General features: G+C 51.3%; 37 protein-coding genes, 1 tRNA gene and 2 pseudogenes. 24 read left to right on the top strand and 16 right to left on the bottom strand.

The window, feature by feature from the left end:
* Window positions 1-1,462: S9 family peptidase (locus tag H6F80_RS02305; RefSeq protein ID WP_190789995.1), on the top strand; the 1,462-nt coding region annotated here is incomplete at its 5' end.
* Window positions 1,463-1,488: 26 nt separating this feature from the next.
* Window positions 1,489-2,136 carry a phosphoribosylanthranilate isomerase gene (locus tag H6F80_RS02300; RefSeq protein WP_190789994.1) on the top strand — a complete coding sequence of 216 codons (648 nt, stop codon included), beginning with the start codon at window positions 1,489-1,491 and terminating at the stop codon, window positions 2,134-2,136.
* Window positions 2,137-2,168: 32 nt separating this feature from the next.
* Here H6F80_RS02300 and H6F80_RS02295 read toward each other — a convergent pair whose 3' ends face one another.
* On the bottom strand, window positions 2,169-3,053 hold the full coding sequence (locus H6F80_RS02295) for a 2OG-Fe(II) oxygenase (protein ID WP_190789993.1): 885 nt from the start codon (window positions 3,051-3,053) through the stop codon (window positions 2,169-2,171).
* 11 nt (window positions 3,054-3,064) lie between these two features.
* Window positions 3,065-4,621 (bottom strand): bifunctional phosphoribosylaminoimidazolecarboxamide formyltransferase/IMP cyclohydrolase, encoded by a 1,557-nt coding sequence (gene purH, locus H6F80_RS02290; RefSeq protein ID WP_190789992.1) that lies wholly within the window; start codon window positions 4,619-4,621, stop codon window positions 3,065-3,067.
* Between the two features lie 298 nt (window positions 4,622-4,919).
* On the opposite strand from purH, the gene H6F80_RS02285 reads away from it, so the two are divergent.
* The 3 genes from H6F80_RS02285 (at window position 4,920) to coaBC (ending at window position 7,294) form a co-directional block, all read left to right on the top strand.
* Window positions 4,920-5,573 carry an alpha/beta hydrolase gene (locus H6F80_RS02285; protein ID WP_190789991.1) on the top strand — a complete coding sequence of 218 codons (654 nt, stop codon included), beginning with the start codon at window positions 4,920-4,922 and terminating at the stop codon, window positions 5,571-5,573.
* Between the two features lie 111 nt (window positions 5,574-5,684).
* A complete protein-coding gene (gene isiD, locus H6F80_RS02280; RefSeq protein ID WP_190789990.1) occupies window positions 5,685-5,897 on the top strand; it encodes a protein IsiD in 213 nt (70 codons plus the stop codon).
* A 164-nt stretch (window positions 5,898-6,061) separates the two neighbouring features.
* On the top strand, window positions 6,062-7,294 hold the full coding sequence (gene coaBC / locus H6F80_RS02275) for a bifunctional phosphopantothenoylcysteine decarboxylase/phosphopantothenate--cysteine ligase CoaBC (protein WP_190789989.1): 1,233 nt from the start codon (window positions 6,062-6,064) through the stop codon (window positions 7,292-7,294).
* 114 nt (window positions 7,295-7,408) lie between these two features.
* Here coaBC and H6F80_RS02270 read toward each other — a convergent pair whose 3' ends face one another.
* Window positions 7,409-8,389: a LysR family transcriptional regulator gene (locus H6F80_RS02270; RefSeq protein ID WP_190789988.1), complete on the bottom strand. Its 981-nt coding sequence runs from the start codon at window positions 8,387-8,389 to the stop codon at window positions 7,409-7,411.
* A gap of 535 nt (window positions 8,390-8,924) precedes the next feature.
* On the opposite strand from H6F80_RS02270, the gene cupS reads away from it, so the two are divergent.
* A complete protein-coding gene (gene cupS / locus H6F80_RS02265) occupies window positions 8,925-9,326 on the top strand; it encodes a CO2 hydration-associated protein CupS (protein ID WP_190789987.1) in 402 nt (133 codons plus the stop codon).
* A 316-nt stretch (window positions 9,327-9,642) separates the two neighbouring features.
* On the opposite strand, the gene nuoH is transcribed toward cupS, so the two are convergent.
* From nuoH to H6F80_RS02250, 3 genes are all read right to left on the bottom strand, one after another.
* The gene (nuoH, locus tag H6F80_RS02260; protein ID WP_190789986.1) at window positions 9,643-10,755 is read right to left on the bottom strand and encodes an NADH-quinone oxidoreductase subunit NuoH; all 1,113 of its coding nucleotides are present in this window, start codon (window positions 10,753-10,755) and stop codon (window positions 9,643-9,645) included.
* 102 nt (window positions 10,756-10,857) lie between these two features.
* A complete protein-coding gene (locus H6F80_RS02255) occupies window positions 10,858-11,877 on the bottom strand; it encodes an AraC family transcriptional regulator (protein ID WP_242067123.1) in 1,020 nt (339 codons plus the stop codon).
* Entirely contained in the window at window positions 11,804-12,439 is a 636-nt protein-coding gene (locus tag H6F80_RS02250; protein WP_190789985.1) for a histidine phosphatase family protein, read from the bottom strand. The genes H6F80_RS02255 and H6F80_RS02250 overlap by 74 nt, the downstream gene beginning before the upstream one ends.
* Before the next feature lie 276 nt (window positions 12,440-12,715).
* Here H6F80_RS02250 and H6F80_RS02245 point away from each other — a divergent pair, with 276 nt between their 5' ends.
* Window positions 12,716-13,927, top strand: coding sequence for a lysophospholipid acyltransferase family protein (locus tag H6F80_RS02245; protein WP_190789984.1), 1,212 nt, complete (start codon window positions 12,716-12,718; stop codon window positions 13,925-13,927).
* Here the strand turns inward: H6F80_RS02245 and H6F80_RS02240 are convergent.
* From H6F80_RS02240 to H6F80_RS02230, 3 genes are all read right to left on the bottom strand, one after another.
* Window positions 13,902-14,324, bottom strand: coding sequence for a DUF2141 domain-containing protein (locus tag H6F80_RS02240; protein WP_190789983.1), 423 nt, complete (start codon window positions 14,322-14,324; stop codon window positions 13,902-13,904). The genes H6F80_RS02245 and H6F80_RS02240 overlap by 26 nt on opposite strands.
* 585 nt (window positions 14,325-14,909) lie before the next feature.
* The gene (locus H6F80_RS02235; protein WP_190789982.1) at window positions 14,910-16,295 is read right to left on the bottom strand and encodes an NAD(P)/FAD-dependent oxidoreductase; all 1,386 of its coding nucleotides are present in this window, start codon (window positions 16,293-16,295) and stop codon (window positions 14,910-14,912) included.
* Between the two features lie 201 nt (window positions 16,296-16,496).
* Window positions 16,497-17,693, bottom strand: a complete 1,197-nt coding sequence (locus tag H6F80_RS02230) for an aminotransferase class V-fold PLP-dependent enzyme (protein ID WP_190789981.1) — start codon at window positions 17,691-17,693, stop codon at window positions 16,497-16,499.
* A gap of 360 nt (window positions 17,694-18,053) precedes the next feature.
* Here H6F80_RS02230 and H6F80_RS02225 point away from each other — a divergent pair, with 360 nt between their 5' ends.
* Window positions 18,054-19,742: a TM0106 family RecB-like putative nuclease gene (locus H6F80_RS02225; RefSeq protein ID WP_242067122.1), complete on the top strand. Its 1,689-nt coding sequence runs from the start codon at window positions 18,054-18,056 to the stop codon at window positions 19,740-19,742.
* Between the two features lie 133 nt (window positions 19,743-19,875).
* The gene (locus H6F80_RS02220; RefSeq protein WP_190789980.1) at window positions 19,876-20,376 is read left to right on the top strand and encodes a hypothetical protein; all 501 of its coding nucleotides are present in this window, start codon (window positions 19,876-19,878) and stop codon (window positions 20,374-20,376) included.
* A 135-nt stretch (window positions 20,377-20,511) separates the two neighbouring features.
* On the opposite strand, the gene H6F80_RS02215 is transcribed toward H6F80_RS02220, so the two are convergent.
* Entirely contained in the window at window positions 20,512-21,360 is an 849-nt protein-coding gene (locus H6F80_RS02215) for a M48 family metallopeptidase (protein WP_190789979.1), read from the bottom strand.
* Window positions 21,361-21,730: 370 nt separating this feature from the next.
* Between H6F80_RS02215 and H6F80_RS02210 the strand changes: the two genes are divergently transcribed.
* Window positions 21,731-22,267 (top strand): DUF4330 domain-containing protein, encoded by a 537-nt coding sequence (locus H6F80_RS02210; protein ID WP_190789978.1) that lies wholly within the window; start codon window positions 21,731-21,733, stop codon window positions 22,265-22,267.
* A 280-nt stretch (window positions 22,268-22,547) separates the two neighbouring features.
* Here the strand turns inward: H6F80_RS02210 and H6F80_RS02205 are convergent, their stop codons facing one another.
* Window positions 22,548-23,600, bottom strand: coding sequence for a glycosyltransferase family 61 protein (locus H6F80_RS02205; RefSeq protein ID WP_190789977.1), 1,053 nt, complete (start codon window positions 23,598-23,600; stop codon window positions 22,548-22,550).
* Window positions 23,601-24,089: 489 nt separating this feature from the next.
* On the opposite strand from H6F80_RS02205, the gene H6F80_RS02200 reads away from it, so the two are divergent.
* Window positions 24,090-24,635 (top strand): O-acetyl-ADP-ribose deacetylase, encoded by a 546-nt coding sequence (locus H6F80_RS02200; RefSeq protein WP_190789976.1) that lies wholly within the window; start codon window positions 24,090-24,092, stop codon window positions 24,633-24,635.
* Window positions 24,636-24,884: 249 nt separating this feature from the next.
* Here H6F80_RS02200 and H6F80_RS02195 read toward each other — a convergent pair.
* The 4 genes from H6F80_RS02195 to H6F80_RS02180 all read right to left on the bottom strand — a co-directional run bounded on the left by H6F80_RS02195 (window position 24,885) and on the right by H6F80_RS02180 (window position 29,609).
* Window positions 24,885-24,969, bottom strand: a tRNA-Ser gene (locus H6F80_RS02195).
* A gap of 40 nt (window positions 24,970-25,009) precedes the next feature.
* A complete protein-coding gene (locus tag H6F80_RS02190; RefSeq protein ID WP_190789975.1) occupies window positions 25,010-25,972 on the bottom strand; it encodes a TIGR04168 family protein in 963 nt (320 codons plus the stop codon).
* Window positions 25,973-26,190: 218 nt separating this feature from the next.
* On the bottom strand, window positions 26,191-27,714 hold the full coding sequence (locus tag H6F80_RS02185; RefSeq protein ID WP_199296315.1) for a DUF2157 domain-containing protein: 1,524 nt from the start codon (window positions 27,712-27,714) through the stop codon (window positions 26,191-26,193).
* Window positions 27,715-27,869: 155 nt separating this feature from the next.
* Window positions 27,870-29,609 carry a caspase family protein gene (locus tag H6F80_RS02180; RefSeq protein WP_190789974.1) on the bottom strand — a complete coding sequence of 580 codons (1,740 nt, stop codon included), beginning with the start codon at window positions 29,607-29,609 and terminating at the stop codon, window positions 27,870-27,872.
* A gap of 360 nt (window positions 29,610-29,969) precedes the next feature.
* Between H6F80_RS02180 and H6F80_RS30200 the strand changes: the two genes are divergently transcribed.
* Together H6F80_RS30200 and H6F80_RS02170 are read left to right on the top strand one after the other, a co-directional pair.
* Window positions 29,970-30,797 (top strand): PT domain-containing protein, encoded by an 828-nt coding sequence (locus tag H6F80_RS30200; protein WP_190789973.1) that lies wholly within the window; start codon window positions 29,970-29,972, stop codon window positions 30,795-30,797.
* A 5-nt stretch (window positions 30,798-30,802) separates the two neighbouring features.
* Entirely contained in the window at window positions 30,803-30,982 is a 180-nt protein-coding gene (locus H6F80_RS02170) for a hypothetical protein (protein WP_190789972.1), read from the top strand.
* Here the strand turns inward: H6F80_RS02170 and H6F80_RS31035 are convergent.
* Complete coding sequence (locus H6F80_RS31035; RefSeq protein WP_518523502.1) at window positions 30,979-31,086, bottom strand: helix-turn-helix domain-containing protein; 108 nt, start codon at window positions 31,084-31,086, stop codon at window positions 30,979-30,981. The genes H6F80_RS02170 and H6F80_RS31035 overlap by 4 nt on opposite strands.
* Before the next feature lie 91 nt (window positions 31,087-31,177).
* On the opposite strand from H6F80_RS31035, the pseudogene H6F80_RS02165 reads away from it, so the two are divergent.
* The 11 genes and pseudogenes from H6F80_RS02165 to H6F80_RS02120 form a co-directional block, all read left to right on the top strand.
* Window positions 31,178-31,685 (top strand): annotated as a pseudogene (locus H6F80_RS02165) (transposase); the annotation flags it as partial.
* A 172-nt stretch (window positions 31,686-31,857) separates the two neighbouring features.
* Window positions 31,858-32,145, top strand: coding sequence for a hypothetical protein (locus H6F80_RS02160; protein WP_206755023.1), 288 nt, complete (start codon window positions 31,858-31,860; stop codon window positions 32,143-32,145).
* 56 nt (window positions 32,146-32,201) lie between these two features.
* Window positions 32,202-32,444 (top strand): hypothetical protein, encoded by a 243-nt coding sequence (locus H6F80_RS02155; protein WP_190789970.1) that lies wholly within the window; start codon window positions 32,202-32,204, stop codon window positions 32,442-32,444.
* A pseudogene (locus H6F80_RS02150) lies at window positions 32,414-32,644 on the top strand (IS256 family transposase); the annotation flags it as partial. The gene H6F80_RS02155 and the pseudogene H6F80_RS02150, both read left to right, overlap by 31 nt.
* A 511-nt stretch (window positions 32,645-33,155) precedes the next feature.
* Window positions 33,156-36,758, top strand: coding sequence for a WD40 domain-containing protein (locus H6F80_RS02145; RefSeq protein ID WP_190789969.1), 3,603 nt, complete (start codon window positions 33,156-33,158; stop codon window positions 36,756-36,758).
* A 77-nt stretch (window positions 36,759-36,835) separates the two neighbouring features.
* A complete protein-coding gene (locus H6F80_RS02140) occupies window positions 36,836-37,978 on the top strand; it encodes a cellulose synthase family protein (protein ID WP_242067121.1) in 1,143 nt (380 codons plus the stop codon).
* Between the two features lie 27 nt (window positions 37,979-38,005).
* Window positions 38,006-38,314, top strand: a complete 309-nt coding sequence (locus H6F80_RS29570) for a hypothetical protein (RefSeq protein ID WP_242067120.1) — start codon at window positions 38,006-38,008, stop codon at window positions 38,312-38,314.
* Window positions 38,315-38,382: 68 nt separating this feature from the next.
* Window positions 38,383-39,015 carry a CHAT domain-containing protein gene (locus tag H6F80_RS02135; protein ID WP_190789968.1) on the top strand — a complete coding sequence of 211 codons (633 nt, stop codon included), beginning with the start codon at window positions 38,383-38,385 and terminating at the stop codon, window positions 39,013-39,015.
* A 335-nt stretch (window positions 39,016-39,350) separates the two neighbouring features.
* Window positions 39,351-41,063, top strand: a complete 1,713-nt coding sequence (locus H6F80_RS02130) for an AAA-like domain-containing protein (protein ID WP_347277813.1) — start codon at window positions 39,351-39,353, stop codon at window positions 41,061-41,063.
* On the top strand, window positions 41,063-45,073 hold the full coding sequence (locus tag H6F80_RS02125) for a WD40 domain-containing protein (RefSeq protein ID WP_190789966.1): 4,011 nt from the start codon (window positions 41,063-41,065) through the stop codon (window positions 45,071-45,073). The genes H6F80_RS02130 and H6F80_RS02125 overlap by 1 nt, the downstream gene beginning before the upstream one ends.
* A 3-nt stretch (window positions 45,074-45,076) precedes the next feature.
* The coding region (locus H6F80_RS02120; RefSeq protein ID WP_190789965.1) for an AAA-like domain-containing protein at window positions 45,077-45,486 on the top strand (410 nt) is incomplete at its 3' end.

Raw genomic sequence — 45,486 nt, 5'->3', positions numbered from 1 at the left:
GTCTTCCAATCCGCAGACTGTTCTCGTTTCAGGGTCAGATTTTTATGCGGCTCCGCGTCTCAGTCCAAAAGGCGATCGGCTGGCATGGCTCAGCTGGAATCACCCGAATATGCCGTGGGATGGGACGCAGCTTTGGGTGGCAGAGGTTCGCCAGGATGGGTCATTGGGCGAGGCGCAGCTTATCGCGGGGGGAGAAACGGAATCAATTTTTCAGCCAGAATGGTCGCCGGACGGGACGCTGTATTTTGTCAGCGATCGATCGAACTGGTGGAATCTGTATTGTTGGCGGGGGGGAGAAGTTCAGCCCATTTGTCCGAAGGCGGCGGAGTTTGGGCAGCCCCTGTGGGTGTTTCGCATGACGAACTATGGTTTTGCCTCCGCCGATCGCCTCGTTTGTACCTATGTAGAATCGGGCATTCAGCATTTGGCACAGATCGATACCGCCTCGTTTGAACTCACAGAAATTCCAATTCCCTATTCCAGTCTGGGTGGTTTGCAGGTAGGGGATGGGTTTGTGGCGTTTGTGGGCGGCAGTGCAGCGGCTCCCAGCGCGATCGTCCGATTAAATTTAGCGACAGGGGAAACGGTAGAACTGCGGCGATCGAGTTCTTTGGAGATTGATCCGGGCTATATTTCTGTGCCTCAAGCGATCGAGTTTCCCACGGCAGAAGGAAAGACAGCGTTTGCTTTCTTTTATCCGCCGCAAAACAAAGACTTCCAGACTCCCAATGGAGAACGACCGCCGCTGCTGGTCAAGATCCACGGTGGTCCCACGGCAGCAACTTCTGCTAGTTTTAGCCCCGGCATTCAATATTGGACGAGTCGCGGCATTGCCATTCTAGATGTGAACTACGGCGGCAGTACCGGATACGGACGCGAGTATCGGGAACGGCTGAAGGGCAGATGGGGCATTGTCGATGTGGAAGACTGCATCAACGGCGCGAAGTATCTGGTGGATCAGGGCTTGGTGGATGGCGATCGGCTCTGTATCGATGGCGGCAGTGCGGGCGGTTATACAACGCTGGCAGCTCTCACATTTCACAGCACCTTCCGGGCGGGAGCAAGTCACTACGGCGTGAGCGATCTGGAAGCGTTGGCAAAAGATACGCATAAATTTGAGTCGCGCTATCTGGACGGTTTGATCGGCAAATACCCAGAAGAAGTTGCCCTCTACCACGAACGATCGCCCATTTACGCCGTCGATCGCCTCTCCTGTCCTGTAATCTTTTTCCAGGGCAATGAAGACAAAATCGTGCCGCCCAACCAAGCAGAAATGATGGTGGACGCACTGAAGGCAAAAGGGCTACCCGTGGCGTATGTCCTGTTTGAGGGCGAGCAGCACGGCTTCCGTAAAGCCGAAAATATCCGACGTGCCCTCGACGGCGAACTGTATTTTTATTCGCGGGTGTTTGGCTTTGACCTGGCGGAGACGATCGAACCTGTGGCGATCGAGAATTTATAATCAAGACTCTAGAAATTCTAGAAATTATGCGCGTCAAAATTTGCGGAATTACTGACCCGGAACAAGGAAGATCAATCGCTCAAATGGGAGCAACGGCGATCGGGTTTATCTGTGTGCAGCAGTCTCCGCGCTACGTCACGCCGGAACAGATTCGCGCTGTGGTCGATGATTTGCCTGAAGGCTGCACAGTCGATCGCGTTGGGGTCTTTGCCAATGCGTCGATCGAAGAAATTCTGCAAGTGGTGGCGATCGGGCGGCTTAACGTGGTACAGCTTCACAGCAGCGAATCGCCCGAATTTTGTCATCGGTTGCGCGATGCCTGCAAAAACAAATTTGGGATAATCGAGCTAATCAAGGCACTACGAATTCGCACAGAAGCAGACCTGGAACAGGCAGAAGCTTATCAAACCTGTGTCGAAACGCTCCTGCTCGATGCCTACCATCCAGGAATGCTGGGCGGCACAGGTCAAACGATCGATTGGTCAACCCTGCAAACCTTCCGTCCGATGTGCAATTGGCTCCTTGCGGGCGGACTCACCCCCGATAACGTGCGCGATGCACTGCGGCTCACCCGTCCAGACGGAATCGATTTATCGAGCGGTCTTGAGCATTCTCCCGGTCAGAAGGATTTGCAAAAAGTAGCGCGATTGTTTGCGGAACTGCGATCGATTTAGGATGCGGGTCTATGGATGTGGTTCAGCAAATTCTACCGACGAATCCAGCCGTTTACCGTGAATCGACTATCCGCAAACGATCGCGAAGGACAGCGCACAGGCAACACTTCGTGCATATAGCGGCTGAGGAACAGAACGATGCTGTTATTCCTGGGATCGATCGTCTGGAAGGTGTCAGCCTGGACAAAGAAATTATCTTCGATGCGGCTATCGTAAATTAATAGCTCTCCGCCGGAAAAAGCCTTGGGTTGACGATAGAAATAGTAGACATAGGTGAGTTCGCGGGTAGCAGTGTCAGGACTGCCATTGTCGTTGTGGATGCGGTAATAATTGCCGTCATTGTGTCCGGTAATTTGCGCTTCGATATCCTGAGCGGTGAATGGTGGAAGACCGAGTGCTTTGATGACATCGGGAACGATCGAGCGAATGCGATCGGTGATGAAACTGTGAACTTCAGGGAAATCGTACAGCACAACCGACTGGCGATAACTTTCATCTCCGGTTGAAGTCGTGGTGCTTACAAATTCTGCTTCGCGCTCCAGAACGTAATTGAGCAGCATCTGATGTTCTTCTGGCGAAAGGAAGTCATCAACCTGAACGGACTCGGACGGTAAAACGCCATCTGAAAAGCGCGGAATGCCAGCCGGAACAGGGGTCACGCTCTGGGTTTGCATCACGATCGGCGGCTCGGTCACCATGCCCACCAGTCGATCGCACGGAAACGCCAACACTGCCTGTCCCTGATTGAGCGGGACCTGAAACAGCCGCCGCACCCGCTTGCCTTCCCAATCTGCCAGCACTTCAAACAATTGCTCCAGCAAAGGATTCTCAGACTGAATGGCGACCTGGTACTGCTGCCCTCCTGACAGAAGCAGCGTGACTTTGACGATTTCCGGCAAATCCTGAAATTCTGGCATAGCGCGTAACCTTAGTGCAAGAAGTGTCTCATTCCCGTCAACACCATAACAATGCCCAATTCATTTGCTGCTGCGATCGAATCTGCATCGCGCATACTGCCCCCTGGTTGAACGATCGCCTCAATGCCTGCTGCCGCTGCCGTTCGCACCGAGTCATCAAACGGGAAGAAGCCATCGCTAGCCAGCACTGCGCCTTTGGTTTTGTCTGCTGCCTGCTCCAGCGCAATTTTCACCGACCCAACGCGATTCATTTGTCCTGCGCCGACTCCAAGCGTAGTGCGATCGTGGGTGATCACAATGGCGTTTGATTTAACGTGCTTACAAACCTTCCAGGCAAACAATAGCTCGGCAAGCTGCGACTCGGTGGGCTGGCGATCGGTAACAATTTTCCAGTCGGCAGGATTGGCAATTTGATCGTCTGCCGTTTGTACCAGAAATCCACCTGCAATCTGACGCACCAGTTCCTTTTCACCCCGGCTCAAATCCGGCAGCACCAACACCCGCAGATTTGACTTGGTTGCCAAAATCTCTGCCGCTTCTGCATCACAGCCTGGAGCCACAATACATTCGAGGAAAGTCTTCTTAAGTTCGTTTGCGGTGGCTCCGTCGATCGATCGATTTAGAGCCACAATGCCGCCAAATGCAGAAGTCGAATCGGCGTTAAATGCTTTTGTGTAAGCCTCTACCAGCGAACCGCCTAACGCCACGCCACAGGGATTGGTGTGTTTGATAATTACTGCCGCCGCTTCCGAATCGGGAAACTCTGCCACAATCCGCCGCGCTGCTTCCAGATCGACCAGATTGTTATAGCTCAGCTCCTTGCCCTGTAACTTCTCCGCCGCTGCCCAGCCGCTCGCACTTCCCCCAGTCTGATACCACGCCGCAGGCTGATGCGGATTCTCGCCGTAGCGCAATTCCTGCACTTTCTGTCCGTTGAGGCTGAATAGGTTAGGCAAACTGGCAGACGGAGCTTCTTCTTGCTGGCTCTGCTGACTCAAGTAATCTGCGATCGCCCGATCGTATGCTGAGGTATGCTCAAACGCCTGCAGCGCACAGCTCTGCCGAAACGCGATCGACGGAGTGCCGTTCTGCCGCAGTTCCTCTAGATAATCGCCGTACTGATTGGGATTGCAGAGAATCGTCACATGGGCAAAGTTTTTCGCTGAGGCTCGCACCATCGCCGGACCGCCAATGTCAATTTGCTCGATCGCCTCCGATAAGGTTACGCCCGGTTTCGCGATCGTCTGCTGAAACGGATACAGGTTGACGACGATGAGATCGATCGGATTAATCCCATTTGCTGCCAGATCGGTGACATCCTGAGGCACATCGCGCCGCGCCAAAATGCCTCCGTGAATGCGGGGATGCAGCGTTTTTACCCGTCCGCCCAAAATCTCTGGCGACCCTGTGTAGTCTGAAACTTTCGTCACGGGAATTCCCGCATCCTTCAGCGTTTGCGCCGTGCCACCACTGCTGATAATGCTGAATTCAAATTCTTCGACAAGCGATCGAGCCAGATCCACCAACCCTGATTTGTCCGAAACGCTCAGCAATGCAAACCGTGCCATGACTTCTACTCTTTATCGATCGCCTTATTCAGAATAGTACGGAGGTGGAGGGAAGGGTAGATGAATTGAGGGGTGGCGGAGTGGATGAGTGGGGGTTGGAGTTGAAGGGTTTATGGGTTAGGGCAGTGATTTGGGTTAGGGGGCTGGTTGTATTTCGTTACGGCTTCTTGCTGAGACTTGCGTTTGCGAAGCGCGCCGATGCCACCTAATCCCTCATCTCCCCTTTTCCCCATCCCCCATCCACGCTTTTTTTGATAAACTTTCACCGCATAAGATAAACCTTTACCGCATAAACAGGATGACGCTGCAAGCAATTTTGGTTCCGGCAAAACGAGAACCTGCAAAAGGATTACTCGTCGGGCTGCACGGATGGGGCGCAAGTGGTCAGGATGTAGCAGCCGTTGCCGCTTATTTGAATTTGCCAAACTATCAGTTTGCCTTTCCCGATGCGCCGTTTCCCTTTCCGTATGGCGGTGCGGGGCGCGTCTGGTATAACTTTCCGGCGAACTACTCCTTTGCTAGCAGCTCTGATTTTGCAAAGAATGCGGAGCTACAAGCCAGCCGTCAGCAGTTGACTGATTGGCTCCGATCGCTCGAATCTCAAACCGGGGTTCCCCTTTCCCGGACGGTGCTAGCAGGTTTTTCTCAAGGTGGCGCAATGACGCTAGATATTGGGCTGCAATTGCCTTTAGCAGCGATCATGATTTTGAGCGGCTATCTCCATGCGCCGATCGACCTTCCCCAACCGATTAATGCCGCTAAACTGCCGCAGGTGGTGATAATGCACGGACGATCGGATCAGGTGGTTCCTTTACGGGCAGCGCATCAGGCACGCGATCGGCTGACAGAGCTGGGACTTCCGGTTGTGTATGAAGAACTCACGATGGGACACGAAATTTCCATGTCTGTCTTAAGCCGGATGCAAAGTTTTATAGAAGATAAGCTTGAATAGCCCCGATGGAGGAGGGGTCTGCGAGTAGGATAGGGGTAAGTCGCGTCTGTGGCTTTGCGGATACGCACGTCAACTTCAACCCGCACAGATGCGGAAATTCGGAGGGGTCAGATGAAAGCATTACACTTTTCGCGTCAGGAAATCGAGAAGATTACGGATACGGAATTGGCTGCGCTGGCAACCCGGCTGGAGCAGGACGAATACACCAGTCCCTTTGAAGGGCTGCAAGACTGGCATTTGCTGAGAGCGATCGCCTTCCAGCGTCCCGAAATGATCGAACCCTACTTGTATTTGCTGGATCTGGAAGCATACGACGAAGCTTAGAAAAAGGCATCATCCCCGAGCCGCCCCCTGGTTTTGCAATGATGGGGAAAACCTGGCTTTCCTCTGGGTTTTCAGAGTCCCCATTTCTGGAGGATTGAGGGGGCGATGATAGGAGATTTAATATCCTTTGAACACCCCTGCAAGGGTTTGTGGCGAGATTAACAATGCTTCAAGGTCGCCGAATTCTCATTGGCGTGGGTGGCGGTATTGCTGCCTATAAAGTGTGCGAGGTCGTTTCGACACTGGCAAAAGCGGGTGCAGAAGTGCGCGTAATTCTGACCGATCGCGCCCAGCAGTTTATCTCACCCCTCACCCTTGCAACCCTGTCCCGTCATCCGGCTTACACCGATGCAGATTTCTGGCAGCCGACCCATCCCCGTCCCCTGCATATTGAGCTAGGCGAATGGGCAGACGTGTTTTTGCTGGCTCCGCTCACGGCAAATACGCTCGGCAAACTGATTTATGGCTTGGCAGATAATTTGCTAACCAATACGGTGCTGGCTTCGACCTGTCCGGTGCTGCTAGCTCCGGCGATGAATACCGATATGTGGGAGCAGCAAGCCGTGCAGCGCAACTGGCAGCAGCTTCAAACTGATTTGCGCTATCACGCGATCGACCCCACTGCCGGAATCCTGGCGTGCGATCGGGTGGGGAAAGGGCGCATGGCAGAACCCGCCGAAATTTTGTCCTATTTAGAATCGCTGCTCGTCACAGGCGGCAAACGCGACCTGAGCGGCAAGCAAATTTTGATTAGCGCAGGCGGAACCCGCGAATACCTCGATCCGGTGCGCTTTATTGGCAATCCCTCGACGGGAAAGATGGGCGTTGCCCTAGCACTGGCAGCCCTGCACCGAGGCGCAGCAGTAATGCTGGTTCATGCCCCGATCGAGCTAAATTTGCTTGCATCGCTTAAGACAGCCCGACTTGTGCCGATTGTAAGTGCTGCCGAGATGCAGCGAGAAATGCAGCAGCTCATGCTCCAAGCCGACTGGATTGTCATGTCTGCTGCCGTTGCCGATGTGCGTCCTGCCGAATTTCACCCGGAAAAATTACCGAAACGATCGCTTCCCGATACCCTGCCGCTCGCTGCGGTTCCTGATATCGTGGCAGAGTTGAGCCAGCGTAAGCAGCCGCGCCAAAAGCTCATCGGCTTTGCGGCACAAACCGGAGATATCCTGCCGCCTGCCCTGGAAAAACTTCAGCGCAAAAACCTGGACGTGATTGCAGCTAATCCAGTCGATCGTACGGACAGCGGCTTTGGCAGCGATCGAAATCAGGCGGTTTTTCTCGATCGAGCAGGACGAAAGCAAATTTTGGAGCCTTGCAGCAAGCTACAGATGGCTCACGCTTTGTATGATTTTGTGCAGTATGACTTTGTGGAGGGAGAATCAGGCTAGAGTTTGCCCGATCGCCAGGGTGGGCACCATGCCCACCCCATGAAATGACTGGAGAATTGCCCTGTTTTTGCGCCGATCGCCACGCTTAAAACCAGATAACCTCACAAGATAAGATTACACGGGCAAAACTTCTGCTTCTGGTTGCGCTTCGCCGGTTTCTTCACTGCCGTCTTGCCAGGGCAGAGCCATGTAAGCATGGGAAAGCTTTTGGGCAGCATCCTGCAAGTATTCCAGGAACGTGTTGGCGACAACCGAGAGCTGCTTGCCTGCCAAATAAACCACATACCACTGTCGCTGAATCGGGAAGTCTTCTACGTCCAGAATCGCCAGTTCGTTTGCAGTTGCATCCATCGCCAGCGTATGGCGAGACAGCACCGACAATCCCAGCCCTCCAGCGATCGCCTGCTTAATCGCTTCATTGCTACCCAGCTCTAGCCGCACTTTCACCGAGAGCTTGTGTTCATCGAGCAGCTTCTGGAGTGCGCCTCGTGTACCCGACCCTGGCTCCCGCATAATAAACGGCTCTTCGACCAAACGCTTCAGCGAAATGTGCTTTTCCTTCGCAAGCGGGTGATCATGGGGCGCAACGACGACGAGCGGATTGTCCAGGAATGGATAAGTTTTAATATCGAGATGCTCAGGAACCTGACTCATCACGTAGATATCATCCTGGTTGTTGGCAAGCCGCTCAATGACGCGCTCGTGGTTAGTAACGGTCAGCGACACATCAATGCCGGGATACTCCTTGCAGAACGGACCCAAAAGGCGCGGCATAAAATACTTGGTGGTCGTAATGACTGCAAGCCTTAAGCGTCCTTGTTTCATGCCCTTGAGGTTGGCAACGGTCATTTCAAGCTGCTCAAGTCGCTGAAAAATTTCCTGGCAGGTTCCAAACAGTTCTCGCCCAGCCTCGGTCAGGTACAGCCGTTTACCAACCTGCTCAAACAACGGTAGACCAATGGCTTTGGTAAGCTGTTTGACCTGCATCGAAACCGTGGGCTGTGTCAGGAACAACTCTTCTGCGGCGCGAGTAAAACTACCGTGGCGGGCGGTCGCCTCGAAGACTTTGAGTTGGTGTAGGGTCGCGTGTATCAACTGCGAATTCTCCTAACGAACGGGGACAAAAAAATCGAGCGGCGAGGCTTTAAATTCGGAAAAGGAGCGGTGTCGGTCAACGCTAGCCTGAAGTCAAGCCAGAAGAACAACCTTGCTCCTTATAGAACCAAGTCTATCATAGATATTTGAACTAATGATTTTTATCTATAGATTTCAAGGTTAAGATATTACGCAATGGAAACTACATGAGTTCCCTTCCAATAAGCGTTGCACGTTGAAAGGAAGACGGGTTGGGTTCAGGTAACCCCTTAATTCCCATTCCAGCAGTCTAGATTGAGAGTTGTCTCGTAATGGTCAGAGCTGCACGTCTTGCAGTCTGAGCACAGAGCGAGAGGCTGTTGAAGATTAAAGATTGCTCCAGCCCTTCCTCCTTAAAAATACGCTGCAACGCTCTTTCTTGAGATTTTTCCTTCAAAATTATTTTGAAAGGCTACTCGAAATTTTGTATTGTTCTTTATTGTGATGCTGATGCGTCAATCACAGCCTTCTTGTTCGCAGTTAGGTCATTTCTTATATGCCAGACATTGTTGATATTGCCGTTGGTGCTGGTTCGTTCAACACGCTTGTCACCGCAGTTCAAGCGGCTAACCTGGTGGATGTGCTAAAAAGCCCCGGTCCTTTTACGGTGTTTGCGCCTAATGACGACGCATTCGCCAAGCTCCCGCCCGGAACAATTACGACGCTTGTCCAAAACATTCCACAGCTCACAAGGATTCTCACGTTTCATGTGGTTCCGGGTCGGCTCAAGAAAGAAGACCTGGCGAAACTGGGCACGGTTACTTCCATCGAAGGGTCGCCTATCCCGATCGACTGCTCAGATGGGTTTGAGGTGAAAAACGCCACAGTGCTTGCTGCTGATATCGAAGCAGACAACGGGATTATTCATGTGCTCGATCGCGTTATTCTCATGGGCTAATCTCAAGCCTAATCTCAGGGTTAATCCCAGGGTTAATTTCAGGGGCTAAAGCGAGAACAATTCGCAAATTGGCATTGCTGAATGGAAATTGGATTATCGGATAGGAAGTTCTGCGCTAGGGCTGGATTGCAAACTCCCCTTACAGAATTCATCCATTGATCAGCAATGCCCACAAGTTTTACTGCTGTATAAGCTTCTATCTAAGCTTCCAGTGAATGAGCTTTAGGGCGATCGGCTGGAAGCTTTTGCGCGTTTTCAATCTGAGCGTGGTTACATCTAATCAGGAAGTCGATCGCTCCAGGCGAACCGTTAGATCTTAGCCGCCAAACGCCGCAGGAAACGCCAGTTTCAATCCCGCAGTTGCAATGAGATTGACTAAAGAAATCGGCAGCATGAATTTCCAGCCGAGGTCTAGAATCTGGTCGATTCGCACGCGAGGAACCGTCCACCGAATCAGGACTGCGAGAAACACCATCAGATATGCCTTAAACAGCGTGGTGACAATGCCCAGGCCTGCCAGCAGAATTTGCACGGGGGCGGATAAGGAGATGTTGAACCACTGGACGATCGCCTCCGTCGAAACCGGGAACTCCCAGCCACCCAGATACAGCACCGCAAACAGCAGACCCGATAGCACAAGCTGCGTGTAGGACGTGCCGTAAAACAGCATGAAACGAATACCCGTATATTCCGTCTGGTGTCCTGCAACAAGCTCTTCTTCGGCTTCCGGCAGGTCAAAGGGCAATCGCTCACATTCTGCCAGTGCCGCGATCCAGAAAATCAGTAAGCCGATCGGCTGTCGCCACGCATTCCAGCCCAGAATGCCATAGCCTGACTGTTGCTGCACAATGTCGATCGTGCTGAGCGAATTCGACATCAGCACCACTGCCAGCACCGACAGCGCAAGGGGCACTTCATAGCTAATCGACTGAGCTGCCGCTCGCAGTCCCCCAATCAGCGAGTATTTGTTATTTGAGGCGTAGCCTGCCATCAATAGCCCGATCGGCGCAATGCTCGATAGCGCGATCCAAAGGAAAATACCGATGCCCAGGTTTGTAATCACGATCGTTTGTCCAAACGGCACAATCAGATAAGACAAAAACACAGGCACAAACACTAGCAGCGGCGCGAGGGTAAATAGCCAGCGATCGACCCGATTTGCCAAAATGTTCTCTTTAGTGAGGAGTTTTAAGACATCGGCGATCGGAACCAGAATGCCAAATGGACCCATAAACTCTGGACCAATTCGCTGCTGAGCTGCCGCCGAGACTTTGCGCTCCATCCAGGTTGTGACCAGCGCGAACAATGTTGCAAACGTAATAATCAAAATCATTGGAATTGGCATCCAGATCGCCTTCGCTGTGCCTGTGGGAATCCCGAAGCCGTTGAGCAAATCAATAAAGTTAGTTTGAAAATCGAGCGATTGCATTTTTCATACCTCCAACGAATAGGCTGCTTTCAGTATCAGCAGGAGCAGAAAAGGAATCTTGGAGATTTTTCCGATTTTTGGAGATTTTTGCGATCGATTGGGTTAGCGCAGCATTTTGGGGGTGATGCCAAATTGTCGTTTGAAGTGGCGATTCAAGTGGCTTTGATCGACAAAGCCGACCAGCAAGGCAGTTTCGGCGATCGATCGTCCCTGCTTTAAGAGCTGTTTTGCCCGTTCGACGCGACAGCGAATCACAAACTGATGCGGACTCATGCCGGTCGCCTGCTTGAATCGCTGAGCAAAATAGTGGGGACTCATCTGGGCAACGCTCGCCAGTTCACTCAAGCTCAAATCCTGATCCAGATGGGCGTGAATGTAGTCGATCACCTCCTGAATCTGGTGGTGTGGCAGTCGTTCAACTTCAGTTTGCAGCTTGAGCGGACGAACCGTGTAATGCTGGAGCAGATGCACCATCAGCGTGTTTTCCAGAGTTTCGGCATAAAGACGGTTACCGATCGCATCTTGCTCAATCGCCTGCTTGAGCGATCGTCCCAGTTGGTGCGTTAAGGGATCGGAGGTGGCAAAGCGCGGGGTTAGCTCAACCCGATCGGGATCAAGAAACTCGTACCCTGCCTGTGCTAAACGAACTGGCTCAACGCCCAGCAAAATTACGCCACCTGCTCGATTCCACCGGGTCGCACAGCTCACGCCTGCAGGGGTAATCACCATATCGCCTTCCTGCACATCTTCCTGCCGAAACTGCCCGTCGAGCCGTCGCTCTGCCCGAATCGAAGTGGGCATATCGGTAAAAATGGCGATGCCGTGCTGCTTAGTGCAAACTTCTGGCGTTTCACCGGGCGGCAGGTAATCGTAGGCAAAGTAAATGCCGCTCCAATTCCTCGCCAGATTTGTGAGCTGCGGTCGCCTGGCAAAGACGCGCTCGTAGCCCTGTTCTGGCTCCTGGGCAAAATCGATCGATAATTTTGCTGCCATCACCGATTCCCCTAATTCGCTGAAGGTTGAAGGACTGCGGTGATTTAATTTTGCATCAAGTTCCCGGTCGATCGCGCAACGTTTTGTCCATATAGGAGCGATCGCCCAAAATTTCCAGCATCGGACCATGAATGTTAAACTTCACCACACTCATCGAAGCCGCCAGCAGACCAATGCGATCGCGATAGCGTCCCAAATCAATGCCTAATAGACTGCATAGCAAAATCCGAATCGTGGCTTTGTGGGAAACCACCAGCACATTGCCCGTATGCTTTGCTTCGATCTCGGCAATCACGAGCGAGGCGCGACTGGCAATTTGCACCGAAGTTTCGCCGCCTGTGGGCGGATTCCAAGCGGGTTCGGTCAACCAGTTGATGTAATCATCGTGAAACTCGGATTGCACTTCCTGCTGAGTTTTGCCTTCCCATTTGCCATAGCGAATTTCCTTCAGTCCGTCTCGAAGCTGCATTTCCATGCCGATCGCATCACAAAGCGGTTTCGCAGTGGCGATTGTGCGCCGCATCGGGCTAACGTAGATTGCCTCCCAGTCCACGTCTTGATAAGCTTTGCCAAAGTCAGCTGCCATGAGATGTCCTTCCGCTGTCAAATCCGGGTCAATTTCGCCGCAGTAGCCCCCGGTTTGGCTGTAAGTCGTTTCCCCGTGGCGCAAAAAATGAAGCTTCAGGCTCATAGGTTGTTTAGAAAACGGTTAAAAACAGAATCTAGTCACACAATGCCGCAGAACTGCCAACTCAGCCTCTTCCGATCGAGTAATTCAGTTTAATTCAATGATCGATTTAACGATCGATTCAACGAGTAATGGTGTTGCTGAATCATGAGATGAACAAGCAAGCAAGATGCACTCATCCAGAGAATATTTCTACCAGTCTTGCAGATCACCTTTAGACTGAAAAAAGCCTTTCCCGTGGGGTGGAAGGAATTGGTATGTTTGTCTCTGTGTCTGCTCATGAAACCTCGATCGCAGCCGTTTTATCCTGCCCAAATTAATCTCCCGCTCTTGCGAGGGCTTCAGCAAATTGCGCCCTGGATAGTTCGATTGTGCTATCGGCTGGAACTGGTGATTAGCTCTGATCCGAGGGTGCAGCTTGAGACGCTGAAGGGGCGATCGTGTTTGCTGGTGTGTAATCATCCGACGTTTGATGATCCGAAGGCGGTTTTTTTGCTGTCGTCGCTGCTTCAGGAACCGTTTTATTACCTGACCGCGCATGAACCGTTTCGCGGCTGGCAGGGTTGGCTGTATCAGCGATTGGGAGCTTATTCGATTCGTCGCGGCTTAGCCGATCGCGACAGCATTGCTTACACGCTCAACCTGCTGCAACAGCCAAAGACCAAGCTGGTGATTTTCCCCGAAGGCGGCTGTTCGTTTCAGAATGATACCGTGATGCCGTTTCGATCGGGCGCGGTGCAAATGGCACTTCAGGCAATCAGCCGCAAAATGAAGCAGGGCGAGGCAGCTCCAGATTTGTGCATTGTGCCGATCAGCCTCAAGTATCGCTACACGGGCAAAATGGCTCCGGTGATTCACCAAACCCTGAGGCGATTAGAACAGGCGTTACGTATTTCGTCGGAGGGCGATGTGTATGAACGGCTGCGGCGGGTGGGGGCGGTGGTGATCGATCGCTGTGAACAGGAAGCCAATCTCATGCCTGTGCCGGGAGCCGACTGGAATCAGCGCATTGCCCGGCTCAAAGCCGAAGTGCTCGATCGCTGCGAACAACAACTGGAGATCACCTCAGCCACTACAGAACCAGATCGGGAGCGGGTTTATCGAATTCTGAACACGCTGGAAGCCCATCACAATACTTTGATGGCAGACGGAGCAGACGCGCTGGATGTAATGTTTCGCGCTGGGCGACGAGTGTTGAATTTTGATGCGATCTACGACGGTTATGTTGCTGCGAAGCCAACGCCAGAAAGATTTTTAGACACGCTGATCCGCCTAGAGCGCGAAGTTTTCGGCATCGACCAGCCTGCCCCTAAGGGACATCGACAGGCATTTCTGCGAATTGGTGAACCTGTGAATCTCAAAGATTATTATGCTGCCTACCGTGCCGATCGCACCAGTACGGTCAACCAGCTTACACGCCAGCTTCAGCAAACCGTGCAGCAAAATCTCGATATCCTGACTGAGGCTACTTCAAGAGGTATTTCATGGTAATCGAGACGATCGACTGATTTGCACCAAACTCAAATGCCGCTTTTTCAAATGAAGGGGCACCGAGCCAGATTGGAGGATTACTCGAAAAGCCGATGCCTTCTTGGGGAATACCGATCGCGTTGAAGTTCAGTTGACCGTCCATATTCTCGTCATGATGCACAGTCACGGCATATTTCCCGTAGGGCAAATCCGGCAGCTCAATTTCGAGCAGGGCTTCGTCCACTTCAAAACTGCCCGATCGCACGGCACGGCTGATGTCTTTAGGATATCCATCTGCACTGGCAAAAACGGCAAGATGAACCACACCTTTTTGGCTACGGAGCCCGTCAATTCTCAAAACCAGGGTTTGAGCAGCAAGCGTTATCGAGGAAGAACTAGAGCGGGGTAAGGGAGTCACAGGCAATCCTTGGGATAATAAACGACCTTAGGGAATAAAACTTTAATACAACGACTCGGGAAAGATACGGACATTCCGTAATTTCTCTTACCATTGCATAGCCATTAGCCGATCGCAATCCCTCAATTCATAGACCTCCGGCAGCCCACGGAGCATCAAAAGATAGAAAGGTAAGGGAAGTGTTTTACCCCCCGGAGGGAGCCTGAGAAATTGTTGGAGAAGCATCAGAAGTTTTACATCGCCCCCGCGATTTCCCAATCGGGTTCCCAATTTCGGGGAACTTTAGAATCCTTAGAAGCACTAAGTTCCCCTAGCATTGGAAGAGTCGGAGGGCGGTTCGGATTCACAATCCGCTGTTAGGTCACACAACACCAATTTGACACAACACCACAGAAATTAAAGTGAGTGGTGAAACGGGCTAGCGGTGCCCCAATTTCTGCATCCACCGTGTGTCTCATGGAATTTCTCCTGAACCTTAGGTTGAGTGACGCCTTTTCGCCATGTCTCTACCCTAAGCCAGTGCTTTTGTTGACTCAGCCTAAAAAAGTCAGCCGCTCAAGTCTGAAAAAGTCGTATCCAAGCTGGCTACACATTCACAGGTGTATTCTGATGCTCCCTTGGATGCTCTGGTACATGGAACTCGCCTTTGGCATCAATGCCTACCTCAAATAGGTCAGCTTCTCCGGTGATCAGTCTAGCTCCACGCTTGCGCGTAAAGTAGCTCCAGCCCCACTGGATCATGACCACCAGCTTGTTATCAAACTCAATGAGATAGTAAATGTGAGCGAACATCCAGAATAGCCATGCCAGAATGCCTGTGAATTTGACAAAGCCTAGATTGACCACCGCTTCGTTTTGCCCGATCACCGCCATGCTACCGAAGTCAGAATAGCTAAACGGCGGCAAAGTCAACTGATGAAGTCGCTGCCAAATCAGTTTCGCCACATACTGCCCCTGCTGCATGGCAACGGGAGCCACACCCGGTAGCACTTTTCCTTCCTGGTGAGCAAAGTGCGCCAGATCGCCAATCACAAAAATATTGGGATAGTTCGAAACGCTCAAATCGGGTTCGACCATCACTCGTCCCGCTCGATCGAGCGTTGCGCCCGTGCGTTTTTCCAGCACTTCGCCCATTCCCGATGCCTTGACTCCGGCTGCCCACAGCACCGTTTTTGCCGGGATTTGCTCGATGCGATCGCCCTCTTTTGCCGTCACAGTGTCGCCGTCGATCTGAGTAACCAGGGTTTTGGTCCGAACGGTCACGCCCAGCTTTTGCAGCGACGCCATCGCTTTCTCGGATAGTTCCTGTGGGTAGGGCGGCAGCACGCGATCGACTCCTTCCAGCAGAATAATTTGTGCCTCGCTGGTGTCAATCTTGCGAAAATCGTCCTTTAGCGTTTTATGGGCTAGTTCTGAGATTGCGCCTGCCAGTTCCACCCCGGTCGGACCGCCACCCACCACGACGAAATTGAGCCACGCCCGCCGTCTTTCAGGATCGGTTTCTTTTTCGGCTGCTTCAAACGCCATGAAAATCTTGCGGCGAATTTCCAGCGCGTCTTCGACGGTTTTCAGTCCGGGGGCGATCGACTTCCACTGGTCATTCCCAAAATAGAAGTGGCTCACGCCCGTGGCGATAATCAGCGTGTCGTAGGGCTGCTCCATGCCCGGCATGATGACGACCTGGCGTTCCGGGTCGATGTCAGTGACTTCTTCCAACAGCACATGGGTATTTCTGTGGCGACTCAAAATGCTGCGAAGCGGCGAGGAAATATCAGCAGGAGAGAGGCTTCCCGTTGCAACCTGATATAGCAAAGGCTGGAATAAGTGAAAATTACGCTTATCGATTAGCGTTACATCGACGGGGGCACGTCGAAAGGCTTTCGCGGCATACAGGCCACCAAATCCGCCACCGACAATCACCACTTGATGCCGCCCAGAAGGAGGGGCAGGTTGCTGTACAGAAGTTTGCATAACGCTCTGACTCTACTTGCTATCTCTACTTTCAGTTCAACCCAGTCAAATCAACCCAGTCAAATCAGCTCGGTCAAAAAATTCCTACTTTTCGTAGCTTAACGTACGTTCATGAAGTTACCGTAACAAGTGCTACGGCTTGGATAAATTATTGGATTTTTTCAATGGTTTCTATCGGGAGATAGAGAGGAGCTTGACCAATTACTGAAATTTTTCGATCGTTTCGATGAGGCGATCGATTTCAGATTCCAGCGTCAAATAATGCACGCAGGCGCGCACGCAGTCCGGGTCGAGAATCGTCCGCAGCAAAAAGCCCCGCTTTTCAAGGAACTGCACCAGTCGCCCGTGAACGTTGTCCTCCTGCCCCATCACCTGAAACGACACCAGCCCCGACTCCGGCGGACTTGTACGAAGGCATCGAATCCAGGGAATGTTGTTCAGCTTTTGCCAGAGAATGCGGCTGAGATGCAAAATACGCTGATAGCGAGCTTCGGTAGTGCCCCAAGTGCGATGGGTGGCGATCGCCTGTCTCAACCCGGCAAATAACGTATAGTCTGAGGTGGCAATTTCAAACCGTCGTCCGTCGGGCTGCCATCCGGTCGGATTGCCTTTGGCATCTTTTGTAATGCCGCGCCAGCCAATAAACGTCGGGCTAAAGGTTTCCAGAACAGGCGATCGAACGTATAGTCCCCCGATTCCGGCTGCACCACACCACCACTTGTGCCCGGTAAAAGCATAAAAATCCACGTCCAGGGCATCCAGATTTAGAGGCAGCATTCCCACCGACTGCGCCGCATCTACCAGCAAATAAATTGGCTCTCCCTTAGTCGGGTAGCTGTGGCATACTGATGCGATTTCCTTTAGCGGCAAGACCTGCCCGGTGTTCCACAGAATATGGCTAATCGCGACCATTCGAGTTGTCGGCTTGAGATGCGCTGCAAGGGTCGCCACCGGATCCCCTTCGTTCAGCGTTGACCGCAGGGGGCAGGTGGTAATTTCTACGCCAAACCGTCGCCTAATCTCCTGCGCTGCTGCAATCACCCCTGGATGCTCACAGTCCGACAGCAGCAGATGATCTCCCGCTTGCCAATCCACACCCCACAGCGCAATATTGCAGCCCACGGTCACATCTTCAGTCAGCGCAACGGTCGCGATCGAAACACCCAGCTCAACGGCGATCGTCTCTCGCATTTTTTGCCCTTCCTGCATCAGCCAGCGATTCGCTTCGTCAGAAAACGGTCCAATTTCCTGAAGGAACTGATGCCCATGCATAATCGCATCGATTGCGCTCTGGGTCATGGGTCCCTGTCCACCATAGTTAAAATAGGCTTTTTGCCGCAGTGCCGGGAATTGCTGACGGTGCTTTTCCAGTTCCAGGAGGATGGGGGTGAGGGTCATAGAAGAAGGGCGAAAGCATCGGACGCGGGGGATTGCTCGAATTCTAGCAACTTTGGCTGGGAGGGTGGGGTAAAGGGTGGATGAGGGGATGGGGGTAACGTTGCTTGTGTTGCTTATGCAGGATGCGTTAGCGCAGCGTAACGTATTATCTTTTGAGCTTTGCGGCTCAGGGAAAGCGGGTGAAGAAGCAGGAATTAGGAAGGAGTTAGTGGTCTGAAAAACTCGCGAACTTTAGCACAATTTTGCAAGATAAGTTAAAGTCATAGGAGAGCAATTGCGTAAATCTTCGTATGGATTTTAGGGTACGAAACGCTGCGATCGGAATTCCTAGTTGCCATCCTCGCTTCAGGATGGAGGACTTTGACGGCTAACCCTCACCAGCCGGAGTTTGTGGGGGCTGAGTCGTTGCCAGCCTCACTCAGTCTTGTGTCCAGCCAGCAGCCTATCATCAGCACAAAGCGCAACTCTGAAGAAACTGCTTCTCGCCCGATTTTGATTCCCGCCGTTGTACCTGATGTTTCGGCTTCGGGTATCATTTTGCCCGAATTGCTCGAATCAGAAACTCTTGCTGAACTGCAAACGATTTATTTAACCGACGATCTGCTGTTTACCTTCCAGCGATGTCGCCGTCGCTCGTTTCTGGATGTCTATGGCGATCGATCGCTGCAAGATCCGCCCAGCAATTATTTGCTAAAGCTAAAGCAAGATAGCCAGACCCACCAGCAGGAAATTTTGCTCGAACAGCCTGCCATTCAGCCGGATTATTTTGCCAACAACTGGGCAGCCGGAGCTACCGCAACCCTGGAACTGATGCAGCAGGGAGTCGATCGCATCGCACAGGGCGTTTTGCTGGTGGTGATCGAAAATGGCATTACGTTGGTCAGCAGTCCAAATTTGCTGGTGAAGCAGCCCGGACAGTCGATTTTTGGTGATTGGATTTATGCACCCGTTGATATTCGGTTAGGTAAGCGTCCTAAGCTTGATTATCAGGTTGTTGCTGCGTTTCATGCCTATTTGCTGGCAGCTGTCCAGGGAGCCTGGTCAGAAACAAGCTGGCTGATTTTACGCCGACGTGGAGCGTATGCGGTTAACCTGACGGAACTGCTGCCCCGTATGGAAGAAACGCTGCAAGGCTGCATCGAAACGCTGCTGCACCCCGAAGAACCTGAAATTTTTATCTCCAGCAATCGTTGCGATCTGTGTCACTGGTATAGCCACTGCTATGGCATCGCTCAGAGCCAGATTCACCTGTCGCTGTTGCCCGGAGTCACCCCCAGCCGCTACATCTATCTCAAAGAGCATCAGATTACAACGCTCGAAGCTCTGGCCGCCATCCAGCCTAAAAAGCTTGAATCTTTGCCCGGATTTGGCCCGCAGGTTGCCCATCGGCTGATTCGTCAGGCACAGGCAGCTTTAACGAATGAGGCCTTGCCAGACTGCCTACCCCAGGAACCCGTCCCCTACCCGCTGCTGTCTGAGGCAGAATTACCCACTGCCCCGATCGAACTTTACTTTGACATCGAAGCCGCCCCCGAACAGAATATTGTCTATTTGCATGGTGTGCTGGTGGTCGATCGCCTCAACCAAACCGAAACCTTCCACGCACTGCTTGCAGAAAACCAGACTGACGAATCCCTGGCGTGGCAAAAATTCCTCGATCTGGTCTGGCAATACCCCGATGCACCTATCTATCACTTCTGCCCCTACGAAGTGCAAACCGCCAAACGTCTTGCCCAAACCTACGGCACCCCCACCCACCTGATCGCGCCCCTGATCCATCGCTTTGTGGATCTGCATGAGCGGATCACCCGCGTTGCCATCCTCCCTGTGGAAAGCTATGCGCTGAAACCGATCGCCCGCTGGGTTGGCTTCGACTGGCGCGACCCAGAGGCAAATGGGGCACAGTCCGTCTGCTGGTATGACCAGTGGGTTGCTACAGGCGATCGAACCTATCTAGATTTAATCCTGCGCTACAACGAAGATGACTGCCGAGCAACTTATGTTGTGAAAGATTGGCTGGTGCAGTTCTGCCAGACCCAGAGGGATTAAAAAGTACTGTTTGAAGAATCGTATTAGGAGTCCTGCATTGCCCCCTAAATCCCCCATTTTTAATCTGCCGCGCTGAAAGCGCGAGGGGGACTTTAAAATAGGAGAAATTTCTAAGCATCTTTGTCAACGTCCTATGGGAACTGCGTTTGAAATCGGCTTAATTCTCAACCTGCAACCTGAACTGGCAAGCGAGGATATTGAGACATTAGAGTACATGACACGATCGCAAGATTATGATTTTCAAACGCTGCTTGACGATGCCCTTTTCACAGAAGGCAAGGAATGGAGAAGTATTATTGCAAACACAGAGATAGAGTATGAACAGAAATATCGCTCTCAACTTCGTCGGAGTGTTTTCAGTAACAACCAATTATGTTTTCGCATCGAGATAGGAGACGATTGGTGCTGGGGCGGTCCTTGGAATTGGTTCTCGGATTGGCTATTTTTAATCAGCACTGACGAAGGCTTAGTCGGTTACATGATAGATATCACTAAATTCAAAACTGAGCTAATTTACTTTGAGAAAAGCGGGATAACTTTGCAGGTTGTTGAGGACTTTAAAGTCCCCAGCAATTTAGTCAATTCGCTAAGCGAATCATTGGGTGGTGCAGGGAATATCGATTTCAAGTCATAGGATGCTAGTGAAGCATAAAATATCGGTTTCAGAGCTTCAAAACTAATTTCAGAACTATCCCTTTAAAACTCAAAGTCCCCCAGAATTGGGGGATTTAGGGGGCTGCAAAGCCTCAAACACCAGTCCAACCTTGCCCTATCTCACCGAAGCAATCTTCGATCGATAAGTGGCACTATCTAATCCATCTCCCATATTTGCCGTTGCCGGATCGATCGTTCGATCGAGGGCAACAATTCGATCGCGTACCGCCGGGTGGGTGCTGAGAAACGAAGGAATCGATCGCTGGTTTGCCAGCTTTTCCATAAAGTCAACCATTGCCCCTGGTGCATAGCGCGTTCGTCTCAGGTTTGCCAGTCCTTTTTGGTCGGCTTCAAGTTCGTCCTGGCGGCTGTTGGGGCGACGTACGGCAAACTCCACGCCCAACCGCACTGCGGCATTGCGATCGAGTCCCGCTGCCGAAACCAATCCTGAAGCCAGTGCGCCTTCCCGCAAATTTTCGACCGCATGACGACCTGCGATATGTCCGATTTCGTGGGCAATGACGCTGGCAAGCTGCGCCTCGTTGTCTGCCGCTTTCAGCAAACCCGTGGTGACGTAGACAAAGCCGCCCATTGTGGCAAAAGCGTTGATCTGATCGCCTTCCACAACTTGAAAGGTATAGGGAATGTTGGGACGATCGCTAAACGGTGCAAGCCGCTGTCCGATCTGATTCACGTATTGCGTGATTGTCGGATTGTTGTAGATCTTGATTTCTTCTGAAACGAGCTGCTGATTAATTTGTCGTCCCAGTGAAACTTCTTGCTGATCCGACAGAGTCGAAAGCTGAAGCACCTGCACACCGCGCAGCAGCAAATCGAGCAAGGGAACTGCCTGCGAAGTATGTGGGGTCGCGATGACCAGACTCACTGCGGTAAACAGCGATAGCAGCCCATATAGCCAGCGACGACGGAAATAGAGCGAGAGGCGATCGAAAAAATTAAGCATATCTGACTGTGGTTCTCAGAGTGCAGGTTCATTAAGGATGCGTAGACAGATTTTGCTGCAAGGGATTGGGGGCTGAGTGGGTTAGGATGCAGCGATCGTAGTTTGCATTCAAGATCCAATAGGCAAAACCAAACTGGGCAAAACCAAACGCCCTATTATTCGTTAGACGAAGCAGCAAAATGAAATGTTTCAGCCGATGTTCAGTTCTCTGATCGCTATTTTAAGCATTCCCTCTGTAGCGTCGAAATGGTCTATCGCAATGCCTAATTGAAACGATCTGCGAAAATGATTGGGTCAGTGACTTCAATGTGCCAACTTCGCCTACAATGATCTTGCTCTTTTCATCCGGTGCTGGGCACTGCTCAACCCAATGGCTATTTTGGATTCTAAAGGTCGGCTATTTGGCAAAATTAGCATTCTCGATCTGGGTGCAGGTCTGGTAATTCTGCTGGTGCTGGTCGGGCTGTTTCTGTTGCCGGGAAGCGGTGGCTCTGTGGCGCAAGTAGGTACGTCAACCAAGCCGATCGAAGTTGATGTGATCGTTCGGGGTTTGACGGTGCGCGATCCGCAGGCGTTGATCAAGTCGCTGGAAGACGAAAAGAAGACCAACATCATCATCCGCAATCAGCCCTTCGGTCAGGTGAATGTCCTGGGAGTGCAGCAGCTTCCGCGCACGGTAGCCGTTCCTCAACCCGATGGTTCCGTGAAGTCGTTTCCCGATCCGCGTCCAGAATTGAACTACACCGTAGACATGATGGTCACGCTGGGCGGCAATGCTCAAATTGTTGAAAATGGTCCTGTTCTGGGCAACACCAAAATCAAGGTTGGAACGCCCCTCGAGTTGGAAGGGCTCACCTACCGCTTCAATGCGCCTGTGATCGGAGTCAGAATCAAAGATCAGGCGTAGGCAGATCTGAAAGACGCAAGACTACTTGCCTGGAGCAAAGATTCCGATCGCCCTGGAAAACCTTGCTCAGCAGGCAATGAATGCGATCGTCGATTGTTCTCACTAAAGTGCTGAGTTCTTTGAATCAAGAACAGAGTGATCAGTAACAGATTGATCAACAAAAGATCGATCGCGTGATTTCTGCGTCTTTCAGATTTGCTTAGTGAACGCTTAGTGAACCTCGCTAATCTAGCGAACAGCCCCCTGCAATTGCTCGATCGCTGGCTCAATGCCTGAAGCGTTAATATACCTTTAAGTGATTGAGGGCGAGCAGCAATGTGGTCAGGTCAATTTCGTAGGGGTCTTTGATAGGAAAAGTAAGGGTATTTCGAGGACGTTTATCGAAGTCTAAATAGCGCAAAACTTTAGGGGTCATTTTTCCGCGAACTCCGCACCATCTGCCATTGAAGAGTGTGGCGAGCCGACGAAATCCGGGGCGACTGAGGGTGAAGCAAGGGGAGAACAGTTCAATCAGTCGAAGCCCGCTCCCTGCAACTTCTGGATTTTCTAGCCCCCGGCGATTGAAAACGAAGTTGGCGGTTCCAGCTCCATGAGCAACAACTGCAACTTTGGCATTCCGGCAAATCGACCATTCTTCACTTGGGGTTAAATCTTCAAAATAGTAAGTGACGAAGCCTCGCTTTTCTAAAAACTCAGTGATTTCATCATTGTTGCTTAATTGACGGCTGCCTTTACGGGGAATAAAAACTCGTTCAGGTGTATTAGGATTGTAGTCTTTAATTTCAAGATCGTAAGCTTCAGGCTGAAATCCATAAAGCTCTCGATTTGGAGTGACTTCAACCACTTCTCCAAAAACATTACCATCAGTGCAAATCGTGGGAATCCCCAATCCGTCATAAACTTGGCGGGCTAATTCTGTAGCACTTGCATTCAACACAACATAAATCTTAGCTTCTTGACCAAGATGCTCTGACAAAGCCTTTTTTGCAAGCAAGACAGGAGTCGCTACGTTATCAATAATATGGCTTATATTTTTTTCTGTATCATATCGACCGTCATAAACAAAACGACCTGAAAAATCCAGGGTTTCAGAACCCTTCAGGGCCTGATTGAGTTTATTATGGACTTTCCATTTCCAGCTTCCTGTTTGTCTGGCTCCTGTATCTTTGCTGTTAACTTGAATCTGTACATTTTTTTCTGGGACAGACTCTTCGGGTAGGAGGATTGTTTCTGTGAAAGCTGTATACACATCGGCGGCGCAGGTTGGATAAGCAAACATAAGTGCTGAATCAACCACGTATCCTGGAATGCGATGTTGTAATGAAATTTGCATCTGCGATATCTCCAGCAATCAGCTAATTCTATGTATGCATTGGCAATGAAATCCTGCCCAGCCAAAACATTTGGCAAGCCAATAGTGTCACTATGCAATCTCGATCGCTCAAGTGCTTTGTTCCTACGCTCTAATTTTTCTAAAGGGCGATAGGACGTTACTTGTAACCCTCTGCTAGGACGGCTCAGTGTAGGCTGTGCGTAGCAGTAAATATGGCATGAAGTTATGTGCTAACACTTAAGTTTGCTTTCGCTTCATTAAATCTTTGTTATTCCCCTCAGGATGAGAGAATGACCCTTACGGAGGCTATACTGAACGGACAGCTTCGCTTTGAGCAGTAAGAGCTGCTTGTAAATGTTAGTTAGATTCAGTCCGATAGCTGTGATTTTCCAGGCTCGTTAATGCTTCGTCAGTATGTGAAGCATTCATCAAGTTATTACTTTATTCAAAGTACCCTTGAGTTCTTTACCTTTGAGGCATAAGAAGCTTATGAACCTCTCGATCGCCCTAGGTGACATTACGCAGCAAGCTGTGGATGCGATCGTTAATGCTGCCAATTCTTCTTTGCTGGGGGGCGGCGGAGTCGATGGGGCAATTCATCGGGCAGCAGGCAGAGCACTTCTAGAGGAATGTCGGCAGCTTGGCGGCTGCGAGACCGGACAGGCAAAAATCACGCACGGCTATCGGCTTCCAGCAAAATGGGTAATTCACACGGTTGGTCCTGTCTGGCGCGGCGGCAGTTATGGAGAAGATCAACTTCTGGCGCAGTGCTACCAAAATAGTTTGCGATTGGCGCTCGGCTATAACATTCGATCGATCGCCTTTCCTGCCATCAGCACCGGAGTTTATGGCTTTCCCCTCGATCGTGCCACTCAAATTGCCCTCAGCGAAACGCTAAATTTTTTGAGTCAGGAACCCCGGATCGATCGCGTGATTTTTGTGTGCTTCAGCGAGTCTGCCTATCAGTGTTATCGATCGACGCTGGCAACGCTAACGGGTGAGGTTGCTGAGGTTGAGTCTGATTCCGCTGGATAGCCGGTGGAAATGGTTGGCTGAGACGTTTGTAGATCTAAGCTTGAGCTTTGCAGGAGGCGAGTTGAGCCGTCTTGCAAGACGAACAGATTGGTTATTTGGAGTGGGAGAGTTTGCAGAATCCTGACTTATACTGCATTCAAATCGAAAATGGGAAAACCCAAATCGACCGAATGGTTCAGGCATCTACCCCAACCTAGTAACTTATCCCTTCACCGGTTATCTTCACCGGTAACTTATCCCCTCAATCAACGGAGAGGGTGGGATTCGAACCCACGGTACCTTTCGGTACACTCGATTTCAAGTCGAGCGCATTCGACCACTCTGCCACCTCTCCAGACGGCAAGATTATCTTAACAGGTTGACCTCAAAAGATGCTAGTGCGTTGGTAGGGAAGCGGGCTCTGCCTGGTATAGCACCTGTTCAGAGACGATCGCGTCTTCTTCATCGAGCCACACTAAAGAAGCTTGCGTTATCGTTCCGGCTTTCATTTGCACCAGGGAGAAATTGCGCTGGCGTCCGGCTTCGGTTTGGATAATGCGAGGCACACTGGCAGCATTGAGATAGACCGTTCCGGTGGGGAAAACATCGATCATTTTTCGCAGACGGTCTTTGGTGTGGCGCAGCCCGTGGTGCATGTGTCCGAAGGTAACGAGGGGAACGGACTTGCCCAGGAGCAGCGTTTCTTCGATCGCCGCTGTCAAATCCGGGTCGCCGTGGTCGCCGCCAAGGGGTTTCCAGTCCTTGCCGCACGGGTCTTCGGGCTGAGCGCCCAGTCCTTTGGGTCCGCAGTGCCCGATAAAGAGTACCGTGTCGAAGGCAGCATCTTTCACCGCCTGCACAATTTTCGCCGTCGATTCTTCAAAACTCTGCACCCCATACCGCTCTTTGTAAAACTGCCCGTGGGCTGACCAATCCGAGCCGCCCCAGCTAAACGGACGGCCACCCACTACGCTGAGATTAAATTCGGGAAAGTCGAGTTTGCCATAGCCGACATGGGTTGCTCCCAAGAGATCAAGCTGTTGCTGTACCCGATCTTCGGTGTGGGTTCGCAGCTTCTTGCCCCAGTGAGTTGCGGTGTACCAGGCATCGTGGTTGCCCATCACTGCCGCCTTGGGAATCGACATCTCCGCGATCGATCGCACCACTTCCACCGATTCATTGCCAAAGTCACCCACCAGCAGCACCAGATCCACGCCCAGATGCTTCAGGGCAAGCTCGTCGGCGGGTTCCCACAGATCATGGACATCGCCAACAACCGCGATCGTCAGGGCATGGGAAGTCGAGGGAGTTGAGGTAGAAAAATTGGCGGCGGGAAGCGGAGTGTGACCGTTAACCATGCTGTGATGAAAAGATACCTTTCCTTAAGGATAGGCAGGGAAGGCACTTTTTTGTATGGAACCAGGGAAGGAAGCTCTGATCGACTTCGGAACTTGGAATTTAGGAGGTCGCAATTAAGAATGGCAGCGAGGAGAGTGATTGAGCAGGGTGAAGGGTTTATCGGTCGTCTTGAGGGTGAGCAGGGAGATAAACCGCTGGTCTACTCCAGGTTTTGCAATTACGAATTCCGAACTCCGAATTCTGAATTTCTGAGGGTGCGAACATAACGCTCAAACCAGAGACCGATCGCAATAATGCCAATGCCGCAGAGCAGAAACGCCAGGGACTTCACCAGCAGTCCGGTGTCGTATTCCAGGGTACGGCTGAGAATTTGCAGCGTCAGCAGAATTAAGCCACTCCAAAACAGACTGCGCTGACCTTCGGCGAGTCCTTCTCGTAGAAATCGCGTTGCCATTACAAAAAATACGGCATTTATTAAAAGCGTTGCCAGCTCCAGGATCGGATTTATGCTCCAGTGCCAGAAGCCTAGCAGTGCCAGCAGCACCAGCACCAGCAGCACCAGCGCATCAGTTTGGCTCAGTCTCCAGCGATCGGTTCTTTGGGGACGCGCCAGATTAATCCACTGAAGAATCGCGATGACCGTAAACAGCAGCAGATTGGGATTCAGCAAAAACGATCGCCCGTTTGTAATCAATCGTCCCAGCTGCTGCGAAAGCGGCAAATCGGTTCCTGGAAAATCCCAGGCATTGTGAAACGACAGGATGTAAAGCAGTCCCACTAAAAAAATAATGGCTAAGCTGCGGGCAAGCGGCGCAAAAGTCGCGGTTTTCTCGGTTTGATGCTCCTCATTCTGGTGTACAGCCTGTCCTTCGTCCTCGAAGCTCCAGAGCAGCGCGGGCGGAATTGTAAAGGCGATCGCAGCTAGAAACCCCGACGCAAAATTTAGCCCCAGACCAAACGACTGCAAGACGACTTCAAACGAAGAAATCACGGCGATCGACCCTAGCACGAAAATCGTTCTAGAGCGACACCAGTAGGCAAGAGGCAGAAACAGCAGCGTGGCGGCGATCGGCATGTTGCGAATCAGCAGCATAATTCCGGGCAGCGTGCCCAAACCCACTAGGTAAGAAACGCCGCTCCAATAGCCAATGCCCATCAGCAAAATCGCCAGCACTCCCAGCAGGGTCAGCCGCAGCGCGTATGCCATTGCCAGCACCGCCAGCCCCCAGACCAGACAGAGTTCGGCAAACGTGCCTGTGCTGTGAAACATCTGCCCCACCAGTGCCAGATTTGCCCCCAGGATGAGTGCTCCCAGCAGCAATAAGCCCAGTCCGAACCGATGCTGCCAGTTCTTTTGTAAACTTGCTTGCGGGACGAGATGCCAGAGATAAAAGCCGATCGTACTCACACCCAAAAATAGTGCCATCAGCAAGAGCAGTTTTACGCCCCGCCCGATCGCCTGCCAGTTTGCTGCGACAAAGGTAATCACGCTCAGCCCCAGCAGCGCACAGCCTAAACACAGCACCACGACGACAAATCGATCGCGAGCAATGCGGTCTAGCCCTTCAAACTGATAGCGGTCTGCAAGCTGCTGAAACTGGTCTGCGTTAATCAAGCCTTCCGATCGCCATTGCTCTGCTTCCTGACGCAACTGCTGCCGAAACTTCTCTGAGGCCATTGCCGCATCCTGTTCTGGATTATCGGATGATTTCCGTGCCTCTACTCTGCCAGAGATTTGCAAACTCAGCGTGACCTAAAGGACAGCTATTGAAGTGGTGTGTCTGTGGGTTCTAATCGCTGTGACAGATCACCTTGAACGCAGTATCAACAGTTTTTAACGGCTCCTTAGCTACACAGCTTTAGCTACACAGCTTTAGCTGCACTACTGCTGCACCACTAAGGATTTACCGGAGGTTGACTGCGCCGCCACTCGGCGATCGCTTCCTGGGCTTTGGGATAGGTCGGCGTATTGGGTGGAACGAGCTCAGCCGTCTGAATTGCCAGATCGAGATTGCCTTCTGTTGCGCGATCCTGAGCAAGCTGGAAAATGAGCTGACTCCACTGGGCGATTGACTGCTGAGCACGGGCGTAAACTTCAGGGCGATCGTTAGGAACCAGCAGCCCCGTGCGAATGGCTCCCCCATAGTTTTCGGCTGCGGCTGGCGTTGAGCCATCATTGCCGCGATCAGCTCTGCCCTGCGCCATGTCGAGAATAATCTGACTCCAGCGATCGATGTGCTGCTGTGCTTCGTCGAAGAGCGGCTGACCGGGACGAATCAGGCGGGCAATCTCGATCGCATCAACAAAGTCAGAAGCTTGATTTTCAGTCGAAGATTCCCGCGATCGGCTCGTCATACTTTTTGCCTGACTCAGCAAGCCGCGGTTGGTTTGCTCCAGCAGTTTGAGCGTATTGGGGGTTTGCTGCTCTGGGGTGAGCTGGCTAAGCTGCTGTGAGGCTTCCTGATACTGACGCGCCTGGATTGCGGTTTCGGCGGCTGCCGTTAGCGTTGCCGGATCAAGGGGAACTGCCAGCGTTGGAGGCGAGTTTGTGGGCGCAGAAGCCGTCGGAGCAGGCGGATTAGCAGGTTTATCCTGTCCAAAAATGACCGCCGCGTTTCGCAGCAGCACGCCGACCAGCAGCAGACTTACCAGAATGCCGCCCCAGAGCAGCAATCGCTGCCAGAACGGATCTTGAGGCAACAAAGCGGCTCCTCCCGAAGCAGGAATCGGAGTCGTTTGAACTGGAGCAGGCTGATGTTCTGGAGGAATCGACGGCAAAGCCACCGCAGGCTCATCGATCGCCGAAGCTGCATAGGATCGCTCTAGCAACGATCGAATTCCTACCCCCGTTTCACCTTCTCCCCCGCCCACACCGACCGGAGCCACTGCACCCAGACGCACCGCCGCTGCTTCGGGCACAATGAGCTGATATTTCTGAGCCAGCGGCAAAAAGGCTAAAGGATCTTGTCGCGGTCGCCAGTGCTGTTCGCTCAGTTCCGGCAGGCGATCGGTCAAATACTGCACTAACTGATCGAGCGTAAAACAGCTTCGATAGCGAATCGCCTCTATCAACGTCGCGGTGAAAAGTCCCTGCCGCAGGGCGATCGTCTCGTGGGAAAACTGCTGCGGCTGACTGGAAAGAATCGTGGCGATCCCATAATGCTGAGCAAGCTGTAGCGTTTGATTGCCAACTCCGTCTCCGGTGAGGTGATTGTGAGTGCGGTTCACATCCAGCAGCAGCACAACTTGCTGAGTCGGGGCAGTTTTGAGCCGTTGAAAAACTGTGTCGATCGCAATTCCGGTTTCTGCGGGACGAGTGGGGTCACTGTCGATCGGCATCAGGTAATCAACCCCGTTCTGCTGAATTCCATAGCCGCTGAAAAAGCACCACAGCACGTCCTTGGCGGCGAGGCGCGTCTGGCAAATCTGCTCGATCGCCTGCGGAATGTTCTTTTGAGTGGGATAGAGCGATCCTTCAGCACAATCCGTCAGGGTCAGGCAGCAGTCGGTAGAGAACCCCGCTTCCTGAACCCAGAAATCGCGCAAGCTTTGTGCATCTCGCTGAGCATACAAAAGAGGTTGCAGCTTTTGAGTTTGATATTGATTAATTCCGATCGCGATCGCCCAGTGTGCCATTCCGTTTCACCCGTTCTCCAGCCGTAAAATGCGTTAACCCTGTGCCGGTCTAAGTGGATTCCTTGCCCTGTCTAAGCTAAGAATGCCCAGACGATAACACAATCTATTCAGTCCCGGCACACAGGGGATCGCGAAAAATAGAGGTTTCTACCCAAGGGCAGCAGGCAAAACAGCATTGAATTCTGCCGCCAAATCAACTAAAACAGTGTGGTTAAACGCACCGGATGTTTTCGAGAGGTCAGAATGCCCCAGCATCACCATTTGAGCAGAAGTCTAGCGAGCAGAGATCCAGCGAGCAGAGATCCAGCGAGCAGAAGTCTAGTAAGCAGGAAACATCGCCGTCATCCGATCCTCACAGGCTTGCTGCATTGGGGGTCTACCCTCTCGATCGCTGCCACTCTCTCCCTGCTGCCTTTGGGATTCCATGCTGAATTGGCTCAGGCTTATCCGCGTCAAACTTCGGTGTCGGTCGCTCAGCAGGAAGGGGACAGCTACACAGCTCTGGTGCGTCGGGCAGAGACAGCGGCGCGAACCACGGCTCAGCAGATTTTTGACGGCGATATTTTGGTAAGCGAAGTCGCAATTACGGTGGTGGGAGAAAGCGGAACTTCGATCGTCCCCATTCTGACAATGCGTGTGAGTCGCGACAACTGGCGTACCCGTCCTGATCCGCAGCAGTGGTCAACTTATTTTCGCAGTGCCCGATCGCTTCTCGAACTGGGAACTCCCGCTGCCAGTCCTCCTTCTGCGCCTGCGGCTCCAGTGCCCTCTGCTCCCGTCAATTCTCCAGCAGCGCAACCGGGAACCGTCCCACCCGCGAATGTGATTCCGCCTGCGGATGCTTCACCGACAAACCAGCCTACACCCCAACCTGCGAATCAGCCGAGCGATCAACCCGCGAATCAGCCGAGCGATCAACCCGCGAATCAACCCGCGAATCAGCCGACCAATCAACCCGCAAATCAACCCACGGGTCAACCTGCAAACCAGCCCCCCACGTTTAATCAGCCGTTCAATCAGCCTGCAAACCCATCTGGGAATCAGCCGTCCAATCAGCCTGCAAACCCAGGAGTTGCCCCAACCCCGACACCGGGAACACCCACTCCTCCTCCAGCTCCCTCGCAAACGACTGCCCCAAATTCTGCCCCGATCGATTCCCCTGCAACTCCGGCAGGACAAGGGGGTTAAAGGCTTTGGCTACTCTAACTCTGGCATTGACGGGACTGGCGCGAATCGAACGCGCGACCTATCGCTTAGGAGGCGATGAGCAATCCTTACATATCAGAGGTTTTAGCTTGTTTGAGAAAATTTACACCCAAATTACACCCAACCTTAAAGCTTTATCCCTCCTTCACACAACCGATCGCCTCTAACCCTCATCCGGTTCGTAGACTATAAAATCTCCTAGTTGCCATCCATAGGCTTGGCAGACTTTCTCAATCACTTCTCCCGTAGGTTCCTGAGCATAAATCAGCAAGCAGAGAGCTATGTTTATTTGTGGTGTATGAGTAAAGGGGAAGAAGGGGTGTGTCCTGCTGGATAAGCAAAGACCAGACGAGGATACACCAGTGAATAACGATAATGTTATTGCATTTCAGGCAGCGGAAACAGCTGCACCTTTCAGTGATGCTTTGAGTGAATTAGTTCGTCAAGGTGCTCGCCAGATCATTGCTCAAGCAGTCGAGGCAGAGCTGCAAGAGTTTCTTGCCCAATACCAGTGCCTCAAAGATGACCAAGGACGGCAAGCAGTGGTTCGCAATGGCTACTTGCCGGAGCGAACGATTGTGACAGGGATTGGGGAGGTAGAAATTCAGGTGCCTAAAGTACGAGATCGCAGTGGCAATGGCATCAAGTTCACCTCATCGTTGTTGCCGCCATATCTAAAGCGTTCCCAGAGTGTGGAGGAGGTGTTGCCCTGGCTTTGTCTTAAGGGGGTATCCACTGGCGATTTCTCAGAAGCACTGGCTAGGGGCACAGGCAAAAGGATTGTCAGCCAGTACGATTAGCCGTCTGAAGGCGCAATGGATTGAGGAACATCAACAGTGGCAGAAGCGATCCCTTGCAGGTAAACGCTACGCAGGACTTAGGCAGCAACAGGATAAGGTAGAACAAGCCATCCAGGGTTGAGGCTATGAGCTTCACTAAATTAGATTACTGCCAATATCTGCTCAGCAGTCCGGTCAACTACACCTTGACCAACTTAGCTGAACATGTCGAAGGAGTCAGCCATGATCAGGTGAATTGATATTTGCGCCAGGAGAAACTGACACCCCGACTGTTAGGGGAGAACGTCAAGGGGCAAGTTGAATTGAGCGACGAGGGATACATCATCTTTGATGACACCGTGCTGGACAAACGGTATGCCAGCAGCATTAAGATGAGCCGACGACAGTACAATGGGTGTGAACATCGAGTGATTCGCGGCATTGGTTTAGTAGTTGCCTGTACGTTAATGCCCATACTCGACAGTTTTGGGTGGTGGACTATCGCCTGTACGACCCGGATGGGGACGGTAAAAGTAAACTCGACCCTGTGATGGAGATGCTCGACCACTGAGTAGAGACCAAGCAGTTGCCGTTTAAGACCGTGCTGATGGACAGTTGGTACGCCGCTCAAAAGTTAATGGCGCACATCGACAGCTTAGGCAAGATTTACTATTGTCCGCTTAAGGTGAACCGACTCGTAGACGATAGCAGCGGGATTCAAAAGTACAAACGCATTGACCAGATGGAGTGGTGCGAGATTGAACAACGCCAAGGCAAGCTGGCCAAACTGCGTGGTTTTCCCAAGGATAAAAAGGTGAAATTGAATCGACTTCTGCCACAGTGCGCTTAAGGACGGATAAAACACGAGGCTGTGTTTCGCAAGATAGCATTCTGTCGTTGGTTTTCAAACTGGTACAGAGTGCTCAGAAGCGCTGGTTACAAATTCGAAGCTTCAAACGTTTAGCGGAGGTGATTGAAGGAGTGAAATTCAAGGATGGAATTCGAGTAGATCAGCAATCCAACTCAAATGTCAGCAAAAACGCCGCTTAATTCTTCTTCATACACCAGATTTGGTAGCCAGTCGAGTATTTGAAGATGAGGTCGATTTAGCCGATGCGATTATGGAGGGTATTGAGAACAGGGGGAGGAACAGCGGCTACCCGGTAGAACGTTTTAAGTTTAATTAGGTTGTCCTACTTAATAACTCACAAACGGTTTACAGTCTGAACTTCAACCTTGACGGGAAAACGCTGCTATCCACCGGAGCAGAGCGGTCAATTTTGCTTTGGAACCTGGAGCAGTTTCACAATTGGCATTTAGACGATTTGATGCGGACAGGTTGCCAATGGATTCGAGACGCTTTACAGCCAATACGGGTTTCTTCAACGGGATTAACCAATCGATTTGTCGCGGTTTCTCATTGCTTCCAAGAACCGAATAAGTTAGTTCTTTTGGCCATAGGTGCAGCAGTTAAACTTAGAATATGTCTTGGTGAGGCAATCAACTTGGGTGCAGCAGCGATGAATGTTGTGTTGTTCCATATTCTGGTTGGGTTGCTATAGTGGCGATCGAGTTTTCTTCTACATCTTGTTTTTTTAAGCTGGGCGGCACACTGGAGGCGGATGCTCCAAGCTATGTGCAGCGACAGGCAGATGAAGATTTTTATCAGGGACTCAAGGCAGGAGAGTTCTGTTATGTGCTGAATGCCAGGCAGATGGGCAAATCTAGCTTGCAGGCGCGAACGCGGGAACGGCTGGAGGCGGACGGAATTCGCTGTGCGATGCTGGATATTACGGCGATTGGAACAACGGAAAGCACGGCAGTCGAATGGTATGCCGGAATTATCGATCTGCTGGTGAACAGTTTTGAGCTGTATAACGAGTTTGATTTAGAGTCATGGTGGGAAAGTTTGCCGCTGTTGTCTCCGGTGCAGCGACTTAGCAAATTCCTGGAATCGGTGCTGTTGCGAACCGTGCCGGAACCGATCGTCATTTTTGTGGATGAGATCGACAGTGTGCGAAGTTTGCCGTTTGACACCGATGACTTTTTTGCCGTTATTCGCAGCGTTTATAACCGTCGATCGGCTCAGCCAATTTATCGGCGGTTAACGTTTGCGCTAATTGGGGCAGCAACGCCGGTCGATTTAATTCGGGATATGCAGCGAACGCCGTTTAATGTGGGACGGGCGATTGAATTGACAGGGTTTAGCCTGAATGAGGCAGAGCCTTTGCGGGCAGGACTGGGCGAGGCGCAGGAGACAATCGCTGAGATTCTAGATTGGACAGGCGGACAGCCATTTTTGACACAAAAGCTTTGTGCGCTTATTCGGAGTGGTTTCCAGGGAGCAGAAAAGCCGGTGGGCAAACGTACTGACTGGGTGGCACAGGTTGTGCAGGCAGAGATTGTTGAGAACTGGGAAGGAAAAGACGACCCGGTACATTTGCGAACGATTCGAGGACGGGTGCTGGAGGTGGAAGAAGCGCAGGCAGGGCGACTGCTGGGGCTATATCAGCAGGTATTGTCGCAGCAGAACGGACTGGAGGCAGATGATTCAACCGAGCAGATGCAGTTGCGGCTGTCGGGACTAGTCGTCAAGCGCAATGGACGATTGCAGGTGTATAACCGCATCTATCAGCAGGTGTTCGATTCCGCCTGGGTAACTACCGAGTTAGCCAAGCTGCGTCCGGCTTACTATCAAGTGGCAATCGCGGAGTGGCTGGCTTCAGATCAGCAAGATGAATCGCTGTTGCTGCGCGGAAAAACGTTGCAGGATGCGCGGGACTGGGCACAAGGAAAAAGTTTATCGGAGGACGATCGCCGCTTTTTAGATGCGAGTTTGGCGCTGGAAGGGCGGGAAGTGCAGCGCAAGCTAGAGGCGGAGGCAGAGGCAAATCGGATTTTGATGGCAGCGCGGCAAAAGGCGGAGACGGAGTTGGAGGCAGCGAATCAGCAGTTAAAGGTTGTGAATCAGAAGGTGAGGTTGGGCGGTGCAGTATTGGCGGCTTCGCTGGTATTAGCGGGATTTGCGGGAATTGGCGCAGTGACGGCAATACAGCAAAAAATCGATGCCGAGAAAAAGGCAGCCGCAGCCGATCAAAGAACCCAAATCGAAGAACAGAGTCGGGCAGCGTTGCGACAGTTTGATTCCAACCAAACCGAATCGCTGATTACTGCGCTAGAAGCAGGGCAAGTGCTAAGTACCTTGATTCAGCGGCGATCGCAGGACAAAGATGCCGTTTTGATCGATCAAAAACTTGCCCTGGTGCAATATCCAACCTATGCGCCGCTGATGGCACTTCAGCAGATTTTAAGCAAGATTCAGGAGCGGCAAATTCCCGTTCTGAGCGGCAGCATTCACAGTTTAAGCTGGACACAGGACGGGGAAATGCTGGCGATCGCGGGTGAGGATAGCCAAATTCAGCTCTTGAACTCCAATGGCAGTTTAATCAGAGCTATTCATGCCGAGCAGGGAACGGTGAACGCTGCCCGCTGGACAAGCGATTCGGAGATTTTAGCAACAGGCGGAAGCAATGGAACCGTAAAGCTATGGCAGTCAGACGGCACGCTGATGCAAACTATCCAAGCCCAGCAGGGAGCAGTGAACAGCGTCGATTGGACACCGGACGGAAAACTCTTAGCAACCAGTGGAGATAACGATACGGTCAAGCTGTGGAACCGCAAGGGTGACTTAATTAAGGTGCTGCAAGCCAATCAGAAGAACGTCAACGATCTGGATTGGGCATCGGACGGAGCGATCTTAGCAACAAGCGGCGATAACGGCACAGTGAAGCTGTGGAACCGGGAGGGTACGCTGATTAAAACCATCCAAGTCAACCCATCCGATCGCGTTAGCAGTCTGGTTTGGACCCCCGATGGTCAAATCATGGTGACGGGCGGACACAATCAGCTCAAGCTTTGGAGTCGAAACGGCAGCCTGATCAAAGAAATCCGAACGAATCAGGACTGGGTTCACAGTCTGAGCTGGACAAGGAATGGTCAAATCCTCGCGACAGGTGGAGAAGATGGCAGTACGAAATTATGGCAGTCGGACGGAACGTTAATTAGCGATATCAAAGCTAGTCAGGGCACGGTTCGCAGCATCGACTGGTCACCAGATGGCACAATTCTGGCGATCGGTGGTCAGAACGGTGATGTTAAATTATGGAGCCACCAGAATTCATTCAATGCAGAAATTAACCTAGAAATTCCGGCAAATCAGGGCGATTACTCCAGCCTAGCCTGGACTCCAGACGGTCAGACGCTTGCATCTGGTGGCAATAATGGCAGCGTCAAACTGTGGCAGCGTGACGGCACACCAATCGCGACAATCCAGACCAGTCAAGGCAGGGTTTGGAGCTTGAGCTGGACACCGGATAGCCAAATCCTCGCGACGGGTGGCGATAACGGCAACGCTAGACTGTGGAAACCAGACGGAACCCCGATCGCGGAAATTCCGGCAGATCAGGGATGGGCGTTTAGCCTGGACTGGTCAGCCGACGGACAAACCCTGGCAACCACAGGCGGCACGAGTTCAAGCTTAAAACTGTGGAGCCAAAACGGAACGCCAATTTCTGAAATCAAAACCGATCAGCAGGTAGTTAGAAACGTTCGGTGGATCGGAAGGGAACCCCTCCTATCAATAGGTGCAGAAGACGGCAGCGTCAAACTTTGGAAACCAGACGGAACGCTGATTCAAACTATTCCAGCTTTTGATGTCAAAGTCTGGAGTATGGATTGGTCGCCGAACGGTGCAATTCTGGCGGTGGGGGCAGACAATGGGCGGGTCAAATTATGGAGGCGAGATGGAACGCTAATCACAGAGCTTCAGGCGCATCAGGGTACTGTCTGGACAGTGGATTGGACAAACGATGGACAAATCTTAGCGACCAGCGGCAATGACGGCATGATTCGATTATGGAATCATCAGGGTGTTCTGATCACGGAAATCCAGACGAATCAAGGCAGTATCTATAGCGTCAACTGGTCGAGCGATGGAAAAATTCTTGCGGCGGGCGGACATAATGAAACGATCAGGCTATGGGCGATCGACGGTCTGGATACTTTGCTGGTCAAAGGCTGTCGTTGGCTAGAAGGCTATCTCGCTACTTCACCCCAAACCCAAAACAGGCTCACGGCTTGCCAAACGCTGAAGCCAAGTCGCTGAATCAGTGCGTTCCTGAACAAAATAAGCCGCTCTAGAAGAGTAGTGCTCTCAGTATTCTCATTTATCCCAAAGGCTGTATGCAAAACGGTGTTGCCTCAGACACTCTGAATTGGATTCCTGGTCTGTATCTCAGCGTTCTCTGCTTTATTTCGCTGTATAGCTTTCATCGGCTTTTGATGGTCTGGCGGTTCTATCAACACAAACCAACAATGCCTAAACCGATCGGATTTTATACTAGCGAGCAACTGCCCAAAATAACGATACAGTTACCGATTTTTAATGAAATGTATGTAGTTGAGCGGCTGCTAGAAGCCGTTTCTAAACTGAACTATCCTCAAGATAAATTAGAGATTCAGGTTTTAGATGATTCTACAGACGAAACGCAAAGGATTTGCCAAGAAAAAGTAGCTGTCCTGCGGAATCAAAATTTTAATATTCACTATATTTATCGCTACAAGCGTGAAGGCTTTAAGGCAGGCGCATTAGCTAATGGTCTCAAGTCGGCATCTGGAGAATTGGTGATGATTTTTGATGCTGACTTCGTTCCCCCGCCAGCCACGCTTCTGAAAATGGTGAACTATTTTTCAGATCCCCATGTTGCAATGGTGCAGGCTCGCTGGGGGCATGTTAACCGTCAGTATTCAGGTTTGACAAAAATTCAAGCCCTGATGCTGGATGGACACTTTATCGTGGAACAGATTGCCCGCCACCGTTCAGGCTGTTTTTTTAACTTCAACGGCACGGCTGGAATTTGGAGAATCAGCGCGATCGCTGACGCTGGCGGTTGGCGACATACCACGGTGACTGAAGATTTAGATTTATCCTATCGGGCACAGCTCAAAGGCTGGCTGTTTGTTTACCTGCCAGAAGTCGTTGTCCCCGCAGAGTTGCCGATAGAAATGAATGCGTTTAAGTCTCAGCAATACCGCTGGGCAAAGGGTTCAAGTCAGGTTGCAAAGAATTTGCTGGGAACAGTGCTTAATGCAGAGATTCCTTTCCACGTCAAGCTAGAGGCAGTGCTGCACCTGACCAACAACTTTAACTATCTGCTGCTTTTGCTATTGCTGTTGCTGTCCTTGCCTTACCAGATCTATGTCAACCAGCACCAGTGGAAATGGGAACTGTTGATTTATCTACCGCTCTTTTTGATCACAACCTTTAACTTACTTTGTTACTACGGCGTTTCTCAACGCGAACAAAACCAGATTAAATCTCCCTGAAAGTTTGGCTATCAAATTTTCTTAATGATGAGTATTGGAATTGGGTTAGCAATTAACCAATCTCTGGCAGTCTGTGATGGATTATTGAACGTGGGGGCAGATTTCGTTCGGACGCCCAAGCACGGCGTTGTCAACCGCAAACAGAGCCTCAGCGGAAAACGCTATCGTTCTGGTAAAACCTGGGTTGTTTGCCTGGAATCGCTGATGCTGGCTTATCTTGCAGTCACGCTCGCTTTTGCAGTGCAGCACGCTCATTATTGGTCGATTCCGTTTCTGGCAATGTTCTGCATAGGATATCTCTACGTTATGGGTCTCAGCCTGTATCAGAATCGCTAACAATATCATCGTTCCCTAAATCAGATTTCGCACTCCTGATTCAAACGTAAACCTGTAGATTTGCCTGAATGAAAAAAACTATCCTCATCCTTGCTGCCAATCCTGAGAACACCAGCCGTCTCCGGCTCGATCGCGAAGTGCGAGAAATTTCAGATGGCTTGCGTCGATCGCGATACCGCAACCGTTTTCAGATAGAGCAGCAATGGGCAGTGCAACCGCGAGACATTCAGCGTGCCATGCTGGAGCTGAAGCCGCAGATTGTCCATTTTTGCGGACATGGGGAAGGCGAGTCCGGGTTAGTTTTTCAAGATGCACTTGGGGAAACGAAATTAGTCAGTTCGGAAGCCCTGGCGAATTTGTTTCGTTTGTTTACCGATCGCGTCGAGTGCGTTTTACTCAATGCCTGCTACGCCGAAGCCCAGGCAGATGCGATCGTGCAGCACATTAACTATGTGATTGGCATGAAGCAAGCCGTGCGAGATGACGTAGCGATCGCTTTTGCCGCAGGTTTTTATGAAGGGCTGGGCAACGGTTTATCGATCAAAGCCGCTTTTGAACAGGGACAGCAGGCAATTCAACGGATGCTGAATCCTCAGGGGATCGATCGCAAACTTATTTCACTTAACAATTTGAATCACTTACCTGTTGTACAACTTCCGGATCATTTGGTGCCAGTCTTGAAGCGCAGAGAAGGCAGCTAGCGCTGCACGACTGTCCAGGGATTTAGAGCAAAAATTAGTAGAAAATGTTAAATCAGGGGAGTTTTGCGGTTTAAAGACGTGAATTTCATAAAAAGTAGAAGTTTCGCTCAGTAGAATCTGTTAACTTACAAAATTATGGTCATTTAAATTCTACCCAGTATTTCTACTGAGGAAGCATTGAAGACCAGCTCAGTTATATGGCTGCTTCACGAGTCGCTCCAGTACCTGGTTATCTCTGTACGCAAGTTCAAGCGTACGGAATTGCCGGTTTTGTCATTGATATTTTGCCATTGATATATAGACGGCTAGAGTAAATTATTCATTCTCCTGTTGAGTTGAAGCGAATCATGCCCCCCTCATCAAAGAAGAAAAAAACAATTCTATTTCTGGGTGCTAACCCTGCAAACTCTGATCGCCTGGATTTAGAAAGAGAAGTTAAGGAGATTAGTGACGAACTAGACAGAGCGCAAAAGCGGGATAAGTTTGAGCTAAAAACTAAGATGGCAGCGCAAACGAGAGATATTCAGTCTGCCCTCTTAGAGTTCAAACCTCAAATTGTGCATTTCTCAGGTCACGGCATTGATCAAGTCGGACTTGTGTTTGAAGACGCCAGTGGACAGGCAAGGATGGTGAGTGGAGCTGCCCTGGCATCTGTATTTAAGCTGGCTGACGATTTTGTAGAGTGTGTTGTGCTAAATGCTTGCTACTCAGAGCAACAGGCTAACGCGATCGCTCAGCACATCCCCTTTGTCATTGGCACAAGTCGGAAGGTTGGGGATGGCGTGGCAAGGGCTTTCTCATTTGGATTTTACAATGCTCTAGGGTCAGGTGAACTGTATGAATCTGCCTATGAGTGGGGCTGTAGCAGTATCCTCGTCGATGGCTTTTCTGATAGTCCAGCCCCAATTTTGAAGCGAAAGAGTGAACAGCCAGCGTTAACTGAAGCATTAACTGAGCCGATCGAGCCTGTGCTTGAGCCGCTCCCTGTCCCGTCAGGTCCAACACGAGACTTACCGATTGCACCTCTTGCGATCGATGTGCCAGAAGGCTCTATTAGCACAGACTCCCCGTTCTATATCGATCGTCCTCCAATTGAGCAGGAGTGCTACGGAACCATCTTGCGATCGGGCGCCTTAATTCGGATCAAGGCTCCACGGCAGATGGGCAAAACTTCATTGCAGCAGCGAATTCTGCAACATGCCGAAGATAATGGGCATCGGACGGGCTACATCAACTTTCAGTTGGTTGGCCCAGAGAGCCTTACTGACCTGGATAAGTTTCTGCAATGGTTTTGCCAAACTGTCACCGACAAACTTGAGCTAGAGGATCAGCTCGAAAAACACTGGAAGTCAATGCTTAGCACCAAAGTCCGGTGCAGCAACTATTTTGAGCGGTATTTACTAAAGGAAATTCAAACACCGCTCACATTAGGCTTAGATGAAGTCGATCAGGTTTTTCATCATCTAGAAATTGCGGATGGCTTTTTTAGCCTGCTGCGGGTCTGGCATGAGCAGGGCAAGGGACGCGGCAATTGGAGTAAGCTACGCCTTGTGATTGCCCATTCCAAAGAAGTCTATATCCCCCTTCACATCAACCAGTCTCCCTTCAATGTGGGGCTGCCGATCGATCTACCCGAATTGAACAAAGCGCAAGTGACCGAACTGGTGAAGCGACACGGTTTAGAGTGGTCGGCGATCCAGGTTGAGCAGCTTATGAGTGTGGCAGATGGCCATCCCTACCTGTTGCGAAAAGCACTGTATGACATTGTGAAAGGAACGCTGACTCTGGAAAGCTATTTACAGAGTGCCTACACCGAAGCCGGGCTGTATGGGGATCACTTAAGTCGGCATTTGCACAACCTGCGGGAAGACCCTGATTTAGCGGCCGCAATGCGCCGTGTGGTGATGTTAGATGAACCTGTACAGCTTGATCAAAACTATGCCTTCAAGCTACGAAGCATGGGCTTAGTCGAACTGTCCGGCAACAATGTGATTCCGCTCTGTAACCTGTACAAGGTCTATTTCCGCGATCGTCTAGGAGTTGGTTAATGAGTGCTGTTCCTTCCTCGGCTTATGCCTATTACGTTGGAGGAAGCTTACCGGTTGATGCCCAAAGTTATGTGCGCCGTCAAGCCGATCGAGAGTTGTATGAGGGGCTGAAGCACGGTGAATTTTGCTATGTGCTGAATGCGCGACAGATGGGCAAATCAAGTTTGCGGGTTCGGACCGCAGAGCGGCTTGAAGCGGAGGGAATTGCCTGCGCCACGATTGATATCACTAGTATTGGCACTTCAAATATTACCCCGGAGCAATGGTACTTCGGAGTGACCGATACGCTGATTAATTGTTTTGAACTGTACGAAACCTTCGATGGCTATGCTTGGTGGGAAGAGCATCATCTCATCTCACCCGTGCAGAAGTTCAGCCGATTTCTAAAAGAGGTACTGCTGCAACAGGTGGAGCAGCCGATCGTTATTTTTGTCGATGAGATTGATAGTGTCCTGAGTCTGCCGTTCAATATTGATGACTTCTTTGCTGTGATTCGAGACTGCTACAACAATCGAGCCAATCAGATGGAATATCGCCGTCTGACGTTTGCGCTGATTGGCGTGGCAACGCCCTCAGACTTGATTCGAGATAAGCGACGCACTCCATTTAATATTGGGCAAGCGATCGAACTCACGGGCTTTCGTTTACAGGAAGCACAGCCCTTACTACCAGGATTGGCAACTAAGGCAGAAGATCCGAAGTCTTTGCTGCGCGAAATTCTCCATTGGACAGGCGGACAGCCATTCTTGACCCAGAAAGTCTGCCGATTGGTAATGACCTCCTCATTTCCGATCGCGGCTGGAGGTGAAACAGAATGGGTCGCAAATCTGCTGCAAAGTGCGGTAATCGATCGCTGGGAAGCGCAGGATGAGCCGGAGCATTTAAAAACCATTCGCAACCGGATTCTTTACAGCAACGCTCAGCGAACAGGACGACTTTTAGGACTGTATCAGCAGGTATTGCAGCAGGGCAGTGTTGCAACTGATGACAGCCCAGAGCAGATGGAACTGCGGCTGTCGGGACTGGTGGTGCGGCGAGAAGGAAAACTCCAGGTTTATAACCCGATTTACGCTGCGGTATTCGACTTGACCTGGGTGGGTCAGGAGCTTGCCAACCTGCGTCCCTATGCAGAGACATTTAGTGCATGGGTAGAGTCTGGCTTTACAGACGAGTCACGGTTGTTGCGAGGACAAGCATTGATCGATGCTCAAGCCTGGTCACTGGGTAAGAGTTTGAGCGATCGCGACTATCAGTTTCTAGATGCCTCCCAATCCCTGGAACGACGCAGGATTGAACAAGACTTAAAAACACAGCAACAAGCGAATGAAATTCTTACGGAAGCTCAGCGACGGGCAGAGCTGGCACTTGACGAAGAGCGATCGGCGAACCAGCGTCTGACGGCAACCCAGGAAGAAACCGAGAAGCTGATTCGCAAAGGGCGCAGAGCCAGGATTATCACTTCTGTTGTGGCAGGTATTGCAACATTGGCAGCGATCGTTGCAGGTGGAATATCGGTTCAGAAAGGAGTTGAAGCATCTAGTCTGATTAAAACTGCTAACCGCAAAGAGCAGGAGCTAAAGCAGGCGACTGACCGGGCAGCAATGGCTGAAGCCAAAACGCAACAGGCAGAAAACCAGGCAAAAGCAGCAACTCAGCAGGCAGAAGCAAACGTCAACGCGGCAAAAGATCGGGAGCGGCAGGCGGAAAGTAAGGTAAAGCAAGCCGAAACAGATTTGCAAGTCGCTCAAGGACGAGTCGCTGCTGCGAATGCAAAAGTTAGGCTAGCTGAAACACAGGCAAGCCAAGCCACCCAAATAAGAAAGGCGGCACAACTTTCCCTTGACCAAGCAAAGCGGGAACAGCAACAAGCGTTACAAGGCTTGGAACAGGCAAAACAGGCGCAGCAGCAAGCTTCAGAAGAGGCTCGACAGGCACAGCAAAGCACACAGCTAGAGCAGGAATCCGTGGCAGCACTGCGCTTATTTGAGCGAGATCAAATTGGGAGTTTGTTTGATGCGCTTCGGGCAGGGCGATCGCTGCAAAGCAATTTCACCGATTCCTCTCTGGCAACTTACCCAACTGGTTCACCGTTAGTGGCACTCAGAAGTATTCTCGGTAATATTCAGGAGCAGAATCAAATTGATATTCATCAGAATGGCTCTTGGAGTGCTAGCTACAGTCTGGACGGCCAATTGTTTGCTACAGCAGGAACCAACGGTTCAGTTCGTGTTTGGAAGATGACCGGAGAACTGCTGCACGAATTTCCAGCGCATCAAGATAGAAACACCGCATCGGGTGTGAAAGATATTGCATTTACGCCAGATGGACAAAAGCTCATTACGGTTGGGGAGGATGGTGCGCTGCGGGTCTGGAGTCCAGCAGGTCAGCTTCAGTGGGAAATGACAGACTATGGAGCTGGGATCAATAGCCTTAGCCTTAATCCTACAGGCGATCGAGTGGCAATTGCTGGCAAAAACGGAACCTGGCTAATCAATTTCGTCACGCAACAGCGCGAACTCCTGCAAAATTCTGCGCTCGATCGCCACAGCAATGATGTCAGCTTCAGCCCGGATGGTCACTCTTTTGCCACCGCAGGCGACGATGGGGTGACTCGTCTGTGGGATTTATCAGGAAATCTGATCAAGGAGTTGGCTGGACATGAAGGTTCTGTGTTCAGCGTTGCCTTTAGTCCAGACGGCCAACAATTGGCAACGGCGGGACGAGACCGGAAAGCGCGGCTGTGGAATATTGCCTACGGAGACCAACCGATCGCTACTTTGTCAGGGCATGAGCGAGACATTTTTAGCATTAGCTTTAGTCCAGACAGTGAGCAAATTGCGACATCTTCCTGGGATGGAACCGCAAGACTCTGGAACACCTCTGGTCAGCAGCTTACAGTTCTTAGAGGACATCAATCCTGGATTGGCAGTGCTCGATTCAGTCCGGATGGCAAACAGCTTTTGACGACTGGATTTGATGATACAGCCCGGATATGGGACTTGAATCCCTCTCAGTTTCAAGAAGCAGAACTAGTTGGACATCAAGCTGGATACATTAAGGGAGTTTCCTATAGCCCAGATGGTCAACTCATTGCGACTGCGGGAGACACGGACGGCACCGTTCGGATCTGGGATCAATCTGGTCAGGAAGTCAAGCAGTTGCAGGTGTTTACTCCATTTACCGATCGCCGTGTCCTGGATGTCAGTTTTAGTTCAGATGGACAGCAGGTTGCGATCGCCGCCCAGGATGGCATAATCCGAATTTGGAATCCTTCAAGTGGAAAAATTAAGGAATTTCGAGGACACAGCGACTGGATTAATACGATCAGTTTCAGTCCCGATGGACAGTTTGTTCTAAGTGCCAGCAAGGATGGAACTGCTCACTTGTGGAATTTATCGGGACAAGAAATTCAAGAATTCCCAGGACACGAAAGCCAGGTCTATGATGCCGTGTTTAGTGCCGATGGGCAGCGGATTGCAACAGCTAGCAGTAACGGAAAAGTTCGCATCTGGAATCTATCCGGGCAGTTGATTAGTGAGTTTGTTGACAATACAGAAGGAGTAAATGAGATTAGCTTTAGCCCGGATGGCAGCAAAATTGCGACGGCTGGACTGGATCGCGTTGCTCGCATTAGAAGTGTCTCCGGTGAACTCATTCGTGAACTGCGGGGACATCAGCTTTGGGTGTTTGCTGTAACCTTCAGTCCAGACGGAGAGCAAATCGCAACCGCAGGTGCAGAAGGGACAGCAAAGCTTTGGAATTGGGCTGGGCAGCAAATTGCAGAATTTCCGGCGACTAGAGGACGAGGTTCAGCTATGAGCCTGAGCTTTAGTCCAGACGGCAAACAGCTGGCGACGGGAGGTGAGGATGGTGTCGGTCGGCTCTGGCAATTGGAGAATTTAGATGAACTGCTGACGAGAGGCTGTCGTTGGCTGGATGACTATCTGACCTATAGCCCCGGTGTCGAAGCAAGCGATCGTCGGCTCTGTAATACAGCACTTAAGGAGTAGGGTATGAGCGCAGCATTTTCCTATGAATACCAGGTTGGCGGTAGTCTTCCGCCCGATGCCCTAACTTATGTGTCGCGCCAAGCTGACGAAGACCTTTTTGCCGGACTCCAAGCAGGACATCTCTGCTACGTCTTCAACAGTCGCCAGATGGGAAAATCTAGTCTGCGCGTCCGTACGATCCAAAGACTGCAAGATGCGGGATTCTCCTGTGCCGCGATCGATCTTACTGAAATCGGCGACAAAGAAACGACCGCTGAGCAGTGGTATTTCGGCATTCTCAACCAAATCAGTAACAGTTTCGAGTTATACGATCGATTTGATTTAGAAACCTGGTGGGAGCACCATCATCGGCTTTCTCATGTGCAGCGGTTTAGCTTATTTTTTGAAGAAATTCTGCTGAAGTCGATCGCCGG

It is taken from the genome of Leptolyngbya sp. FACHB-711 (genome assembly GCF_014695615.1).
Lineage (GTDB): Bacteria > Cyanobacteriota > Cyanobacteriia > Elainellales > Elainellaceae > Leptolyngbya_A.
This window is presented reverse-complemented; position numbering and strand designations above follow the sequence as displayed.

Excerpts from the sequence above, each read along its gene's own strand:
- H6F80_RS02180 (WP_190789974.1), bottom strand. The coding sequence starts at position 29,609 with ATGGCACACTGGGCGATCGCGATCGGAATTAATCAATATCAAACTCAA.
- H6F80_RS02250 (WP_190789985.1), bottom strand. The coding sequence starts at position 12,439 with ATGAGCCTGAAGCTTCATTTTTTGCGCCACGGGGAAACGACTTACAGC.
- H6F80_RS02210 (WP_190789978.1), top strand. The coding sequence starts at position 21,731 with ATGGCTATTTTGGATTCTAAAGGTCGGCTATTTGGCAAAATTAGCATT.
- H6F80_RS02220 (WP_190789980.1), top strand. The coding sequence starts at position 19,876 with ATGGGAACTGCGTTTGAAATCGGCTTAATTCTCAACCTGCAACCTGAA.
- cupS (WP_190789987.1), top strand. The coding sequence starts at position 8,925 with ATGCCAGACATTGTTGATATTGCCGTTGGTGCTGGTTCGTTCAACACG.
- H6F80_RS02245 (WP_190789984.1), top strand. The coding sequence starts at position 12,716 with ATGAAACCTCGATCGCAGCCGTTTTATCCTGCCCAAATTAATCTCCCG.
- H6F80_RS02125 (WP_190789966.1), top strand. The coding sequence starts at position 41,063 with ATGAGTGCTGTTCCTTCCTCGGCTTATGCCTATTACGTTGGAGGAAGC.
- H6F80_RS02230 (WP_190789981.1), bottom strand. The coding sequence starts at position 17,693 with ATGACCCTCACCCCCATCCTCCTGGAACTGGAAAAGCACCGTCAGCAA.
- H6F80_RS02205 (WP_190789977.1), bottom strand. The coding sequence starts at position 23,600 with ATGCAAATTTCATTACAACATCGCATTCCAGGATACGTGGTTGATTCA.
- H6F80_RS02235 (WP_190789982.1), bottom strand. The coding sequence starts at position 16,295 with ATGCAAACTTCTGTACAGCAACCTGCCCCTCCTTCTGGGCGGCATCAA.
- H6F80_RS02255 (WP_242067123.1), bottom strand. The coding sequence starts at position 11,877 with ATGGTCCGATGCTGGAAATTTTGGGCGATCGCTCCTATATGGACAAAA.
- H6F80_RS02135 (WP_190789968.1), top strand. The coding sequence starts at position 38,383 with ATGAAAAAAACTATCCTCATCCTTGCTGCCAATCCTGAGAACACCAGC.
- coaBC (WP_190789989.1), top strand. The coding sequence starts at position 6,062 with ATGCTTCAAGGTCGCCGAATTCTCATTGGCGTGGGTGGCGGTATTGCT.
- H6F80_RS02300 (WP_190789994.1), top strand. The coding sequence starts at position 1,489 with ATGCGCGTCAAAATTTGCGGAATTACTGACCCGGAACAAGGAAGATCA.
- H6F80_RS02190 (WP_190789975.1), bottom strand. The coding sequence starts at position 25,972 with ATGGTTAACGGTCACACTCCGCTTCCCGCCGCCAATTTTTCTACCTCA.
- H6F80_RS02200 (WP_190789976.1), top strand. The coding sequence starts at position 24,090 with ATGAACCTCTCGATCGCCCTAGGTGACATTACGCAGCAAGCTGTGGAT.
- H6F80_RS02155 (WP_190789970.1), top strand. The coding sequence starts at position 32,202 with ATGGACAGTTGGTACGCCGCTCAAAAGTTAATGGCGCACATCGACAGC.
- nuoH (WP_190789986.1), bottom strand. The coding sequence starts at position 10,755 with ATGCAATCGCTCGATTTTCAAACTAACTTTATTGATTTGCTCAACGGC.
- H6F80_RS02285 (WP_190789991.1), top strand. The coding sequence starts at position 4,920 with ATGACGCTGCAAGCAATTTTGGTTCCGGCAAAACGAGAACCTGCAAAA.
- purH (WP_190789992.1), bottom strand. The coding sequence starts at position 4,621 with ATGGCACGGTTTGCATTGCTGAGCGTTTCGGACAAATCAGGGTTGGTG.
- H6F80_RS02215 (WP_190789979.1), bottom strand. The coding sequence starts at position 21,360 with ATGCTTAATTTTTTCGATCGCCTCTCGCTCTATTTCCGTCGTCGCTGG.
- H6F80_RS02140 (WP_242067121.1), top strand. The coding sequence starts at position 36,836 with ATGCAAAACGGTGTTGCCTCAGACACTCTGAATTGGATTCCTGGTCTG.
- H6F80_RS29570 (WP_242067120.1), top strand. The coding sequence starts at position 38,006 with ATGAGTATTGGAATTGGGTTAGCAATTAACCAATCTCTGGCAGTCTGT.
- H6F80_RS02295 (WP_190789993.1), bottom strand. The coding sequence starts at position 3,053 with ATGCCAGAATTTCAGGATTTGCCGGAAATCGTCAAAGTCACGCTGCTT.
- isiD (WP_190789990.1), top strand. The coding sequence starts at position 5,685 with ATGAAAGCATTACACTTTTCGCGTCAGGAAATCGAGAAGATTACGGAT.